The organism is Nocardiopsis sp. LOL_012, assembly GCF_048060475.1.
In the GTDB taxonomy this organism is placed as follows: domain Bacteria; phylum Actinomycetota; class Actinomycetes; order Streptosporangiales; family Streptosporangiaceae; genus Nocardiopsis.
Genome location: NZ_JBHMIV010000006.1, coordinates 57,074 through 112,057, shown reverse-complemented (window position 1 = coordinate 112,057; position 54,984 = coordinate 57,074). Strand labels below are relative to the sequence as shown.

At 70.4% G+C, this 54,984-nt stretch carries 57 protein-coding genes, 1 pseudogene and 1 riboswitch (2 of these 59 only partly in view); of the genes and pseudogenes, 25 read left to right on the top strand and 33 right to left on the bottom strand.

The window, feature by feature from the left end; translation table 11 throughout:
* Positions 1-761, top strand: partial view of an AfsR/SARP family transcriptional regulator gene (locus ACFHWE_RS05860; protein WP_416599570.1) — the 3' portion only. It extends 34 nt beyond the left edge of the window; 761 of the gene's 795 nt are visible here — the last part of the coding sequence; the start codon falls outside the window, past its left edge; its stop codon occupies positions 759-761.
* Here the strand turns inward: ACFHWE_RS05860 and ACFHWE_RS05855 are convergent.
* From ACFHWE_RS05855 to ACFHWE_RS05805, 11 genes and pseudogenes are all read right to left on the bottom strand, one after another.
* A complete protein-coding gene (locus ACFHWE_RS05855) occupies positions 709-1,254 on the bottom strand; it encodes a S26 family signal peptidase (protein WP_416599569.1) in 546 nt (181 codons plus the stop codon). The genes ACFHWE_RS05860 and ACFHWE_RS05855 overlap by 53 nt on opposite strands.
* Positions 1,251-3,152 carry an ABC transporter ATP-binding protein gene (locus tag ACFHWE_RS05850; RefSeq protein ID WP_416599568.1) on the bottom strand — a complete coding sequence of 634 codons (1,902 nt, stop codon included), beginning with the start codon at positions 3,150-3,152 and terminating at the stop codon, positions 1,251-1,253. Before ACFHWE_RS05850 ends, ACFHWE_RS05855 begins: the two co-directional genes overlap by 4 nt.
* Positions 3,145-3,699 (bottom strand): TlpA disulfide reductase family protein, encoded by a 555-nt coding sequence (locus tag ACFHWE_RS05845; protein ID WP_416599647.1) that lies wholly within the window; start codon positions 3,697-3,699, stop codon positions 3,145-3,147. The genes ACFHWE_RS05850 and ACFHWE_RS05845 overlap by 8 nt, the downstream gene beginning before the upstream one ends.
* A 205-nt stretch (positions 3,700-3,904) precedes the next feature.
* A pseudogene (locus tag ACFHWE_RS05840) lies at positions 3,905-4,252 on the bottom strand (MauE/DoxX family redox-associated membrane protein); the annotation flags it as partial.
* Positions 4,253-4,303: 51 nt separating this feature from the next.
* A complete protein-coding gene (locus tag ACFHWE_RS05835; RefSeq protein ID WP_416599567.1) occupies positions 4,304-4,468 on the bottom strand; it encodes a hypothetical protein in 165 nt (54 codons plus the stop codon).
* A gap of 260 nt (positions 4,469-4,728) precedes the next feature.
* Entirely contained in the window at positions 4,729-4,893 is a 165-nt protein-coding gene (locus ACFHWE_RS05830; protein WP_416599566.1) for a hypothetical protein, read from the bottom strand.
* A gap of 40 nt (positions 4,894-4,933) precedes the next feature.
* Positions 4,934-5,122, bottom strand: a complete 189-nt coding sequence (locus ACFHWE_RS05825; RefSeq protein ID WP_416599565.1) for a hypothetical protein — start codon at positions 5,120-5,122, stop codon at positions 4,934-4,936.
* 376 nt (positions 5,123-5,498) lie between these two features.
* Positions 5,499-5,669 carry a hypothetical protein gene (locus tag ACFHWE_RS05820; RefSeq protein ID WP_416599564.1) on the bottom strand — a complete coding sequence of 57 codons (171 nt, stop codon included), beginning with the start codon at positions 5,667-5,669 and terminating at the stop codon, positions 5,499-5,501.
* A 461-nt stretch (positions 5,670-6,130) separates the two neighbouring features.
* On the bottom strand, positions 6,131-6,331 hold the full coding sequence (locus ACFHWE_RS05815) for a hypothetical protein (RefSeq protein ID WP_416599563.1): 201 nt from the start codon (positions 6,329-6,331) through the stop codon (positions 6,131-6,133).
* A 164-nt stretch (positions 6,332-6,495) separates the two neighbouring features.
* Complete coding sequence (gene fusA, locus ACFHWE_RS05810; protein WP_416599562.1) at positions 6,496-8,601, bottom strand: elongation factor G; 2,106 nt, start codon at positions 8,599-8,601, stop codon at positions 6,496-6,498.
* A gap of 19 nt (positions 8,602-8,620) precedes the next feature.
* Positions 8,621-8,815, bottom strand: a complete 195-nt coding sequence (locus ACFHWE_RS05805) for a DUF1918 domain-containing protein (protein WP_028649981.1) — start codon at positions 8,813-8,815, stop codon at positions 8,621-8,623.
* A 342-nt stretch (positions 8,816-9,157) separates the two neighbouring features.
* On the opposite strand from ACFHWE_RS05805, the gene ACFHWE_RS05800 reads away from it, so the two are divergent.
* A complete protein-coding gene (locus tag ACFHWE_RS05800) occupies positions 9,158-10,450 on the top strand; it encodes a Fic family protein (protein WP_416599561.1) in 1,293 nt (430 codons plus the stop codon).
* Positions 10,451-10,476: 26 nt separating this feature from the next.
* On the opposite strand, the gene ACFHWE_RS05795 is transcribed toward ACFHWE_RS05800, so the two are convergent.
* Positions 10,477-11,061 carry a TetR/AcrR family transcriptional regulator gene (locus ACFHWE_RS05795; RefSeq protein WP_416599560.1) on the bottom strand — a complete coding sequence of 195 codons (585 nt, stop codon included), beginning with the start codon at positions 11,059-11,061 and terminating at the stop codon, positions 10,477-10,479.
* A gap of 90 nt (positions 11,062-11,151) precedes the next feature.
* Here ACFHWE_RS05795 and ACFHWE_RS05790 point away from each other — a divergent pair, with 90 nt between their 5' ends.
* Positions 11,152-12,042, top strand: coding sequence for an oxidoreductase (locus ACFHWE_RS05790; RefSeq protein WP_416599559.1), 891 nt, complete (start codon positions 11,152-11,154; stop codon positions 12,040-12,042).
* A gap of 76 nt (positions 12,043-12,118) precedes the next feature.
* On the opposite strand, the gene ACFHWE_RS05785 is transcribed toward ACFHWE_RS05790, so the two are convergent.
* From ACFHWE_RS05785 to ACFHWE_RS05770, 4 genes are all read right to left on the bottom strand, one after another.
* Positions 12,119-14,683, bottom strand: a complete 2,565-nt coding sequence (locus ACFHWE_RS05785; protein WP_416599558.1) for a penicillin acylase family protein — start codon at positions 14,681-14,683, stop codon at positions 12,119-12,121.
* Between the two features lie 107 nt (positions 14,684-14,790).
* Entirely contained in the window at positions 14,791-15,492 is a 702-nt protein-coding gene (locus ACFHWE_RS05780; protein ID WP_416599557.1) for a GNAT family N-acetyltransferase, read from the bottom strand.
* A gap of 283 nt (positions 15,493-15,775) precedes the next feature.
* A complete protein-coding gene (locus ACFHWE_RS05775) occupies positions 15,776-17,674 on the bottom strand; it encodes a sensor histidine kinase (RefSeq protein WP_416599556.1) in 1,899 nt (632 codons plus the stop codon).
* 16 nt (positions 17,675-17,690) lie between these two features.
* Positions 17,691-18,416, bottom strand: coding sequence for a response regulator transcription factor (locus tag ACFHWE_RS05770; RefSeq protein ID WP_416599555.1), 726 nt, complete (start codon positions 18,414-18,416; stop codon positions 17,691-17,693).
* Between the two features lie 249 nt (positions 18,417-18,665).
* Here ACFHWE_RS05770 and ACFHWE_RS05765 point away from each other — a divergent pair, with 249 nt between their 5' ends.
* Positions 18,666-19,442 carry a L,D-transpeptidase gene (locus ACFHWE_RS05765; RefSeq protein WP_416599554.1) on the top strand — a complete coding sequence of 259 codons (777 nt, stop codon included), beginning with the start codon at positions 18,666-18,668 and terminating at the stop codon, positions 19,440-19,442.
* Between the two features lie 107 nt (positions 19,443-19,549).
* A complete protein-coding gene (locus tag ACFHWE_RS05760) occupies positions 19,550-19,804 on the top strand; it encodes a hypothetical protein (protein ID WP_416599553.1) in 255 nt (84 codons plus the stop codon).
* A 78-nt stretch (positions 19,805-19,882) separates the two neighbouring features.
* Here ACFHWE_RS05760 and ACFHWE_RS05755 read toward each other — a convergent pair whose 3' ends face one another.
* Both ACFHWE_RS05755 and ACFHWE_RS05750 read right to left on the bottom strand, forming a co-directional pair.
* A complete protein-coding gene (locus ACFHWE_RS05755; RefSeq protein WP_416599552.1) occupies positions 19,883-20,047 on the bottom strand; it encodes a hypothetical protein in 165 nt (54 codons plus the stop codon).
* Between the two features lie 332 nt (positions 20,048-20,379).
* Positions 20,380-20,991: an ATP-binding protein gene (locus ACFHWE_RS05750; protein ID WP_416599551.1), complete on the bottom strand. Its 612-nt coding sequence runs from the start codon at positions 20,989-20,991 to the stop codon at positions 20,380-20,382.
* 208 nt (positions 20,992-21,199) lie between these two features.
* Here ACFHWE_RS05750 and ACFHWE_RS05745 point away from each other — a divergent pair, with 208 nt between their 5' ends.
* The 6 genes from ACFHWE_RS05745 to ACFHWE_RS05720 all read left to right on the top strand — a co-directional run bounded on the left by ACFHWE_RS05745 (position 21,200) and on the right by ACFHWE_RS05720 (position 25,556).
* A complete protein-coding gene (locus ACFHWE_RS05745; protein ID WP_416599550.1) occupies positions 21,200-22,042 on the top strand; it encodes a helix-turn-helix domain-containing protein in 843 nt (280 codons plus the stop codon).
* A 27-nt stretch (positions 22,043-22,069) separates the two neighbouring features.
* Positions 22,070-22,252, top strand: coding sequence for a DUF397 domain-containing protein (locus ACFHWE_RS05740; RefSeq protein ID WP_416599549.1), 183 nt, complete (start codon positions 22,070-22,072; stop codon positions 22,250-22,252).
* 202 nt (positions 22,253-22,454) lie between these two features.
* Positions 22,455-22,925: an NUDIX domain-containing protein gene (locus ACFHWE_RS05735; RefSeq protein ID WP_416599548.1), complete on the top strand. Its 471-nt coding sequence runs from the start codon at positions 22,455-22,457 to the stop codon at positions 22,923-22,925.
* 350 nt (positions 22,926-23,275) lie between these two features.
* Entirely contained in the window at positions 23,276-24,028 is a 753-nt protein-coding gene (locus ACFHWE_RS05730; RefSeq protein ID WP_416599547.1) for an NgoMIV family type II restriction endonuclease, read from the top strand.
* An 89-nt stretch (positions 24,029-24,117) separates the two neighbouring features.
* Positions 24,118-25,065: a NaeI family type II restriction endonuclease gene (locus ACFHWE_RS05725; RefSeq protein ID WP_416599546.1), complete on the top strand. Its 948-nt coding sequence runs from the start codon at positions 24,118-24,120 to the stop codon at positions 25,063-25,065.
* Positions 25,062-25,556, top strand: coding sequence for a very short patch repair endonuclease (locus ACFHWE_RS05720; RefSeq protein ID WP_416599545.1), 495 nt, complete (start codon positions 25,062-25,064; stop codon positions 25,554-25,556). The genes ACFHWE_RS05725 and ACFHWE_RS05720 overlap by 4 nt, the downstream gene beginning before the upstream one ends.
* On the opposite strand, the gene ACFHWE_RS05715 is transcribed toward ACFHWE_RS05720, so the two are convergent.
* The gene (locus ACFHWE_RS05715; RefSeq protein WP_416599544.1) at positions 25,512-26,597 is read right to left on the bottom strand and encodes a DNA cytosine methyltransferase; all 1,086 of its coding nucleotides are present in this window, start codon (positions 26,595-26,597) and stop codon (positions 25,512-25,514) included. The genes ACFHWE_RS05720 and ACFHWE_RS05715 overlap by 45 nt on opposite strands.
* A 456-nt stretch (positions 26,598-27,053) precedes the next feature.
* Here ACFHWE_RS05715 and ACFHWE_RS05710 point away from each other — a divergent pair, with 456 nt between their 5' ends.
* The gene (locus ACFHWE_RS05710) at positions 27,054-27,806 is read left to right on the top strand and encodes an SDR family NAD(P)-dependent oxidoreductase (RefSeq protein WP_416599543.1); all 753 of its coding nucleotides are present in this window, start codon (positions 27,054-27,056) and stop codon (positions 27,804-27,806) included.
* Between the two features lie 164 nt (positions 27,807-27,970).
* On the top strand, positions 27,971-28,912 hold the full coding sequence (locus tag ACFHWE_RS05705; RefSeq protein ID WP_416599542.1) for a hypothetical protein: 942 nt from the start codon (positions 27,971-27,973) through the stop codon (positions 28,910-28,912).
* Positions 28,913-29,011: 99 nt separating this feature from the next.
* Here ACFHWE_RS05705 and argJ read toward each other — a convergent pair whose 3' ends face one another.
* Entirely contained in the window at positions 29,012-30,169 is a 1,158-nt protein-coding gene (gene argJ / locus ACFHWE_RS05700) for a bifunctional glutamate N-acetyltransferase/amino-acid acetyltransferase ArgJ (protein ID WP_416599541.1), read from the bottom strand.
* 162 nt (positions 30,170-30,331) lie between these two features.
* Between argJ and ACFHWE_RS05695 the strand changes: the two genes are divergently transcribed.
* Positions 30,332-31,369, top strand: coding sequence for a serine hydrolase domain-containing protein (locus tag ACFHWE_RS05695; protein ID WP_416599540.1), 1,038 nt, complete (start codon positions 30,332-30,334; stop codon positions 31,367-31,369).
* Here ACFHWE_RS05695 and otsB read toward each other — a convergent pair.
* Positions 31,335-32,165, bottom strand: coding sequence for a trehalose-phosphatase (otsB, locus tag ACFHWE_RS05690; protein ID WP_416599539.1), 831 nt, complete (start codon positions 32,163-32,165; stop codon positions 31,335-31,337). The two genes, ACFHWE_RS05695 and otsB, sit on opposite strands and share 35 nt — an antisense overlap.
* Positions 32,166-32,311: 146 nt before the next feature.
* Complete coding sequence (locus ACFHWE_RS05685; RefSeq protein ID WP_028650009.1) at positions 32,312-32,596, bottom strand: DUF3263 domain-containing protein; 285 nt, start codon at positions 32,594-32,596, stop codon at positions 32,312-32,314.
* 227 nt (positions 32,597-32,823) lie between these two features.
* Here ACFHWE_RS05685 and ACFHWE_RS05680 point away from each other — a divergent pair, with 227 nt between their 5' ends.
* Together ACFHWE_RS05680 and ACFHWE_RS05675 are read left to right on the top strand one after the other, a co-directional pair.
* On the top strand, positions 32,824-33,990 hold the full coding sequence (locus ACFHWE_RS05680) for a S8 family serine peptidase (RefSeq protein WP_416599538.1): 1,167 nt from the start codon (positions 32,824-32,826) through the stop codon (positions 33,988-33,990).
* 150 nt (positions 33,991-34,140) lie between these two features.
* Positions 34,141-34,728, top strand: a complete 588-nt coding sequence (locus ACFHWE_RS05675) for a GrpB family protein (RefSeq protein ID WP_416599537.1) — start codon at positions 34,141-34,143, stop codon at positions 34,726-34,728.
* Positions 34,729-34,806: 78 nt separating this feature from the next.
* Here the strand turns inward: ACFHWE_RS05675 and ACFHWE_RS05670 are convergent, their stop codons facing one another.
* Positions 34,807-36,243 carry an alpha,alpha-trehalose-phosphate synthase (UDP-forming) gene (locus tag ACFHWE_RS05670; protein ID WP_416599643.1) on the bottom strand — a complete coding sequence of 479 codons (1,437 nt, stop codon included), beginning with the start codon at positions 36,241-36,243 and terminating at the stop codon, positions 34,807-34,809.
* Positions 36,244-36,595: 352 nt separating this feature from the next.
* A riboswitch (SAM riboswitch) is annotated at positions 36,596-36,737 on the top strand.
* 13 nt (positions 36,738-36,750) lie between these two features.
* On the opposite strand from ACFHWE_RS05670, the gene thrC reads away from it, so the two are divergent.
* The 5 genes from thrC (at position 36,751) to ACFHWE_RS05645 (ending at position 41,786) form a co-directional block, all read left to right on the top strand.
* A complete protein-coding gene (thrC, locus tag ACFHWE_RS05665; RefSeq protein ID WP_416599536.1) occupies positions 36,751-38,010 on the top strand; it encodes a threonine synthase in 1,260 nt (419 codons plus the stop codon).
* Between the two features lie 81 nt (positions 38,011-38,091).
* A complete protein-coding gene (locus ACFHWE_RS05660; protein WP_416599535.1) occupies positions 38,092-38,370 on the top strand; it encodes a ubiquitin-like small modifier protein 1 in 279 nt (92 codons plus the stop codon).
* Positions 38,371-38,536: 166 nt separating this feature from the next.
* Positions 38,537-39,019 (top strand): GNAT family N-acetyltransferase, encoded by a 483-nt coding sequence (locus tag ACFHWE_RS05655; protein ID WP_416599534.1) that lies wholly within the window; start codon positions 38,537-38,539, stop codon positions 39,017-39,019.
* A gap of 303 nt (positions 39,020-39,322) precedes the next feature.
* Positions 39,323-40,954, top strand: coding sequence for a chaperonin GroEL (gene groL, locus ACFHWE_RS05650; RefSeq protein WP_416599533.1), 1,632 nt, complete (start codon positions 39,323-39,325; stop codon positions 40,952-40,954).
* Between the two features lie 229 nt (positions 40,955-41,183).
* A complete protein-coding gene (locus ACFHWE_RS05645; RefSeq protein ID WP_416599532.1) occupies positions 41,184-41,786 on the top strand; it encodes a Uma2 family endonuclease in 603 nt (200 codons plus the stop codon).
* Positions 41,787-41,813: 27 nt separating this feature from the next.
* On the opposite strand, the gene ACFHWE_RS05640 is transcribed toward ACFHWE_RS05645, so the two are convergent.
* Positions 41,814-43,610 carry an ABC transporter ATP-binding protein gene (locus ACFHWE_RS05640; protein WP_416599531.1) on the bottom strand — a complete coding sequence of 599 codons (1,797 nt, stop codon included), beginning with the start codon at positions 43,608-43,610 and terminating at the stop codon, positions 41,814-41,816.
* The gene (locus tag ACFHWE_RS05635) at positions 43,607-45,340 is read right to left on the bottom strand and encodes an ABC transporter transmembrane domain-containing protein (protein ID WP_416599530.1); all 1,734 of its coding nucleotides are present in this window, start codon (positions 45,338-45,340) and stop codon (positions 43,607-43,609) included. The genes ACFHWE_RS05640 and ACFHWE_RS05635 overlap by 4 nt, the downstream gene beginning before the upstream one ends.
* A gap of 137 nt (positions 45,341-45,477) precedes the next feature.
* On the opposite strand from ACFHWE_RS05635, the gene ACFHWE_RS05630 reads away from it, so the two are divergent.
* Complete coding sequence (locus ACFHWE_RS05630) at positions 45,478-46,329, top strand: CPBP family intramembrane glutamic endopeptidase (protein WP_416599529.1); 852 nt, start codon at positions 45,478-45,480, stop codon at positions 46,327-46,329.
* Between the two features lie 4 nt (positions 46,330-46,333).
* Here ACFHWE_RS05630 and ACFHWE_RS05625 read toward each other — a convergent pair whose 3' ends face one another.
* Positions 46,334-46,750, bottom strand: coding sequence for an NUDIX hydrolase (locus ACFHWE_RS05625; protein WP_416599527.1), 417 nt, complete (start codon positions 46,748-46,750; stop codon positions 46,334-46,336).
* A gap of 269 nt (positions 46,751-47,019) precedes the next feature.
* On the opposite strand from ACFHWE_RS05625, the gene ACFHWE_RS05620 reads away from it, so the two are divergent.
* Both ACFHWE_RS05620 and ACFHWE_RS05615 read left to right on the top strand, forming a co-directional pair.
* Positions 47,020-48,084 carry a zeta toxin family protein gene (locus tag ACFHWE_RS05620; RefSeq protein ID WP_416599642.1) on the top strand — a complete coding sequence of 355 codons (1,065 nt, stop codon included), beginning with the start codon at positions 47,020-47,022 and terminating at the stop codon, positions 48,082-48,084.
* A 163-nt stretch (positions 48,085-48,247) separates the two neighbouring features.
* Positions 48,248-48,802, top strand: a complete 555-nt coding sequence (locus ACFHWE_RS05615; RefSeq protein ID WP_416599526.1) for a CAP family protein — start codon at positions 48,248-48,250, stop codon at positions 48,800-48,802.
* 68 nt (positions 48,803-48,870) lie between these two features.
* On the opposite strand, the gene ACFHWE_RS05610 is transcribed toward ACFHWE_RS05615, so the two are convergent.
* The 3 genes from ACFHWE_RS05610 to ACFHWE_RS05600 all read right to left on the bottom strand — a co-directional run bounded on the left by ACFHWE_RS05610 (position 48,871) and on the right by ACFHWE_RS05600 (position 51,663).
* Entirely contained in the window at positions 48,871-49,824 is a 954-nt protein-coding gene (locus tag ACFHWE_RS05610) for a mechanosensitive ion channel family protein (protein WP_416599525.1), read from the bottom strand.
* Positions 49,825-50,009: 185 nt separating this feature from the next.
* Positions 50,010-50,516, bottom strand: a complete 507-nt coding sequence (locus ACFHWE_RS05605) for a hypothetical protein (protein WP_416599524.1) — start codon at positions 50,514-50,516, stop codon at positions 50,010-50,012.
* A 157-nt stretch (positions 50,517-50,673) separates the two neighbouring features.
* Positions 50,674-51,663 carry a R2-like ligand-binding oxidase gene (locus ACFHWE_RS05600; protein WP_416599523.1) on the bottom strand — a complete coding sequence of 330 codons (990 nt, stop codon included), beginning with the start codon at positions 51,661-51,663 and terminating at the stop codon, positions 50,674-50,676.
* A 247-nt stretch (positions 51,664-51,910) separates the two neighbouring features.
* Between ACFHWE_RS05600 and ACFHWE_RS05595 the strand changes: the two genes are divergently transcribed.
* Positions 51,911-52,147, top strand: coding sequence for a hypothetical protein (locus ACFHWE_RS05595; protein WP_416599522.1), 237 nt, complete (start codon positions 51,911-51,913; stop codon positions 52,145-52,147).
* Here the strand turns inward: ACFHWE_RS05595 and ACFHWE_RS05590 are convergent.
* The 4 genes from ACFHWE_RS05590 to ACFHWE_RS05575 all read right to left on the bottom strand — a co-directional run.
* Positions 52,144-53,787: a DNA repair helicase XPB gene (locus ACFHWE_RS05590; RefSeq protein ID WP_416599521.1), complete on the bottom strand. Its 1,644-nt coding sequence runs from the start codon at positions 53,785-53,787 to the stop codon at positions 52,144-52,146. The genes ACFHWE_RS05595 and ACFHWE_RS05590 overlap by 4 nt on opposite strands.
* Before the next feature lie 90 nt (positions 53,788-53,877).
* The gene (locus tag ACFHWE_RS05585; RefSeq protein ID WP_416599520.1) at positions 53,878-54,210 is read right to left on the bottom strand and encodes a hypothetical protein; all 333 of its coding nucleotides are present in this window, start codon (positions 54,208-54,210) and stop codon (positions 53,878-53,880) included.
* 217 nt (positions 54,211-54,427) lie between these two features.
* Complete coding sequence (locus ACFHWE_RS05580; RefSeq protein ID WP_416599519.1) at positions 54,428-54,835, bottom strand: hypothetical protein; 408 nt, start codon at positions 54,833-54,835, stop codon at positions 54,428-54,430.
* Positions 54,836-54,905: 70 nt separating this feature from the next.
* A protein-coding gene (locus tag ACFHWE_RS05575) for a helicase-associated domain-containing protein (protein WP_416599518.1) crosses the window boundary here: on the bottom strand, positions 54,906-54,984 show its 3' end. It continues 2,372 nt past the right edge of the window; 79 of the gene's 2,451 nt are visible here — the last part of the coding sequence; its start codon lies beyond the right edge, outside the window — the gene reads right to left on this strand; it ends in the stop codon at positions 54,906-54,908.

Here is a 54,984-nt window from a genome sequence, read left to right as displayed (position 1 = left end):
GCCTCCTCGACGATCCCGTCGCCCCCTCGCCCGGCACCCCCAAACTCTGCGCCCTCCTGACGGCTCTCGCGCTCCAGCCCAACCAGGCGGTCCCCCTCGACCGCCTCACCGCCGCACTGTGGGAGAAGTCGCCGCCCGCGTCCGCGATCGCCAACCTGCGCACCTACGCCAACCAGCTCCGCAAGCGCCTGCCCCCCGCTCACTGCACCGTCGACCGGGCGCGGCTGGTGGCCAGCCCGCCCGGCTACATGCTGCGGGTGTGCCCCCGCGAACTCGACGTGCTCGCCTTCACCGACCTCCACCGCCGCGGTCGGCGCGCCCTGCACGAAGGCGACTCCGAGGAGGCCGTCTCCCTGCTGTCCGCCGGCCTGAACCTGTGGCGGGGGTCGGCGGCCGAGGACGTGCCGCGACTGCCCGTCCTCGCCCCGAGGCTGGACGCGCTCAACGAACAGCGGTGGAGCGCCGCCGAGGACCTCGCCCGTGCCCGGCTCGACCTGGGTTCGGACCCCGACCTCGTCAGCGACCTGCGCACCCTCGTGGCGGAGCATCCGCTCCGCGAGCGCCTGTGGCACGCCCTCATGCTCGCCCTCTACCGGTCCAACGAGGCCTCCGCCGCCCTGGACGCCTACCGCTCGGCCCGGCGGACCCTGATCCAGCAGCTCGGGGTGGAGCCCGGACCGGACCTGGCCCGCCTGCACGCCGCCATCCTCAACCGCGATCCCGGTCTTCGGGGGCCGCGGGAGAAGACCGGTCTGCTCTAGCGGCTACCGAGGGGGAGGGGCCCGGAACCGGTGCGGTGGGCCGGAGCGCCAGGCGTCTGCGGACGACCCCGAGCACCTGGTCGTCCGGGACCGGCCCCCACACACGCGAATCCGTGCTGCAGCCGGTGTTGTCGCCCAGTACGACCAGGTGCCCGGGGGGGACGGTTCCGTCGGGGCATCCGGGCACCCCGTCAGGGACGGGACCACCCGGTAGGGCCGCCACCCGCTTGACCACCCAGGGCGCCGCGGCGCCCAGGAGTTCGTCCAGGTGGGCCAGGACGCGGGGATCGGGCTGGCCGAGGACGGCGACGTCGCCCACCCGTAGCCGCCGCGCGGGAACCCGTCGTACGAGGACCCGCTCGCCGTGGTGGAAGGTGGGTTCCATGCTCTGGCCCACCACCTCCACGGCGACCAGGGTCCGGTTGAGCCACAGCAGCAGGGCGGCCGGGACCGCCACCGCGATCCCGGCCGCCACGAGTACCGACAGTGTCATCGCTGTTCTACCTCCTGCGCGGGTTCGGTCCCGGGTTGGTAGCCGCGGGCCTGGAGCCCGAACAGGTGGGCGTAGAGCCCGTCCGCGGCGATGAGCTCCTCGTGGGTGCCGGTCTCGGCCACGCCGCCCTCGTCCAGGACCGCGATCCGCTCGGCCTCGCGCACAGTACCGAGCCGGTGCGAGATGAGCAGGCTGGTGCGCCCCCGGCGGTGCTCGCGTAGTCCGGTGTGGATCTCGTGCTCGGCCTCGGCGTCCAGCCCGGAACTGGGCTCGTCCAGGATCAGCAGGTCGCGGCTCCCGCGCAGGTAGGCACGGGCCAGGGCCAGGCGCTGCCACTGCCCGCCCGAGAGCGGGACGCCGTTCTGTTTGCCGTCCTGCTCGTCGTCGGAGCCGGGCATGTCGAAGAACATGCGCGAGAGCAGGGTGTCGTAGCCGCGCGGCAGGTCGGCGACGATCGGGTGGGCCCCGGCGCGCTGGGCGGCGGCGCGGATCAGATCCCGGCGCTCCCCCGATCCGTTCTCGGTGAGGATGTCGACGTCGCCCAGGCCGATGTTCTCGGCGGCGGTCAGGTCGTATTCCATGTAGTCCTGGAAGACCGCGCCGATCCGGTGGCGCAGCAGGGCGGGGTCCATGTCCCGCAGGTCCACCCCGTCCCACAGGATCGCTCCGCGGTCGGGATCGTACATCCGGCACAGCAGTTTGACCAGGGTGCTCTTGCCCGCGCCGTTGCGGCCCACTAGTCCCAGCGACCCGCCGTGCGGGATGTGCAGGTTGACATCGCGCAGGGCCCAGGGGTGCTCGGGCGAGTAGCGGAACCACACCCCGCGCAGCTCGATGCCGCGGCGCAGTGCGGGGACCGGCACCGGGTCCGCGCGCACGGCGAGGTCGGGCTCGGCGCGGGTGACCTTGAGGTAGTGGTCGAACATCAGCAGTTGGTTGTGGGCCAGGCCCACCTCGCGTACCAGTTGGCCCAGGGCGTTCTGCACACCGGCCACGGCTGAGATGAACAGGCTGAGGTCGCCGACCGTCAGTCGGCCGTCGACCGCCGCGAGGACCGCCCACACCAGGCCGCCGCCGGCGATGAGGGCCGAGAGCAGGCCCAGCAGGCCTTGGGCGGACAGCTCGCGCTGGTCCATGCGGCGCCGCTGGGTGTTGGCCTCCACGCGTTCGCGGCCCATCCGCTCGCGCAGGTAGGGGCCGACCCCGAACAGGCGCAGCTCCTTGGCGGACTGGACGCTGGAGAGCAGTTCGCGGAAGAAGAACTCGCGCCGCTCCACCGGTCCGATCCGCCACATCATCGCGGCGCGCGCCTTGGACAGCCGCAACTCCACGAAGAGGGTGGGGATGCCGGCGGCCAGGACGACCAGTGCCATGAGCGGACTGATCACCAGCAGCGATCCCAGGAAGCCGCCGATGGTCACGATGCCGCTGATCAGGGAGAAGACGGCCGATACCACCTGGCTCGGGGTCTCGCCGCCCGACTGCTGGGCCAGGCGCAGACGGTCCAGGAACGCCGGGTTCTCGAAGCGGGCCAGTCCGGTGAAGCGTTCGGCGGCCCGGAACAGACGGTCCTGGGAGTGCAGCCCGACCCGGCGGGTGATCTCGCTCTGGATGTACTGGGAGGCGAACGGTGCCAGCGCGGTGACCAGGCCGGCGGCTGCAAGCCCCAGCCCCAGGACGAGGACCCGTCCGGGGTCGATGTCGGCGGTGATGAGGTCGAGGATCAGTTTGGTGAGCCAGGCCACGACCACCGGCGCGGTGCCCTGGAGCAGGGTGAGCAGGCCCAGGGTGATCAGCAGGTGCGGACCGGTGTGCCAGGTCAGGGCCAGGGCGGCGCCCGCGCCACGCAGGGAGGCACGGACACCGCCGGAGAACCGCTCTTCGGTGGAGTCAGACACCGGTCAGGGCCTCCAGGGCCTCGACGCTGTAGCCGCTGGCCAGGACCCGCCCGGTCGCGTCGATACGGGCCATGGCGGGGAAGCCGTTCACGCCGAACGCCGGTGCCGTGGTGCCGCCGTGCTCCTCCTGGACCACCCGGGCCACGGGGGTGAGCCTGGCGATCTCGTCGGCGGCCTCCTCCGCTCCGCCCACGACGACGGCCAGGACGCGGTCGCGGCCGCCGGGGTAGGAACCGGCCAGGTCGGTGAACAGGGGAAGCTGTTCGGCGCAGGCGGAGCAGCCGGGGGAGAAGACGCCGACGAGGGTCTCCCCCTCCAGGGCATCACGGCTCACCGTCGTTCCGTCCGTCGTCTCGGCGGAGAAGTCCGCGACCTCCTCACCGGCCGGGAGCATGATCTGGCCGGGAAGGACCGGGACGGCGGAGCGCAGTTGCTCGATGGTCTCGGTGTGCTCCTTCAGGCGCCGGATCACGCCGACGGTGAGCAGGATGTTGAGTAGGCACAGGGCGCCGACCAGGGCGCACAGAACGGTGAGGAACACGGTCATGTGGGATGGCACTCCTCGGTGAGAGAGGGGAGAATAGGGCCGCGATGTCGTCGAGCAGGACGATGACCAGCCCTCCGAAGGCACCGGCGGCGGCGCAGGCCGCGGCGGCCCCGGGTTCGGGGAGGGGGAGGGAGGCGAGGGCGGACGCGAGCCCGGCCACGGCGGCGGTGAGCAGGGTGAGGTTGCGGACCAGGTGCAGGGGGCGCAGTGGTGTGTCCGAGGCTCCGAAACAGCGGCAGGCGACGTGCTGGCCGCCGCGTAGGACCCTGGCCACGGCGACGGTGAACGCCGTGAGCAGGACCGCGGCGGCGGCCAGGCCCGCCCAGGCCAGGGCGGGGACGAGGAGGAGAAGCGCCGTCCCCGCCTCGGCCGCCACGAGAAGGGCCGCCAGGCGGCGGGTGGCGGGCGGGTTGCGGACCGCCCACCGGGGGGCCAGCCGACGCACGGCGGACACGAAGCCGTCGAACGCCGCGCGGCCGCGCATCTTGCTGACGGCGGACACGCAGAACACGAGGGCCAGGAGGACCTGGCACGCGACCTGGACGTGGGACATCGGCGGGCACCCCCGGTGGACGGGCCCCGAGCAGGGCTGCTCAGGGACGGATCAGCAGAGCCTCCAGTTGCCGCACGTGATCGGGGTGCTGCCAGGCGGGTCGCAGCAGTACTGGCAGGCGGGGCCGGAGTACCTGTACCAGCAGTAGGGGTTGGCGCGGGCCTGGGTCTCGGGGACGATGAGGCTGAGGAGCCTGTCGCTCAAAGAGCCGAACATGGGATTCCTTTCCTGACCACGTGTCCGTGGTCGTGGCTGAACCGCCGGTTGGTGTGGCGGCCATCACTGAAGCTAGTGACCGCTGCTACATGTGGGATACATGTGCGATACAAGCGCTGGCTGTGGCGGGTGTTTCCCAGGAGCAGGATGGGAAGCATGACCGTTTTTCAGACGCGCACCGGCCCTCGTCGGGCCGGTGCGGTCGGCTGGTCGCGACCAGCCGGTTCAAGGCCCCGGGGCCACGACCGCACGAAGGGGGCTCAGCAGGCCGACCAGTTGCCGCACGAGAAGGTGGAGCTGATGCAGCAGGTCCGGCGGACGACGCGCCCGTCGTGGCTGGTGCGCTCCGTGTAGCAGAATCCGGCTGTGGCCTGGGCCTTGGGGACGACGCGGGCGAGCAGGCGGTCGCTCAGGGATGCGAGCATGGGATGCTTCCTTCTTCTCTTCGGCCGCGCTGGTGGAGTGTCAGCAGGGCTTGTAGGTCCCGCAGGAGACGCCGTAGGTGGATCCGGGCGGGTCGCAGCAGTAGCGGCGGTAGCAGGGGGAGCTGATGGGCAGGTACTCGTACCAGCAGTAGGGGCTGGCCGAGGCCCTGGCCCCGGGTACGACACGGCTGAGGAGCCGGTCGCCCAGAGAACCGATGCGCTCGAACACGGTGTTCCCTTCCGGGCCGCGGGATCGGGGGACCGCGACCGTTACCGAAACTAGGCAGGATGCCTACAGACCGCATACAAATGCGATACAACGGCTGGTCACCGCGTGATTACGGGCCCCGGTCCATTCGAACCGGGCCAGCGGGCCCACACGTCGGCCGTCAGGCGGCGCCGGCGTGCGCCGTGGGAGCGGTACACGAGCAGGCGATCGGCCCGGTGCTCCCGAACATGGCGGCCCTTGCGGCCCCACACCCCGGAGCGCGCGGAAGGCGCCCCGGCCTTCGGTTCCGGATGGGGGTCCGATCCCCGTGTCCGTGAATTCCGGAGCGCCTTCCCGGCCTTGCCGAGCGGGTTCGGCTCACCCGGCGGGCGCGGGCCTACCTCCCGCAGGCACTGCACTGCATGGTGGCGCCGTATCCGGGGACGCGGGTGATGCAGCACCACTTGTACGTGGTGCGGCTGCAGTCGACGATCCAGCAGTTGGCGGCGCTGGCCTGGGCCTTGGGAACGATGCGGGCGAGCAGACGGTCACTCAGGGAGGTGATCATGGGCGGACTCCTCATTCTCTGTGTTCGTAGCGGGTGCCAGTAGGGCTTCAAGCTCGAACACCGGCCCCCGACGTACCCGCCGATGTCACAACGGGGCCGGTCGGGCCAGCGGTGGTGTCCCGAAACCATCGCCTGCCATGGCGGACACCACCGACGCTAGGGAGCGCGCCTACATGCGCGATACATTTGAGATACAAGTGCTGTTCGTGGTTGGTGTTACCGGTGTCGCTAAATGTCTGTTTCTGAAGCCGGGTCGCTTCGCGCCGCACCACCGGGGCCGGTCGAGTGCGGAGGGTACGAAACCGTCGGGAACCTGCCGGGACGAAGTGGGCCTATTCTCCGAAACGCGCGGAAGGCGCCCCGGCCTTCGGTTCCGGATGGGGGTCCGATCCCCGCATCCCTGAATTTCAGAGCGCCTTCCCAGGCTTGCCGAGCAGCCTCAGATCATCCGGTGGACGGAGTCACCTGCTCCTGCAGGGCATGCAGTACATGAAGCTGTAGGGAATTCTGCTGCCGGGCAGGATGGTGGTGGTGTAGCAGCACCGCTGGATGTGGGTGCGGCTGCAGTCTGTGTACCAGCAATTGGTGGTGGTGCCGACGGCGCCGGCCCGGGCCTTGGGGACGATGCGGGCGAGCAGGCGGTCGCTCAGGGATGCGAGCATGGATGTTTCCCTTTCCGGCCGCGGGATCGGGGGGACCGCGACCGTTACCGAAACTAGGCAGGATGCCTACAGGCCGCATACGAATGAGATACAACGGCTGGTCACCGCGCGAACACGGTCCCGGACCACCGCCCGAACCGCCCCACAGGGTCACGCGCCAGCCGTCAGGCGGCGCCGACCATCCCCGTGGTGACGGACCGCGGCGCCTGGGCGTAGGAGTCGAACTCCATCGTGAACGCCGCCCGCCCGGACGTGTGCCCGCGCAGGTCGACGACGTATCCGAACATCTCCGCCAGCGGCACCAGCGCCGACACGGTCTTCGCGCCGTAGCGCTCCCCGATCGACCGCACCCGCCCGCGCCGGGCGTTGAGGTCGCCGATCACCTCGCCCATGTACTCCTCGGGCACGGTGACCTCCACGGCCATCACCGGTTCGAGCAGGACGGGCCGGGCCCGGGCCACCGCCTCCCTGAACGCGGCGCGCCCCGCGATACGGAACGCCGCCTCCGAGGAGTCCTCCGCGTGGAAGGCACCGTCCAACAGCGTCACCCGTACACCCGTTAGCCCGTACCCGGCGAGCGTGCCCTCCAGCATCGCCTGGCGGCAGCCCGCGTCCACCGACGGCACGAACTCCCTCGGCACGCGCCCGCCCGTCACCGCGTCCACGAACTCGTAGCCCTCCCCGATCGGCTCCACCGCGATCCGCACTCGCGCGTACTGCCCCCTGCCCCCGTGCTGCTTGCGGTGCGTGTGCTCCATCCGCGGAACGGCCTCGCGGATCGTCTCGCGGTAGGAGACCCGCGGCCTGCCGACCCTGGCGGCCACCCGGAACTCGCGGAGCATCCGGTGGACCAGGATCTCCAGGTGCAGCTCGCCCATGCCGCCGATGACGGTCTGGCCGGTCTGGGGATCGGTCCGCACCCGGAAGGTCGGATCCTCGTCGGTGAGGCGGGCGATCGCCGTGGCGAGGCGGTCCCGGTCGGTCCGCGAGGCGGGTTCGACCGCGACCTCGATGACCGGGTCGGGGAAGTCCATGGACTCCAGCACGACCGGGTCGCCGGGGTCGCACAGCGTCTCACCGGTGCCGGTCCGCTTCAGCCCCATCACCGCGACGATGTCGCCGGCGCCCGCCGACGCGATCTCCTCCCGCTTGTCGGCGTGCACGCGGTAGATCTTGCCGACGCGCTCCCGCTCCCCCTTCACGGAGTTGTGCACATGGGAGCCCGACTCCAGCCGCCCCGAGTACACGCGGAGAAACGTCAGCGCGCCCAGGTGCGGGTCGCTACTGACCTTGAAGGCCAGCGCGGCCAGCGGCTCCTCCTCCGACGGACGCCGGGTGAGGACCGTCCCGGGGTCCCCGGGCGGACGGCCCTCCACCGCGCCCGCCTCCCCGGGGGAGGGCAGGTAGCGGACCACCGCGTCCAGCAGCGGCTGCACACCCTTGTTCCTGAACGCCGCGCCACACAGCACCGGCGTGTACACGGCCCCGTCGCCGATCCGGCCGAGCGCGGCACGGCGGATCGCCGCGTGCATCCGCGCCTCGGAGGGCTCGGTGCCCTCCACGTAGGCCGCCATCACGGTGTCGTCGAACTCGGCGAGCGCCTCCACCAGGCGCGTCCGCCACTCACGTGCCCGGTCGGCCAGGTCCTCGGGGACGCCGGTGACGTCGTAGGCCTCGCCGGGTTGGGTCTCGGCCGGCCACACGAGCGCGCGCATTCGGACGAGGTCGACCACGCCTCGGAAACCGGCCTCCGCGCCGACCGGCAGTTGCAGGACCAGCGGCACCGCGTCCAGGCGCTCGGCGATCGTGTCGACGCAGTACTCCAGGTCGGCGCCCACGCGGTCCATCTTGTTGACGAAGCACACGCGCGGCACCCCGTAGCGGTCGGCCTGGCGCCACACCGTCTCGGACTGCGGCTCCACGCCGGCCACCCCGTCGAACACCGCGACCGCCCCGTCCAGGACGCGCAGGCACCGCTCCACCTCGGCGGTGAAGTCGATGTGGCCGGGGGTGTCGATGATGTTCACGGTGTGGTCGGCCCCGTCCACCGGCCAGTGGCACGTGGTGGCGGCGGAGGTGATGGTGATGCCGTGCTCGCGCTCCTCCGGCATGAAGTCCATGGCGGTGTCGCCGTCGCGGACCTCGCCGATCCGGTGCGAGACACCGGTGTAGTACAGGACGCGCTCGGTGGTGGTCGTCTTGCCCGCGTCGATGTGCGCCATGATCCCGATGTTGCGGACGGTGTCCGGGTTCCAGTCGCGGACGGCCATGGCCCTGCGCCCCTCCCGGTCAGTCCCGCGGGAACCGGGGCTCCACCACCGTCTCCGGGCCCGGGTAGATCAGGCGTTCCTCGCCGTCGGGGAAACGGACCACGTAGGGCGGCCGCTCCCCGGCGCCGCGCACCTCCACGATCCTGCCGCTGTGCTGACCGTCCGTGCTGGCCACCCCGTGGGTGTGCACGTAGTCGCCGACCTTCGCCCTCATCGCCTGCCCCGATCGTGTCCGACCGCCGCCTCTACCCGAGGTCTACCCGCCGCTGTGACCTGCTGAAACAGGGCACCTGGTGGTCGTCGTCCAGGGTGTCGGTGCTGGGCCCGCACGTGAAATGGGGTTCGGACCGTGGCATCGGCTGTACTCGGCGGAGGAGACCGGGTTGATGTCCACGCCCGGTGACGTCCCCCGACCACCAGGGGCCCTACGGGGAAGGAGGGCCGCCCGGGGCGTCTGAGGCTGGAGTAACGCGAGAACCTTGAACGGAACGCCCGTCTATTAAACTTTATTGCTCTATCCTTTGATGGACTGCGAGTCCATGAAAGGAAACCGCGAATGGCCGCATGGGAGAGGGCGCACTGGGAATCCGGCACGGGCTTCGGCCTGCCACGCTCCGCCCAGCGCTCCGGCCCCTACCAGTGCTATGTTCCCGACCTTGTCGACGGTCTTGCCCTGGCTGTCGACGGTCGACTCTCGCGCCGGGTCGGCGCCGTCGAGCGAAGCATCCGTGCTCTCAACGGCCCGAACGCGGAGAACCTGGCCGGTGTTGCACGGTTCCTGCTGCGCTCCGAAGCCATCGCCAGTTCGCGGATCGAAGGTATCGCACCATCGGCACAGCAGGTCGCGCTCGCTGAGCTGAGTCAGTCCGAGGCAGTCCGGGGACTGAGCGAGCAGGCACGGCTCGTGGCCAACAACATGACGATCGTCCGCAGGTCGACGACCGACCTCGTCGACGCTGAACTCCTCACGGTCGACCACATCGTCGAACTCCACCGGGCGCTGCTTCCCGAACAGCCGGACCACCATGGACTGCGTCAGGTCCAGAACTGGATCGGCGGCTCGGACTGGAGCCCGATCGGGGCGGACTTCGTCCCGCCGAACCCCGACCGGGTCCCCGGCCTGATCGCCGACCTCGTGGATTACATGAATGGCGCGGCCCACGCCTCCCTGATCCAGGCAGCGCTCGTCCACGCGCAGTTCGAGACGATCCACCCGTTCACCGACGGCAACGGACGTGTGGGCCGTGCCCTCATCCACACGGTTCTGGCACGTCGGGGTCTGACTGAAGCGGCGGTCCTGCCGATCAGTCTCGTTCTCGCTACCTTGCGGGACCGGTATGTCGAGGGACTCAACGCCTACCGGCACGACGCCCCGCCCACGTCCCCGGACGCGAGCGCGTCGGTCAACGCGTGGGTGGACACCTTCGTCGAGGCTTCCGCCATCGCCGTCGAACAGTCACAGACGCTCATGGAGCGTATCGAGGAACTTCGCTCCGCATGGGGCCACCGGCTGTCGGCCCACCGGGCGTCCGTCGGCCTGCGACCGGCCCCGCGGGCGGACTCGGCCGTCGCACGTCTTCTGGGGTGTCTCCCCGAAGCACCAGTGCTCACCGCGACGACCCTGTCGAGGATCCTCAAGGTCTCGTTCCCCGCGGCGAGCACCGCCCTGGACGAACTCTGCCAGGCGGGGATCGTGCAGACCAGGTCCATCGAACGCGGTACGACCGCCTACCTCGTCCGTGAGGTGCTCGATCTCATCACGTTGGCGGAGCGGGCCCTGGCGAGCACGAAGTTCGATACCCGGGCCTCCGCGCCCAACCGCCCGGCTCCGGCCCGCCCACAGGGCTGACCGGGCCCCGTGCGTGGGAGGGCGCCTCAGCGCGGGCGCAGGCCGTTGTACAGGACGCCGAGGACGTCCCGGAGTTGTGCTTCGGGGTCGGCGGGGGAGGAGTCGGCCGTGAACATCGCGAACCCGTGCACGGTGGCCGACACCGCCGTCGCGATGGTGTCCGGGTCCCCGTCGACGACCTCCCCTGCGGCCTGGCCCTCCGCGATGGGGCGCATCACCGTCGCCAGTATGCGCTCGACGGCCTCGGTGAGCTCCTCGGGGGCGTTCGGGCCGTGCTTGCGCGCGTACATGAGGTCGAGCAGCGCCGCGTGCTCGGCCGCGAAGCCCACGTAGGCGCGGGCCAGGAGGAAGAGGCGTTCACGCGCGGTCTCCGCGCTGGAGACGGCGGGCTCCAGGTACCCGTTGAGCCGCTCGAACCCGGTGAGCGCCAGCGCGTCCAGCAGCGCCTGCTTGTCCTTGAAGTGGCGGCCCGGGGCGGCGTGGCTCACCCCAGCCTCGCGCGCGAGTTCGCGCAGGGACAGCGCCTCCGGTCCCCGCTTCTCCAGCGCGCGTTCGGCGCCCGCGAGGAGAGCGGCGCGCAGGTCACCGTGGTGGTAGGGGCGGTCGGCCATGGCCCCAGCATAGAACGGCCCTCCGGCGGGCCTCCAACGCGACCGTGGCCGCCGTGGACAAGGTGCGCCGCCTTCCCCTACTTTGGCGCGATGGAGACGCAAGCGGTCATCATCCCCGACCTCAGCGGCCGCACGGCGGTCGTCACCGGAGCCAACAGCGGACTCGGCCTGGAGACCGCGCGCATCCTCGCCCGCAAGGGCATGCGCGTGGTCCTGGCGGTCCGCAGCGAAGACAAGGGCCGAGAGGCCGCCGCCACCATCGAAGGGAACACCGAGGTCCGCCCGCTCGACCTCGCCGACCTCGCCTCGGTGCGCGCGTTCGCCGAGGGGTGGGAGGGCGGCATCCACCTGCTGATCAACAACGCGGGAGTGATGGCGCTCCCCGAGTCGCGCACCGAGGACGGGTTCGAGACCCAGTTCGGTGTGAACCACCTGGGCCACTTCGCCCTCACCAACCTGCTCCTGCCGCACGTCGCGGGCAGGGTCGTCACCGTCACCTCCGGCATGCACCAGATGGCCCAGGGCATCGACTTCGACGACCTCCACATGGAGAAGGGCTACCACCCGGCCAAGGCCTACGCCCAGTCCAAACTGGCCAACCTGCTGTTCACCCTGGAGCTGCAGCGCCGCCTGGAGGAGGCGGGGTCGACGGTGCTCTCGGTCGCCGCCCACCCCGGCTACGCCGCCACCAACCTCCAGGGCCACACCGGCAACCCCGTCCTGCACCGACTGCTCGCCGTGGCCAACACGGTCATCGCCCAGAAGGCCGCCGTGGGCGCGCTGCCCACGATCTACGCCGCCACCCAGGACGTCCCCGGGGCCGCCCTCGCCGGCCCCAAGGGCATGGGCGGCATGCGGGGCGCCCCTGCCCTGGCGAGCCGCAGCGAGGCCGCCTGGGACTCGATCGCGGCCCGGCGCCTGTGGACGGTCTCCGAGGAGCTCACCGGGGTCCGGTTCCCGGAGAAGGACCTGCGCGGCTGAGAGCGCTCCGCGAGGCGCATGGGAACGGCCCGCCACCGCCCGGGGCAGGGGGCGGCGGCGGGCCGGGTCTTGCGCGCTACGGCACGAGCACCAGCTCGTCCACGGCGGCCGCCTCGACCGCCTCACGCGTCACCGCGAACGGCAGGGTCTCGCCCCGCGCCCACAGCTCCAGTTGGTTGTCGTAGTCCTCGTGGAAGGCGTGCCCGGAGTTGCCGGTCAGGTGGATCCAGGTGGAGGCGTCCCGGTCGGCCAGGTCCACGACCATGCGCATCGACGGCACCGCCGTGATCTCGTAGCCGTGCTCCGAGCGCCAGCCGGTGGCGTTGACGATGCTGGAACCGCCCGCGCTCTCCACCGGACCCCGGTTGACCAGCCACTCCACCGGACCGATCCCGGAGGTGCCGAAGGACTCGTTGGTGGCCGTCAGGGTGTGCAGGTCGCCCCAGCGCCACGCGGAGGGGTCGTCGCCGAGCCGCTCGGTGAGCTCCTCGGTCGCGGCGTCCATCGCGGCGGCGAGCACCGCGTCGTAGCCGTCGGCCTCCTCGCCCTCCCACCACGGCGAGTCGGGGTCGTCCAGCAGCCCGTCGACCACGTACAGGCCGCGCGCGCTGTCGTTCATGTAGTTCTCGCCCAGCTCGTCGAAGAGCAGCGGGAGCAGGTGGCGCCAGGTGGCCATGGAGAACGCGGCGCCCGCGGAGTCGGGTTCGGCGTACCCGTCCCAGTCGCGCAGCAGCTCCCGCGCCTCGGCCGTGGCGCCGTCCACCTCCACCTCCAGCAGGTGGGGCACGGCGGCGAGCGCGGGCGCGTGGTAGGAGTCCAGGTGGATCTCGGACATGTCCTCCGACGTCACCGGCCCCTCGGCGATCGCCTCGTCCAGCAGGTCGTTGATCCGCTGGCTCCGGTAGCCGTAGTCCCAGTCGTCGGTGAGGAAGTGCTCGTAGTCCTCGTCCACGACCGACTGGTTGGCGGTGACGATGACGCCCGACGGCGGGTTGTACGCGCTCGGCAGCTCGTCGAAGGGGATGAACCCCTCCCAGTCGTAGGAGGTGTCCCAGCCGGGCGCGGGCCAGCGGCCGTCGCCCTCGCCGCGCACGGGCACCCGTCCGGGGGCCTGGTAGCCGATGTTGCCCTCATTGTCGGCGTAGACGAGGTTCTGCGCGGGCACCTCGAAGAGGGACGCGGCGCCGCGGAAGTCGTCCCAGTCGCGGGCGCGGTTCAGCGCGAAGATCGAGTCGGCGGTCCGCCCCGGGGTGAGCGCGGTCCACTGGAGCGCCACGCCGTAACCGGTTCCGGCCTCCTCGGCCTCGCCCACGACCCGGTCGGTGCTCTCCGCGACGGTGGCCAGGTCCTCCCCGACGGCGGTGTCCGAGAGCAGCGGGCCGTGCCCGGTCATGCGGATCGTGAGGTCCACGTCCTCGCCGCCGGCCACGGAGATCGTCTCCTCGACGGTCTCCAGCGGGACGCGCTCGCCGTCCACGATGTAGTGGTCGCCGTCGATGCGCTCCACGTACAGGTCCATGACGTCGGGGTTGATGTTGGTGAAGCCCCAGGCGATGGACTCGTTCTGGCCGATGATGACGCCGGGCAGGCCGGAGAAGCTGAAGCCGCTGACGTCGAAGGGGCACTCCTCGCTCAGTTCGGTGCAGTGCAGGCCCACCTGGTACCAGGTGGAGGGCATGGCCGCGCCCAGGTGGGGGTCGTTGGCCAGCAGCGGCAGACCGGACTCGGTGTGCTCGCCCGAGACCACCCAGGAGTTGGAGCCGATGTCGGGGCTGTCGGAGGGGCCGAGCAGTTCGGGGACGGCGTCGGCGAGCCCGTCGAGTCCGTCCATGGCGGCGAGCGCCTCCTCGGGCAGTGCGCTGTCGGCGGCGGGGGCACGCGCGGCGTCGGCGGGGGCCGGGTCCGTCTCCACGTCGGCGCCGTTGTGGTCGGCGGTGGCGGTGATGGGCTCGTGTTCGTCGAAGGGGTAGGCGGGGTAGAGCTCCTCGACCTGCTCACGGGAGAGCCCGCCCGCCAGCAGGACGGCCCGCTCGGTCTCCTGGTGCATGTTGCCGCCCAGGTCCCAGGCCATGGCCTTGAGCCAGGCGAGGCTGTCGGCGGGGGTCCACGGTTCGATCCCGGTGTCGGCCCCGGTCACGGCGAGCAGGCCGTACTCCACGCTGGCGGCCAGGCCGTCGTTGTCGTCGAGCCAGGCGTTGACGCCCTCGGCGTAGGCGTCGAGGTAGCCGCGGGTGGACGCGTCGAGGAGTTCGTACTCCTGCTCGGCGACGCGGCGCCAGCCCATGGTCCGCAGGTAGGCGTCGGTCTTCACCTGGTCGGGGCCGAAGAGCTCGGCGGTCCGGCCTGCCGTGACGTGGCGGCGGAAGTCCATCTCCCAGAAGCGGTCCTGGGCGTGGGTGAACCCCTGTGCCATGAAGAGGTCGTGGGCGGTGTCGGCGTAGACGTGCGGGACGCCGTAGTCGTCGCGCAGGACGGTGACCTCGGAGTCCAGCCCGGGGAGGGTGAGCTTCCCGGCGTGTTCGGGGAAGGACCGGCGGACGGCCCACACTCCGAGGAGGGAGGCGACCAGCGCCAGCGCCGCCAGGACGGCGAGGACCCATATCAACGTGCGAACGACGGCACGGCTACGCAAGACACTCATGCGGGGAACAATAGGGTGTCCCAGCTCACGTCAGGCACGAGTCATGGGATGACCGACCCAATTGTTACCTGTCGGTAGCGCGATGGCGATGTGGCCGTCCCGGCAGGTCAGTCGGACCGCTGGTGCAGCGAGCAGGCCCCTTCCGACACGAACCCCAGCGACTCGTACAGCGGCTGCCCGTCCTCCGTCGCCACCAGCACGATGTCTCGCCCCTCGTGGCCGCGGACCAGCGCCGACAGGATCTGGCGGGCCAGGCCCAGGGAACGGTGTTCGGGCAGGGTGGCCATCCAGTAGACGCACACGGTGTTGTCGTCGTCGAAGGTCAGGGCCGTGGACACGCAGGCGCCCAGGCGCCGGATCGCCCACGCGCGCCAGCCCCGCCGGTCGAGCAGGTCCGTCGGCAGCAGCCGAGAGGGGGAGTAGGGCTGGAGCGCGGGCATGGGAAAACCGTCCACGATGACCCGCTCGGCCAGGGGGAGCTCGGCGGCGGCGAGTTCGCGCACCTTCCGCGACGCCTCCGCCTCCGGCAGCGGGATCGCCGCCGGTCTGCGCATGATCGGCCGGGTGGTGCGCCGGGTGCCCGACAGCTCCAGCAGACCGAAGGGGTCCTCGACGGTGAGGCTCCCGGGATCGGACAGGGCCTCGCGCGCCTTCCCCGTGAGTTCGCGGGTCGGTTCCCACACACTGATCCAGGTGAGCGGCGGCGTGCCGCCCTGGAGGAGGTCGATGCCGGGGGCGACCGTCCGTCCGGGCAGGAGGTGGCGGCGCATCTCCGCCATGTTCCACGCGTAGGCGCGCACGGTGTCCATGGGGCTCCTTCCAAGGGAGGGCGGGGGCTCTCGGTGGGGCCTCAAAGCGGCTGGGGGCGGGGGAATTCGGACGATTGTGTCAGGTTCGGGTCGCCGTGAGTAGGGAGGATGGGGGGTGCGATCAGGTGAACTCTTGGAACGTGCCCCGGGGTGTGTGATCGAGGTTCGTTCTGCGGCGAAGCTCGGCGTCGGTCTTCGCCGAACGCCGCGCCGTGCACGAAGTCGGCCGCCATGGGCCCGGGGACAAGAGCGCGAAACGGTTGTGGAGCGGGACTCCGGACGGTCAGACGTTCGGGGCCGGTCGGAAGGATCCCGTGAACGTGGGGCCGGACAACGGGAGACGCAGCGTGAACACGGAGCCCACCCCGAGGGTGCTCCTCACCGCCACTGAACCGCCGTGCAGTTCGACGAGGCCGCGTACGATGGCCAGCCCCAAGCCGCTTCCACCGGTCTGCCTGCTGCGGGACTTCTCCGCCCGCCAGAACCGGTCGAACACCTGCGGCAGGTCCTCGGGGGCGATCCCGGTCCCCGTGTCGGCGACCTGGAATATCGCCTCCCCTTCCTCACCCCATGCCCGGACGGTGACCGTTCCGGTTTTCGGAGTGTGCCGCAGAGCGTTCCCCACCAGATTGCCGAGAGCCTGGGTCAGCCGTGTCGGGTCGGCGCTGAGAACGGTCCCGTCCGCCTCGGCGACCAGTCGCAGCCCCGCTTCGTCCGAGCGAAGCTGGTAGCTCGCCACGACCTGCTCGACCAGGACACGGGCCTCCACACGCTCCGGTGACAGCCTTAGCCTGCCCGCGTCAGCCAGCGCCAGGTCTTGGAGGTCGTCGATGATCGCCTGGAGCAGCAGGGTTTCGCCCACCAACATCCTCATGCGTTCCGGTTGCAGGTCTGCCACACCGTCCTGGGCCGCCTCCAGCCAGCCCCTGAGATTGCTCAGCGGTGTCCGCAGTTCGTGTGAGACGTCGCTGACCATGGCCTTGCGCTGCTCCTCCAACCGTTCCAGGTGTTCGGACATCTCATTGAACGCCGTGGCCAGTTGGCCGAGTTCACCGGGATCACGTACCTCGACCCGCCCAGCGCCCTGACCAGCGCGCATACGCAGTACCGCGTCCGTGAGAGCGCGGACCGGGCGCACCAGCTGTGTCGAGACGGTCACACTCACCACGAGGGTCAGCACCAGAACCAGCAGCACTACACCGGAAACCCGCAGTACACCCTCGCGCGACAGGGACAGGCTGGCGGCCGGATTCTCGGCCGGGTCGTCGATGAAGAGGAGAGCGGCTGGCGCGACGTAAGGGGCGAGCAGGTCGCGCCGGGCGGAGTCGACACAGTCGGCGGTGTGCCGGTCCAGTTCCGGGGACAGCGGCTCCATCCACCGGATCTCTGCCGACGACAGCGCCCTCTCGGCCCACAACGCCTCCTCTTCCTCTTGCGTGAGACCCGAGGTATTCCTTGGCACGGCTATCGGCGTGCCGGTGGTGCTGTCCATGCGGAACACCACCTCAGGCCCGGCTGGGTCCAGACACGAGGCGGTGAGCTCGGCCAAGTCCTCAAGGGCCGCACGCTCGCTGGTGACGGGCTCTTCCAGTGCGGTGAGCCCACAGAACAACCGCAGTGACCCGGTCTCCTCGCCCCCTGACACGTTCACGTAGGGGCGGCCGCTCGGCGCGGTTTCCACCGTCGCTGATATTCCGAACTCCTCATTGAGGCACGCGGCGCTCTCCTCGGCGGCACTGGTGAGCCGCCCCAGGTCGGATCCGGAGACAGTGAACGGGCCGACCGCGCGCGGGTCGATGCGGCCCGCACGCTCGGAGACCAGGGTCACGTCCATGGCGAGCGGGTCCACGACTGAGGACGCCCGGGGTGGAAGCGGTGACCCGTCCCGGGAGTCAGCGATAGGTCGAAGGTTCTCCGTGACCAGTGCGATCCGCCGTCCGGTCTCCTCGGCGAGAACCCGGACCGTGCCATCGACGCTGTCCCAATCAGGGTGGGTCGCAGCGTAGCCGATGAGCGTGTCGTGGATCCGGGTGTCGACGGCCAGCGTCTCCCCCTGCTCGACGCGGAGCGACTCCGAGGTCCCTTGCACGGACAGCCACGCGGTCGCCGTGATAGAGCACGCCGCGATGAGCACCGAGCTCGCCAGCAGCCGGGTGCGCAGGCTCTGCCAGAGCGCCGTCATAGTCCGCGGTTCCGCCTTACCCAAAGGACGCAGTATCGGTGGTCTCGTTCAGCTTGTATCCGACCCCGTAGACAGTGACCAGCAGGGTGGGCTTGCGCGGAACCCGTTCGAGTTTGCGGCGCAGATTTTTGACGTGCACGTCGATAGTGCGCTCGGTGATGAACCGGCTGATTCCATGGATGTGTTCGAGGAGCTGTGCCCGGGTGAACACCTGTCCCGGTCGGGCCGCGAGCGCAGCGAGCAACTGGAACTCGGCCCGGGTACAGGACACCGGTCTTTCGTCGCGGTGAACGGTATGACGACCCGGGTCGAGCGTGATCGGGCCCACCCTCAGGACAGGGTCGGTGGTCCGGCCGAGACCGTCCCCGTTCTCTGTCCACCTCGCTCGGCGCAGCAGGGTGCGCACCCGCGCCATCAGCTCGCGCGGGCTGTAGGGCTTGGTGACATAGTCGTCCGCCCCGAGATCGAGCCCGGTCAACAGGTCTTCCTCAGTGGAACGGGCGGTGAGCATCAGTATCGCGACGTCGGATTCGGCGCGCAGTGCCCGGCACGCCTCCATGCCGTTCATGGTCGGCATCATCACGTCCAGAATCACCAGGTCGTGACGGTCGCGGTGGTAAGCGGCGACAGCCGTGCGACCGTCATGGACCACACGTACGGTGTGTCCCTCGTATTCCAGATACCGCCGGATCAGATCCGCCTGGTTCACGTCGTCCTCGGCGACGAGCACATGGGCGCACACGTGGATACCTCCGCTGCCGTGGAACGCCTGACACGGAAAAGATGGTAGAGGCCCTTCGCGGCGACGAAACGTGGTGCGGAAACCGCCTCCCAGGTCAGAACACAACGGGCACATAGCGGACTCACGACTTCTTCACATCCGTGCGTCAGTGTTTGGGTCGTCCGGAGCCGCTCGCTCCGGACGACCCAAACGCGGCCCGGCCCGTACCCGGACGGCCGCACCCCGTGAGAAGAATCCGGACGGCTGCTCATGCTTCGATCCTCGCTTCCCCCGAACCCGGCACGGACCAGGCCGCGCACGGCTCCGCCGCCACTGGCGGCGATCCTGCTCCTGGCCGCGCTCACGGCCTGTTCGTCCGGAACCCCGGACGGATCCGGGGCGGAACCGTCCTCCGCCGACTCGGCGGGTTCGGAAGGGGCCCCTCCGCCTGGTGCGGTGATCGCCACGGTTCTCGGAGACGAGATCGGGGTGATGACCGAGAAGGGCGGTGAGGAGGTGCTGGACACGCTCGTGAACCCCAACGGGTTCGGGGTGGACCGTGCGTTCCTCGTGGAGAGTGAAGAGGACGCGTGGCTGGAGGTACTCCTGCCGGTCCGCCCGAACGGCACCACCGGGTGGGTGCGCAGGGACGAGGTATCACTGACCAGCACCGACTTCCGGGTGGAGATCCACATGGCGGAGTTCGAGTTCTCCGTCTACGAAAGGGACGAAGAGGTGCGCGGCGGAGTGATCGGCACGGGAAAGAGCGATACACCCACCCCACCGGGCCGGTACTACTTCACCGAGCTGCTCCAGCCCTCGGACCCCGACGGGCCCTACGGCGTTTACGCGTTCGGGCTGAGCGGGTTCTCCGAGTCATTGGAGACCTTCGCGGGAGGCCCTGGCCAACTGGCTGTCCACGGCACCAACGACGAGGGTGCGCTGGGCCGCCAGGTGAGCCACGGGTGTGTCCGAGTCTCCAACGAGGACATCACCTGGATGGCCGAGAACCTGCCCGTCGGTACCCCGGTGGAGATCTCCGAGTGACCGGTGCTCCCGCCCGTATGCGGGGGGCGGAACCACGGGTCGGCGGTATGCCGGGCCGCCTTATCGCACGAACAACAATCACGTGAAGAACCAACGAAAGGTCGATCATGAAATTGAAGCCCTTCCTCCTCACCGTTGGAGCCGCGGCCACGATCATCTTCGGTGCCTCACCCGCCTTGGCGGACAGCACCGAGGCTCTGGAGATGGAGCACTCGGGCTCTGAGGCTCCGCGCAATGACGAGGCTCTGGAGGCGGAGTACTCGGGCTCTGAGGCTCCGCGCAATGACGAGGCTCTGGAGATGGAGTACTCGGACTCGTTCCCGGCACAGCCCGTGCCCGCGGACCCGAACTACACCGGCTGATCCCAGTTCTCCCCCTTGCCTTGGCCGTGGACCGATCGGTGAGTCGGGTCCACGGCCTTTCGTTGGGATCCCAAAGTCTCAGATCGCCGCGCTTGGAGGCTGGGTCCTCCGCCCACGGCGTTCTGGCCAGCAGGCCGAGGCCCGGCCGGTGACGTGGAGGTAGGTGCGGATGGCCGTGGTGAGGTCGGCCAGGTCGTCGGGCGGAGGGGACGGCGGTGCGGCCAGGAGGTCGCCCTCGGGCATCCGGGGGCGGGGGACGGGCGAGCGAAGTGGGGGAGGCGGCGGCATGTAGGGGCGGACGAGCGCGCCCCCCGGTCTCGTCGGGTTCGGGCCGCCACCGGGCTGGGTTCCGGTGTGGTGCGGGCGGTGGGTCTGTCGGCCCGGGCCGCTCGGGCGGGGGCAGGGGCGTCCTGGGCGCGCGGCGGGGTGTGCCCGGGATAAGGACGAGGGTGAGGGTCGAGGCGAGGAGCGCGGCGGCCAGGGCCCAGAGCTGCCCGGCGAGAGTGCGGTGTGGCCTGCGGTGCCGGCCGCTAGGGTGGTGCACGGTCGATCTCCTGGTGGTTTCAGGTGGTCGGTCACGCCCCGGATCGGTGGTCGCTCACCGGACGGGGCATCTTCGTGTGCGGGGGGCGAGCGCGGGACGGGGCGCGGGGTTGGGCGCTCAGGCGTCGAGGGCGCGGTGGGGGGTCGACGCAGGCCCACACGGTCACCGGGCCGTCGCGGTGGCTGCGGGTCCACCACCACTTCCGGGAGAGTTCGGCCACCAGGTGCAGGCCGCGCCCGCCGGGGCGCAGGTCGGCGAGGCGGTTCAGCACCCGGGGGCCGGTGACCGGGCGGCCCGGGCGCGGGCCGTCGTCGGTGACCCGGATGAGGACGAGGTCGCGGGGGAGGACCTCGACGATCACCCGCACCCGGCCGCAGGGGTCGCCGGAGGCGCTGTAGCGGATGGCGTTGGTGACGAGTTCGGTCACCACGAGGAGCACGGGCGCGGCGCGGTCGTCGTCCAGGCCGGTGGCCGCGCGGCACCAGTCGCGGATGCGGGCCACCTGGTCGGGGCGGCCGTCGAAGAGGCCGGTGTGCTCGCCGAGGCGGCGGTGGTGCCGGGTACGGGGCCGGGGGACCCGGGGCGGGGACTGGTGGGGTTCGGGGGTGGTGGCCCTCTGCCGTGGAATCTCGTATCCGGTCATCGCGCGCCTCCCAGCGTCAGCCGTGAACGTCATGAGGGCAACCGACGTGGTGTACGCCAGAGGCTCCCTCATAGATGACTCACAACTTAAATGAGGCGGCCTCATTTAATAAGATCAGTGTCTTTGATGTGCAGCAAAGTCATGTTTGTTCGTTTCGAGTCTGGAACACTGTGAGGAAGCAGTGGCGGTCTCAGACAAGGAGGACGGCATGGCGACAGGTATGCCGGTGCGTCGGCGCTATCTGGTCATCCAGCTCAGGCGGTTGCGCAGCGCCGCGAACCTGACCCAGGACGAGGTCTGGAAGGACCTCGGCTGGAGCCGGGCCAAGCTCCAAAGGCTCGAAGCGGGGGAGTTCCAGCGCGTCAAGGCGGGCGACATCATGGCGCTGTGCCAGCTCTACGAGGCTCCGGAGGACGTCGCGCGGGAGCTCATCCAGATCGCGCGCGACTCACGAACCCACAAACCGTGGTGGTTGCAGTACCAGGACGTCCTTCCAGGGGCCTTCGTCGGTCTGGAAGCCGAGGCCACGATGATCCAGGAGTTCAACATCGGCTTGGTCCCCGGCCTGTTGCAGACCCCGGACTACATCGCCGCGCTTTTGGAGTCCGCCGTCGGCAGCACCAAGGACCAGGCAGAACAACGGCTGAAGATCAGGCTCGAACGCCAGAGGAACGTACTGGATCGCCCGGAGCCGCCGTTGCTCTTCGCCGTCGTCGATGAGGCGGCGGTGCGCCGCCAGATCGGAGGAGCGGACGTGATGCGGGAACAAGTCCGCCACCTTCTCCATGTCGGACAGCGGCCCAACATCGAGATCCAGGTGCTTCCGTTCGCTTCCGGCGCCCACGCGGCGGCCGGTCTCCCCTTCACCATCCTCAGTTTCGGTGACGGCCACAGTGCTGACAGCGTCGTCTTCCTCGAATCCCGCAGTGACGGGTTCTACCTGGAGTCCAAGGACGAGATCGACCGTCATAGGCTGGTGTTCAGCCGTACTCAGGGAAGCGCGTTGTCCGTGCAGGAGTCCGCCGACTTCCTGGAGGGCTTGATCTCATGATGCACTGATCCGAAACGAGGCTCCCCCTTGGACACCAACGCCGCGCGGTGGCGCAAGTCCAGCTACAGCAACCCCGACGGTCCCCAGTGCGTCGAGGTCGCCGACCTTCCCGGAGAGACGGCTGTGCGCGACACCCGGAACCGGGACCTCGGGCACCTCTCGTTCGAGAGTGGGGAGTGGGCGGGACTCGTCGCCCTCCTCAAGGGGTAGGCGGCAACCCTGCTCCATACGGAAATCGAGGGGCACCGGGGGAACTTTCCTCGACACGGGGCAGCATTCCTCTTTGTTCGGAAACCTCGGGGAACTTCAGGAGCGCGTGCTGAGGTCCAAACATGGAAAAAGAAATCATAGGCCCGAGAAGCTCGCCCATCGGATGGGGATGCTGTGATTTTCGGCCCGCTAGGGTCGGAGTATGGCCATTGATCCCGCAGAGTCCTTCGCTCGCCCCCGGGTCGCCGCCGGCGCCCTGTTCTTCGACGACCTCAGACGGGTGATGATGGTGGTCCCCTCCTACAAGGACTACCTCGACATCCCCGGCGGCTACATCGAGCACGGGGAGACCCCGAGCCAGGCCGTGGCTCGGGAGGTCGAGGAGGAGTTGGGGATCACCCCATCGATCGGCCGCCTGCTGGTCGTCGACTGGGCACCCAATCCCTCCGAGGGCGACAAGCAACTGTTCGTTTTCGACGGCGGTGTCCTCGCCAGGGAATGGCTGGACAAGATCGTTTTGGGCCCCTCCGAACTGACCGGGTACGACTTCTACGCTGTGGACACCGTCGAGTCGATCACCATCCCCCGCCTCGCCCGCCGCATCACTCACGGTGCGTACGCACGCGAGCAGGGCACGACCGCGTATCTGGAGAACGGCCGCCCCATCCCGTAGAGGGCACATGGCTGTTGAGCGATCGTCTGGGGGCCGGGTTCGTCTTCTTGCTCATACGGGTGGTTCTCCTATTGGTCTCTTCCTGCCTAACCAGACACAGAGGGATGTTTCAGTCCAATCTGGCAGAGGGGGCGGTTTCCCGTCAGCTGTGTGGTGGACAAGAAGTACACCCGGATAGTCATCACCTGGCCCTCCCGAGCGCCGAAGGAGTGACTGCTGTGCGCGTACCGGACCGGTTCGGTGTAGTGATTGCTCACATCTCCAGCGAACTCGGATCTGATCGTTTCTGCGAGGAGCTGTCATTAGATCAGTCCGAAGTGGTTGCTTGCTGAGTTCGATAGGGTTCTTCTATGACTTCTGTCTTTGCGAAGGATCTACTGGGTTGGCGCAAGCCAAGTGGTAAGGGTAAGTATGTTCCGAACTGTGCCGATTCTCATAGTGCCGAATCAATAAAAATTTCCGAGGGTATGCTTTTGTCTCTCGGGTTGGATCCGAGTCGGGGAAATGGCCCTCCATTGAATCCGGGGCCTGTTTTGGAATCTAGTGTTCGGGATGATATTGAAAAGTATTTGTTGCGGGAGGCGTCATGGAACAATTGGGAGGTGGCTTGCGGGGGATTGGTGACGGATTTTTCTCAGTACTCGCATCTGAAGCGGGTGGATGAACTTGTTCGAGATAGCCCTGAGCTCAGGATTGCGATCGGCCAGGACTACCTCATTAGGCCTGATGTCACTGTGGGGGTGGCTGGGTCTGATGGCAGCGACAAGAGTTACTTCTTGCATGCGGCCATCTCCTGCAAGTGGACTATTCGCTCTGATCGTGTGCAGAATATTCGCCATGAATTCAATCAGATGATCCGTCATTGCAGGGGGAGGCAGCCGCATCTGGTTTCCGTGACGGCTGAGCCCTTGTCAAGTCGGTTGGCTGCGATCGCCAGGGGTACTGGCGAAGTGGATGCCGTTTACCATGTTGCTTTTGATGCTTTGCGGGAGTCTGTTGATGGCTGTGCTAACCCTGCACAGAAAGAAGCCTGGCATGAGTGTGTTGAACAGGGGAGGTTGTTGAGTTATGTGGATCTCCCTGGGGCTCTGGCTCGCTGGTAAGTGAATTTTTCGATTTTGCAGGGGGTTTGTTTTTGCTTTGATTTTAATCAAATGTGAATGTGTTTTATTTTTACTGCTACTCTTTGAAGGTGCACCTCTTCGATCCCCCTCCTCCGGCTGCTGGTGGCAGCGGCTCAGACCCCGAGCTCGACAAGGTCGCCCAGCACCTGCTTGGACTCGATCCCGACGGCAGCCGCTTTGCGGCTGCCGTGCGCAGAACCTTCGACATGATCCTCGACGGGAAGAACACCGGGCGCTACCGGTGGGATCAGCTCTACAAGACCGAGAAGACCCACTTCGGCACGGTCGTCGAGATCAACCTCCAGCGGGAGTTCGACTTCGAGGGGGGTGAGGATCTCGACTACCGCATCTGCGGCATCGATGTGGACTGCAAGTATTCGCAGAAGCGCGGTTCCTGGATGATTCCGCCGGAGGCCGTCGGCAAGCTCTGCCTGGTCCTCTGGGCGAGCGATGCCGAGTCCCAGTGGTGGGCGGGCCTGATCCGTGCAGATGAAAAGGTTCTGAACGGCGGCAGCAACCGGGACGCCAAGCGGACCTTGAACAAGGAGGGGAGAGCTTCCGTGCGATGGCTCTTCTCGGAGGCTTCCCTTCCGGCGAACGCACTCCTGTACCTGGCTCCTGGCGATGTGGAAGCAATCTTTGCTCCCAAGCACGGGACGAAGCGGGTCGATGAGCTGTTCCGGCGTGCGCAGGGGACGATCATCCGGAGAGCGGTCGTGGCGACTGTCGCCAAGCAGGAGGACTACATGAAGCGGGTCCGGGGCAACGGCGGTTCCCGGTCGAGTCTGCGATCGGAAGGGATCATCATCCTCGGGCATTACACCGAGCACAGCGTCATTGCGCAAAAGCTCGGCCTTCCTGTGCCAGGTTCTGGTGAGTTCGTCTCTACCCGGGTCGTGTCCACGGATGAGAGGCAGGAAGGAAGTGCGCGGAAGGTCTCCATCGACGGTGGTTGGTGGAGAGTAGCCTCGGCCACAGATCCAGTCGAAACAGCTCCTCTACTGCCGAAGGTATGACTGAGCCAGAGAAGAAGCCGGACGGTACCGCTGCTTGGAAAGCGCCGGAGGGTTCGTGGGCGTCGTCGGCGGCGAACCGGCGCAGCATGCTGGGAAACCGCAGCCGGGACACGAAGCCCGAGGTTGCCCTGCGCCGTCTTGTCCATGCGGCCGGCCTGCGCTACAGAGTCTCGGCCAAGCCGCTGCCGAAGATGCGGCGCACCGCTGACCTGCTTTTCGGTCCCACACGGGTAGCGGTCTTCGTTGACGGTTGCTTCTGGCACGGCTGTCCTGACCACTTCGTGCCGCCGAAGACCAATCCCGACTACTGGCGGGAAAAGATCGGCGGGAACATGCAGCGGGACCGGGATACGGATGAGCGGCTGACGGAGGCCGGGTGGCTGGTACTGAGGTACTGGGAGCACCAGGACCCGGCCGAGTGCGCCGAACTCGTAGTGGAAACTGTCTCAGCCCGTAAGCGTGAGTTGGCGCGGGGCCACCGGTTCGAATAGTCCTTCGGGCTCTTCGGGCGGCTGGAGTCCGCTCTCTGCTGCCTTGAGCGCTCGGATGATGGACTCGCCGACGGCTTGGGCGACAGGTGGTGGGAAAGCGTTGCCGACCTGGCGGTAGGCGGCGGTCTTCCTGCCCTGGAACTCCCAGTCTGGGGGGAAGCCCTGGATGATCGCGGCCTGTTCGACGGTCAGCTTCGGTCCCCGGTCCCCGTACAGGTCCCGTTCGGGGTTCTTGGTGTGGCCGTGGGGGTCGGCGACCCCGTGGCCGTCCACTCCGAGTTCAGCCCACGCACGTTTGGCGCGGGTCGGCCCTAGGTCGGCGCCTCCGTGCTTCTTCGATCCCCCGACCAGGGTCGGTGCCACAGTGCCCTTCTCTTCCGCTGTGCGCCGCCACTTCTCGTAATGCTTGCGGCCCTTGGCGGAATTGCCGAACCGGATGCGCATGGTCTCGTCCAGGGCTTCGGCGACCGTAACGATCTTCTTGCTGGCTTGGGGCCGAAGGAAGTGGGATGCGGCCGGTTCGCGCATGGCAACCAAGATGGCCCTGGGGCGCAGTTGCGGAACACCGTAGTCGCGGGCCTCAAGCACTTCCCAACCGAGGATCCGGTAGCCCAGGCTCTCCAAATGGGCACGGATCCTGAGCCGGTAGTCCTGGAATTTGTGCTCGGGCTCCAGCAGGCCGCGCACGTTTTCGATCATGACTGCACGGGGCTGGAGCTCCTCGACCATGTCGAGCATGACAGGGAACAGGTCGCGCTCGTCGGCCTCACCGAGCTGTTTCCCGGCGAGGGAGAAAGGAGGGCAGGGAACACCGCCAGCCAGCAGGTCCAGGGTGCTGTCTCCCACGATTTCCTTGAGCTTGTCCATATCGAAGGAGGTCAGGTCCCACGGGAGGATCTCGCACCTCTCCCAGCCGGGGCCACGGGCATTGTGGCTCAGGGTCTGGACGGCGTGGGGGTCGATCTCGATCAGTGCCCGGTGCTCGAAGCCAGCGTTGTGCAGGCCGAGTGCCTGCCCGCCGGCGCCTGCACAGATCTCCACGGACGTGTATGCGCGACCCTTGCCCGGCATCCTGAACCCTTCTGCTGGTTGAGTCGTGACGGGGACCGCAGCACGACGCTCGTCGAACACCCGATCGAGAGGTGCAGCCAGCTCTGATGGTGGCATGGGAGCGCGTGTGTTTCCAGCTATTCAGGAAACCGACGCGTCGCAGGATCCGGGTTGTTTCTCAGGTGAGATCCTACGCGTTGGCAGGGACGGCCTGCTGCGCAGCCCGTCAACCTGTGGATAAGTCCTCACCCGCCCTCCACCGCCTTCGTCACCACGCCCCTCGACCCGTCCACCACAGCCACCCGGCGGACCGCTGTCGGCAACGGCGCGTTCCCTGGAAGTGGCCCCCGGCCCCGGGGAACACAACCCTCCCTCCCCGCGCCCGCCCGGGAGGACCGCCCCGGATACGCTCGGCGCGACAGCGCATCCGAGCGGGAGGAACCCACCATGACAGCGACTGCCGTCGTCACCGGAGCCAGCAGCGGGATCGGCGCGGCCACCGCTCGCGGGCTCGCGGCCGCGGGTTTCGACGTGGTGCTCGTGGCCCGCCGCGCCGACCGGATCGAGGCTCTCGCCGAGGAGCTGGCCGAGGAGGGCCACAGCGCCCGCGCCCACACCCTGGACGTCACCGACCGGCCCGCGGTCGACGCCTTCGCCGCATCCCTGGACTCCTGCGCGGTCCTGGTCAACAACGCGGGCGGCGCGATCGGCCGCGACACGGTCGCCACCGGGGACCCGGAGGAGTGGCGCGCCATGTACGAGGTGAACGTCCTGGGCGTGCTGCACATGACCCAGGCCCTGCTGCCCAAGCTGCGGGAGAGCGGCGACGGCACCGTGCTGATCCTGTCCTCCACCGCTGGCCTGGACGTCTACGAGGGCGGCGGCGGGTACGTGGCGGCCAAGCACGGCGCGCACACCACCGCCAAGACGCTGCGCCTGGAGCTGTGCGGCGAGCCGGTGCGGGTGGTGGAGATCGCCCCCGGCATGGTCAAGACCGAGGAGTTCTCCCTGAACCGCCTGCACGGCGACGCCGAGGCGGCCGAGGAGGTCTACGCCGGGGTGCCCGGCCCGCTGACCGCCGAGGACGTCGCCGACACCGTGGTGTGGGCGGTGACCCGTCCGGCGCACGTCAACATCGACCTTTTGGTGGTGCGCCCGCGCGCCCAGGCATCCAACACCAAGGTGCACCGGGTGCGGTGACCTTGCGGCGCGCCGCCGCCCGACTGCCGTGATCGTGCTACCAGTGCAGGAGACGGCCGGTTTCCGGGTGCTGGTAGCACGATCGCGGAGAGAGCCGGGTACCCGCTGTCCACAGGTCGGAGAACCCACTGCCATCCGCGGCCGTTCGGCCGCACGCTGGGGATATGGACCCGATCCTTCCTCCCCATGCCGTCGCGCTCGATACGGCCGCCCGCCAGTACGGTGTCCTCAGTTGGGACCAGGCCAAGCACATCGGACTCACCAAGAGCGACGTCCGCCGGTTCGTACGCAACGGGAACTGGCGACGCGTCTATCCACGCGTCTACGCCGTCCTCGCCCTCGTGGACGCCACTGATCCGGGCCTCCGCCTGCGCGCGAAGGCCATGGCCGCCCAACTGGCGCTCGGTGAGGCGTCGTTCGTGGGCGGTAGGACCGCCGTGAGGCTGTGGGGCATACAGGGCCTGCCCGAAGGGGACCTCAACGAGATGCACATGGTCATCCCCGCCCGCGGTACCCAGCGACACATCGCCGGGATCACGCTGCACACCTGGAAGACCCGCCCCGAACAGGTCACCACCATCGACGGTGTCCTCCGTTCGGCCACCCCCCAGCGGGCTCTGGCGGACACACTCCTGGACGTCGATCGGGAGACGGCCGTCTGCCTCATGGATTCGGCACTCAACAAGGGGCTCATCGGGGCTGAGGAGATCGAGGAGGTCGAGCGCGTCAACTGGAGGCGCAGGGGATCCGTTCGCCTGCGAGGCTGGTGGCGGTCGGCCGACGGACGCGCGGAGAGTCCGCTGGAGACCAGGGTGCGCCTGGTCTGTGTCGACGGCGGCCTGCCGCCCACCGACCTGCAGCACCGTTTCTTCGACGGCCGGGGTCGATGCATCGCGAGGGTCGACTTCTGGTGGGAGGACCTCGATCTCATCGGTGAGGCGGACGGGATCGGCCCGCACGGCTCCCCGCGGGTTCTGGCGAGGGACCGCACACGGCAGAACGCCCTCCAGCTCTGGCACCCGTCGACGCGCATCGTCCGGTTCACCTGGGGCGACCTCAACCGCCCCGAGTACATCCTGGCGACCGTCGCCCGACACCGGGCATGACCGCCCGGCCCTGTGATCGTGCTACCAGTGCACGGAATCGGCTGTTCCCCTGTGCTGGTAGCAAGAAGCGTCACGTCCGGGTTCGGGGGTATCCCACGCTCAGGTGGTGTAGTCGGCGTTGATGCGGATGTAGCCGTCGGTGAGGTCGCAGCCGTAGACGGTGAAGGCGCCGTCGGCGATGCCCAGGTCCACGCCGATCACCACCTCCTCGCCCTTCATGTGCTCGGCGGCGTGCGCCAGGACCTCGTCGGTGGCCTCCGTGGGGTAGGTCTCCACGTCGCCGAAGACGATCCGCACGTTCTCCGGCTCGACGTCGGTCTCCGCGTCGAGCTTGCCGACGGCCATCGCCACGCGACCCCAGTTGGGGTCGGAGCCGTGGACGGCGGTCTTGACCAGCGGCGAGTTCACGACCGCCTTGGCCACGCGCTTGGCTTGCGCGTCGTCGCGCGCGCCGCTCACCCGCACCTCGATGAGCTTGCCGGCGCCCTCGCCGTCGGAGGCGATCATCCGCACCAGCTCCAGGGCGACGCCGTGGAGGGCCTCCTCGAAGGCGGCGGTGTCCACGGGGCCGGCGACGCCGTTGGCGAAGATCGCGGCGGAGTCGCTGGTGGAGGTGTCGGTGTCGATGCTCAGGGCGTTGAACGTGCGGTCCACGACCCGGCGGAACACCGCGTCCAGGACCGGCTGCTCTAGGTCGGCGTCGGTGAAGAACCAGGCCAGCATGGTCGCCATGTTCGGTTCGATCATGCCGACGCCCTTGGCGATGCCCGTCACCGTCGCCTCCCCGACCGTGGCGGAGGCGGTCTTGGGGCGGGTGTCGGTGGTCATCTGCGCGGCGGCGGCGCGGTCGAGGTCGGCCGGGGGGAACTCGGCGGGCAGGGCGTCCAGGAAGGCGCGCACCTTGTCCATGGGGTAGGGGCGGCCGATGACTCCGGTGGAGGCGATGAGCAGTTCGCCGGGGTCGATCCCCGCCGCGCGGGCCACCCGCTCCTGGACCTCCAGGGCGTTGGCCTCGCCGGTCATGGTGGCCACGTTGGCGTTGCGGCTGATGACGGTGACGCCGCGGGCGCGGCCGTCGGCGGCGGCGCGGCGGCTGATCACCACGCTGGATCCGGCGAAGCGGGACTTGGTGAACACGGCGGACACGTGCGCGGGGACCTCGGAGACCACGGCGAAGAAGTCGTCGTGGGGGTCCTTGATCCCGATGTTGCCGGCGACACCGCGGAATCCGGCGGGCACGGGGGTCTGGCTGCTCAATGGTCCTCCTCGGGGTTCCTGGGCGTCAGCGTACTTCGGACACCGCGGCCGAGGGGGACGGCCTTCTCCACGTTATGGGAGTTTCGTAACACGCCTGGCGGACTCCGTGTGGCGACACTGGAAGAACGGGGTATCGGCTGAGGTGAGAGCGGGAGGCGTGTCGTGCACGACGGTGACTGGCTCACGGAGACGGGAGGGCGGATCCGCGGTGTCCTCAAGTCCATGGTCGACGCGGGGCGGCTGCCGGGCGGCACCGCCGTCGTCGGCACCGGGGGGATGTGGGAGTTCGTGGCCGTGGGAGGGGTGGACGGCGAGCACGGGACCGCGCCGGACGTCCTCTACGACGTGGCCAGCCTGACCAAGGTGATGGCGACCTGGCCGCTGGTCGGGCAAGCTGTCGCCGACGGGCTCGTGGACCTGGACGCGCCCGTGTCGGAGTACCTGCCCGCCGATGGGCTGCCGGGCGAGGCGGTGACCGTGCGCCGGATCCTCACCCACACGAGCGGGCTCAACCCGGTGACGTGGCTGGAGCGGTACGTGGGCACCGACCAGGACCTGGCGGAGGCGATCCTGGCCGACCCGCTGGAGGAGCCGGGGCGCCACCACTACATCGACCGCGGGTTCATCCTGCTGGGCTTGGTCCTGGAGCGCCTGTACGGCAGCGGGCTGGACGTCCTGGCGGCCGAGCTGTGGGACGAGTTCGGGATGCGCTCCACGGTCTTCGGGCCGCTGACGCGCTCCCTGGCGGTGGCGCCGACGGAGGTCCGGCTGCCCGGGACGGCGCCGACCTGGGGGGTGGTGCATGACGAGGCGGCCGCGCTCATGGGCGGGGTGGCGGGGCACGCCGGGGTGTTCACCACCGCGATCGATCTGGGCGCCTTCGCGCGGGAGGTGCTGCGGGAGGGCGAGTCGGGCGGCGGGGTGCTCCCGGCACCGTACGTGCGCGAGAGCTGGCGCCCGCACGCGGACGCGGGGGAGGGGCTCTGGCGGGGGCTGGGCTGGCTGGTCACCCCGGAGGGGGTCGTCCACCACAACGGGTTCACCGGGACCAGCCTGTTCCTGCACCCGGAGAGCGGCCGGTACGTGGGCGTACTCACCAACGCGGTGCACTACGGGCGGGAGCGGACGGGGCTGCGGGAGCTGCGGGCGCAGGTGCGCGCGGCGCTCACCCCGCAGCCGCACCACGGATCGCAGCCGTGAGGGCGGTGAGCAGGTCGGCCAGACCGGCGGGGCCGGGGACGACGAGGTCGGCGGCCTCGGCGACGGCGGTGACCTCGTCGGAGGTGGAGCACACCTTGAGCCCGCGGCGGCCCCGCTCGCGCAGGCCGTCCACGGTGTCGAAGGCGGGCAGGTCGCCCAGGTCGTCTCCGGCGTAGAGCACGGTGGCGGCCCCGGTCTCCTCGACGAGTCCGCGCAGCGCCGCGCCCTTGTCCACACCCTGTGGACGGAGTTCGATCACCATCCTTCCGGGTTCCACCCTCAGCCCGGTCCGCTCGGCCAGGCGGTCCAGGGCGGGGGCGAGCAGGGCGAGGGAGCCGTCGGGGTCGGCCGTGCGCCGGGTGTGGACGGCCAGGGACCGCCCCTTGTCCTCGGTCCACGTGCCCTCCGGAGCGCCCGCCTCGGCGAGCACGCCGGGCAGCTCGGCGCGGACCCGCGCCACGCCGGGCGGCGGGTCGGCGGCGGTGACGCGCCCGTCCGCCCAGCGCTCGGCCCCGTAGTGGCCCAGGACGGTGATGCCGGGCACCCGGTCCAGGCCGCCCAGTTCCACGGCGGTGGCGGCGGGTCGGCCGGTGACCACCGCGACCGAGCCGAGCGTGTCGGCCAGTCCGGCCAGGAGTTCCACGATCCCGGGCAGGGGTGCGGAGTCGCGCGGGTCGGCGACGATGGGGGCGAGGGTGCCGTCGAAGTCGAAGGCGGCCAGGGCCCGGGCGGGCTCGGCCAGGAGGGCGTCGAGGGCGGAGCGTCCGGCGGCCGTGCTCGGCCGGGGCAGGGACATGCGGGGCCTTTCCTGGGAGGCGGCGTGGGGCCGGTGGGTCCGGGCGCTCCCCCGTCACTGGGGGGTTCGGAGGGGCGCCCGGGAGAGTGCCGGTGGTGGAGGGCCGCCCGCGGGGTCCCTGAGCGGGCGTGTGGGGCGGCCCCGGGTCAGAGTCGGATACCGAGACGGCGTGCGTTGCGTTGGCGTCTGCGGTCGGCGCGCAGCCGACGCAGGCGTTTGACGGTCATGGGGTCGTGGGCGAGCGCCTCGGGACGCTCCACCAGTCCGTTCAGTAGTTGGTAGTAGCGGGTCGCGGAGAACCCGAACTCGTCGCGGATCGCCTGTTCCTTGGAGCCCTCGAACTTCCACCACTGGCGTTCGAAGGCGAGGATGCGCTGGTCGCGTTCGGCGAGGGCCGACTGGCCGTCCTCGGCTGGACCGATATTCGGCATAGGACACCCCCTGGACGGGAAATTGGATGGTCCGGATCGGCGCGACCATGCTAGCGACTCGACATGCCCAGTGAGGGCTTCGGCGGTCAGGACTGGCACGGGGGATACAGTTGCCTTTCCTAGCCCTCAAGGCACTTGTCCCTGCTGTGATCATGTGCTCATGGGAGAATCGCGGTGGTCCGGGGAGGGCCGTGGAACGCCGATCGCAATGTTCGAGGGAGTCTGACGTGCTCGGGGGCAACAGCCGTAACACGACTCGCAAGCGCCGCTTGGGAACCGTGGGGGCCGTCACGGCCACCGTCCTCCTCGGTACGGCGGCCGTTCCGTCCGTGGCCGCCGGCCAGCCGGACTTCCGGCCCGAGCAGTGGGGACTGCTCTCCATCGGGGTCGAGGAAGCGTGGGGGGAAACCTATGGCAGGGGCACCACCGTCGCCCTGCCCGGTGCCGCCGTCCCCGAGGACCACCCCGACCTGGTCGACAACGTGACGGTGGACACCGCCTACGGCCCCAACGAGGGCGACCTCGACCAGGGCACCGCCGTGGCCGCCCTGGTGGCCAGCCACGGCCACGGCATGGACGCCGACGGCGGCATGCTCGGGGTCGCGCCCAAGGCTGGTGTGCTGGCCCTGCCCACCGCGGACCTGCTGCCCGACGCCGTCCGCGGCGCCGCCGACGAGGGGGTCCAGGTCATCCTGCTGCCCGAGGCGGCGCAGGCCTCGGACGCGGACCTGTCCGCCGCCACCGAGGAGGCGGTGAGCGGCGGGTCCCTGGTCGTGGGGCCCGCCGGGGGAGACGACCCCAGCGTGCTCTCCGTCGCGGGGGCGGACGAGAACGGCGCCCTGATCCCCGGGTCCCCCGACACCGCCGACATCGAACTCACCGCGCCCGGCGCAGCCCTGGCAGCCACATCGCCCGACGGAAGCCCCGCGCAGGTCACCGGTGCACCCTACGCGGCCGCCATGGTCGCCGGGGCCGCCGCCCTGCTGCTCACGCAGTATCCGCAGCTCAGCCCGGACCAGGCCCGCCAGGCACTGGTCGAGGGCTCGCAGCCCGGGCCGGAGGGGACGCCCGCCCTCCACCTGCCCTCGGCTGCCGGTGCGGCGGCGGAGATCACCCAGGGCGCCCCGCTCATCGACGAGGAACTGCTCGAACGCTCCCAGGAGGGTCCGGGCGTCCCCTTGTGGGCCTGGTTCGCCGCGGTCGGGGCCGTCCTGCTCCTCGGGGTGCTGCTGGTCGCGGTGTGGGTACGCCGCTCCAGCGCCGATCCCTACGGGGTGCGCGAGGACCGCCGCCACGAGGACGAGGAGATCGCCGCCGAACGCGCCGCCGAGAAGGAGGCCGAGCGCCCCACCAAGGGCGGGCGCCGCCGCAAGCCGCGCAACGGCAAGGGCTGAGGTCCCGTTCCCTGCGGGCTTTTCGGGCCGGGCGCGAGACCCCGGCCCGGTCCGGACACCCGCAGTGCGCGAGGGTGACATCATGCGCGTGCATATGCAAACACGTATCGGTGTCTTGACTAGTGCGGGGTGACAGAGAAATCTTGTGACATGCCACCCCTGGAAACATCACCGCTACCCTTCAGAGGACGCGCGGAGGCCGCCCGACACCGCGACCTCCCGCCCGGACCTGTCCTGATCTCCCCCTACGACCCCAAATGGCCGCTGCTCTCCACCCGGCAGAAGGCGAAGGTGCGCGAGGCCCTGGGCGAGCGCGCCCTGCTCATCGAACACGTCGGGTCGACCGCGGTCCCCGGCCTGGCCGCCCGGCCCTGCGTCGACCTGCTGCTGGCCGTCGCCGACCCCGACGACGAACCCGCCTACCTGCCCGACCTGGAGCACGCCGGCTACCGCGTCGCCGCCGACCGGGACGGCCCGTTCGGCCACCGGGTGCTGGAGGGACTCGACGTCAACCTCAACCTGCACGTCCTGGGCGAGGGCGACCCGGAGATCGAGCGCATCCTCGCCTTCCGTGACCGCCTGGCCGCCGACGAGGACACCCGCGAGCGCTACCGCGCGCTCAAGGACGGCCTCGCCGAGCGCACGTGGGAGCGCGTCGACGACTACATCCGCGCCAAGTCCGCGTTCGTCGACGCCGTCCTCGCCGAGACCGGCGCGCCGCAACGGAGCCCGTCCTGAGGGCGAGGGTGGCGCGACCCGCCGGGCGCCCCAGGGGTGGTCCCTCGCCCCTGGGGCGCCCTTCGGCGCTCGGTCCGTTCAGTCCAGCGAGCGCAACTGCTCCTGGAACCAGCGCCGCGGCGGCAGCGCCACCGCCGCCTCCCGCAGGGCCTCGCGGCGCCGACGGCGCTCCCCCGCCTCCATCGACAGCGCCCGGTGTAGGGCCTCGGCCGTCTCCACGGTGTCGTAGGGGTTGACCATCAGGGCGTGCCCGCCCAGCTCGTCGGCGGCCCCGGCCTCGCGCGAGAGCACCAGCACCGAGTCGCGCTCCGACAGCACCGGCCCCTCCTTGGCTACCAGGTTCATGCCGTCACGGATGGGGTTGACCAGCAGGACGTCGGCCATCCGGAACGAGGCGAGCGAACGCGGGTAGTCGTCGTTGACCTCCAGCACCAGTGGCTGCCACTCGGGGGTGGCGAACTCCTCGTTGATCTCCTCGGCCACCCGCAGCACCGAGTCCGTGTACTCCCGGTACTCGGGCACGTCGCCCCGGCTGGGGTAGGCGAACGCCAGGTGCGTCACCCGCCCGATCCACTCCGGGCGCTCTCTGAGCAGTTCGCGGTAGGCCTCCAGGCCGCGGACGATGTTCTTGGACAGCTCCGTGCGGTCCACCCGCACGATCAGCGCGGTGTCGCCGACGACCTCCCGCAGGGTCTCCTCGCGCTCGGCCACGCGCGGGTCCCTGGCGCTCGCGCGCAGGTCCTCCTCGTCCGCCCCCAGGGCGTGCACGCCCACCCCGACCACTCGGCCGCCGTACTCGACGGTGCGCTTGTCGAGGTCGACGTCGGCGTTGAGCACCTCCGCGCAGCAGCGCAGGAAGGCGTCGGCCCAGCGCGGACTGTGGAAGCCCAGCTGGTCGGCACCGAGCATGCCCTCCAGCAGGTCGCGGGCGACGTGGTCCGGCAGCAGCCGGAAGTACTCAGGCGGGGCCCAGGGGGTGTGCGAGAAGTGCGCGATCCGCAGGTCGGGGCGGCGGGCGCGCAGGATGCGCGGTACCAGCGACAGGTGGTAGTCCTGCACGGCCACACGGGCGCCGTCGGCGGCCCCGGCCACCAGGGCCTCGGCGAAGGCGTTGTTGTAGGCCTCGTAGTCCTCCCAGCGTCCGCGGAAGTCCGACCCGAACGACGGCTTGTTCGGTGTGGCGTACAGCATGTGCTGCACGAACCACAGGGTCGAGTTGGCGATCTCCGTGTAGGCGCCCGTGAAGGTCTCCTCCGGGATGTCCAGCATGTGGACGCGCATGCCGTCGAGGTCGTGCGCCAGGTCCAGCCGCGCCTCGGGGGCCTCGGCGGCGGCGCGGCGGTCGGCCTCGGACAGGGCGGCGCACACCCAGATGCCGTCGACCTCGGTGGCCACCGAACTCATCCCCGAGACGAGTCCGCCCCCGCCCCGCCGGAACTCCAGGGAGCCGTCCTCGGCGGTCGAGAAGGACACCGGTCCCCGGTTGGAGGCTATGAGGATCTGTGCCTTGTCCACGTACTCGTCCTCTCGAAAAGCGTGCATGGGGGTCGTTCCGCGATGGCTGGGGGACGCACCGGTGCAGGGCGCACCATAGGTCTCGCCCCTCCGCCCGAAGCCCAAACGCACCAGGGGCCAACCCGTGGACGGGTCACACGGCCGCAACACGGGCGCACGCCCACGGGTCCGGGCCGCGCCGGGCGCGTCGGCCGAGGGCCGCGGGGGTTCCCGCGCGCCGTGGCCACGGGGGGCGTCCCACCATGTGGGCCGGTCCGTGTAATGCGGATCACCCGCTGTGGAAATCAGTCCGACACCTCCGTTACAGTTGCCGTGCGGGTCCGAACAGAGGATCGGCACCAGAACTTCATATTGCTCATCCAGAGGGGTGGAGGGACCGGCCCGGTGAAGCCCCGGCAACCATCCCGGTACGCGATCTCGTGTTCCTCGCGAGGCGTCCGGGACAGGTGCCAACTCCGGCCTGGGGTCAAGGTGGCCGCCAGGAAAGATGAGGGGAGACGCCTCGCCATGGCGATTGCCGCCACAGAACCCAGCACCGTCCGCGCCTTCGGCCCCGCCGTCGCCCTCTCCTGTCGCGAGTGCGGCGAGCGCTACGACCTCACCCCCAAGTTCGCCTGCGAGTTCTGTTTCGGCCCCCTTGAGGTGGCCTACGACTTCGGCGACGTCTCCCGCGCGGAGATCGAGAGCGGCCCCGCCAACATCTGGCGCTACCGTTCCCTCCTGCCGGTGCCGACCAACGTCGCCGAACTCCCCAACATGAACCCCGGCCTGACCCCCCTCGTCAAGGCCGACCGCCTCGCCGCCGAGCTGGGCCTGGACTCGCTGTACGTCAAGGACGACTCCGGCAACCCCACGCACTCCTTCAAGGACCGCGTCGTGGCGATGGCCGTCGAGGCCGCCCGCACCTTCGGTTTCACCACCTTGTCCTGCTCCTCCACCGGGAACCTGGCCGGAGCCGTCGGCGCCGCCGCCGCGCGCGCCGGGTTCGAGTCCTGTGTGTTCATCCCCGCCGGGCTGGAGGAGGCCAAGGTGGTCATGGCAGCCGTCTACGGCGGCAAGGTCGTGGCCATCGAGGGCAACTACGACGACGTGAACCGGTTCTGCTCCGAGCTCATCGGCGACCCGGCCGGCGAGGGCTGGGGATTCGTCAACGTCAACCTGCGCCCCTACTACGGCGAGGGATCCAAGACGCTGGCCTACGAGATCGCCGAGCAGCTCGGCTGGCGCCTGCCCGAGCAGATCGTCATCCCGATCGCCTCCGGCTCCCAGCTCACCAAGATCGACAAGGGCTTCCAGGAGCTCATCAAGATCGGCCTGGTCGAGGACCGCCCGTACCGGATCTTCGGCGCCCAGGCCACCGGCTGCTCACCGGTCGCCCGGGCGTGGGAGGCCGGCCACGACGTCATCCAGCCGGTCAAGCCCGACACCATCGCCAAGTCGCTGGCCATCGGCAACCCGGCGGACGGCCCCTACGTGCTCGACATCGCCCAGCGCACCGGCGGTTCGGTGGAGCACGTCAGCGACGCCGAGGTCGTCGACTCCATCAACCTCCTGGCCCGCACCGAGGGGGTCTTCGCCGAGACCGCCGGCGGTGTCACCACCGGCGTGCTCCGCAAGCTCGTGCGCGAGGGCAGGCTCGACCCCAGGGCCGAGACGGTCGTCCTCAACACCGGCGACGGGCTCAAGACCCTCAACGCCGTGGAGGCGGGCGTGACCGCGACGATCAAGCCGTCCCTGGCCGCGTTCGCCGACGCCGGCCTGCTCTGAGCGGCGGCCCGCACCGACGACTCCGCGGTGCCCGGGGCGCCCCGGGCACCGCACACCACCCGACGAAGGAAGAACACCCGTATGAGCGCCAGCGTCCGCGTCCCCACGATCCTGCGCACCTACACAGGCGACGCCGCCGAGGTGTCCGCCGAGGGCACCACCCTCGCCGAGGTCCTCGACGACCTGGAGGCCAACTACCCGGGCATCCGGGCGCGGATCCTCGACGACTCCGGCAAGGTGCGCCGGTTCGTCAACGTCTACGTGGGGGACGAGGACGTGCGCTTCGAACAGGGCCTGCAGACCGCGGTCGCCGACGGCGCCCAGGTCTCGATCATCCCGGCCGTGGCCGGGGGCTGCTGACCGCTCCGACCGCCCTGACCGCTCCGCCGGGCTTCCGGCGCGGGCGGGGAGACGGTGCACAATGGCACGGCTCCGCTTCTTCCCCGACCGGGAGGGGCGGAGCCGTTCGCCGTGTCGGCCGGGAAACCCGGTTTCCTCTGGCCGCGCCGCTGGCTAGCCTGCCTGAATGAGCGTGGAGATCCGTGGATACGAAGAGCGGGACCGGGACGCCGTCGTCGACCTGTCCCTGCGGGCGTGGGAGCCGGTGCACGCCTCCCTGCGGCGGGTGCTGGGGGCGGGTCTCTACGACCGGATGACGCCGGACTGGCGCGCCGCCCAGCGCGAGGCGGTCACCGCCGACCTGGACGCGGAGGAGGCCCGCGTCTGGGTCGCGCTCGCCGACGGCGCCGTGGCCGGGTTCGTGTCGGTGCGCCTGCGGCCCGGCGACGACATGGGCGAGATCACCCTGGCCGCCGTCGACCCCGCCCACCAGGGGCGGGGGATCGGTACGGAGCTGACCGTGTTCGCGGTTGAGCGGATCCGGGATCTGGGTATGGGGACCGCGATGGTGGAGACCGGCGGTGACGAGGGCCACGCCCCCGCCCGCCGGGCCTACGAGAAGGCCGGGCTGGTCCCGCTGCCGATCACCCGGTACTTCACGGAGCTGTGACGGGCGGTGGGACGCGTCCCACCGAATCCGCTGACCGGGCGAGCGTCCGTGCCTCCTTTCGTACACGCAGGTGAAAGGCGGTGTGACGGCTGTGGAAATCGTGACCACATCGTTTGCACTCTCCCGGGGAGAGTGCTAAAAATAGACCTGGTTAGCACTCGCTGAGCCTGAGTGCTAACCGGAGCGAGGCTGCGAGGCCGTGCGCGTCCGACAGCAGGGGTGTCGGTACGTCGCGGCCGTCCGTCGCGGGCGCACGCCTCGTCCCATCGCGTATCAGCCCGGTCACGGGAGGACAAGAACTCAATGGCAGCCAAACTGATCGCGTTCGACGAGGAGGCCCGTCGCGGCCTTGAGCGCGGCATGAACCAGCTCGCTGACGCCGTCAAGGTCACGCTGGGCCCCAAGGGCCGCAACGTCGTCCTGGAGAAGAAGTGGGGCGCCCCCACGATCACCAACGACGGTGTCTCCATCGCCAAGGAGATCGAGCTCGAAGACCCCTGGGAGAAGATCGGGGCGGAGCTCGTCAAGGAGGTCGCCAAGAAGACCGACGACGTCGCCGGTGACGGCACCACCACCGCCACCGTGCTCGCCCAGGCGCTCGTCCGCGAGGGCCTGCGCAACGTCGCCGCCGGCGCCAACCCGGTCGGCCTCAAGCGCGGCATCGAGGCCGCCGTCACCCGGATCAACGAGGAGCTCGGCAAGATCTCCAAGGAGGTCGAGACCAAGGAGCAGATCGCCTCCACGGCCTCCATCTCCGCCGGTGACGCCCAGATCGGCGCGACCATCGCCGAGGCGATGGACAAGGTCGGCAAGGAAGGCGTCATCACCGTCGAGGAGGGCCAGACCTTCGGGCTGGAGCTCGAACTCGCCGAGGGCATGCGCTTCGACAAGGGCTACATCTCGCCCTACTTCGCCACCGACCTGGAGCGGATGGAGACGGTCCTGGAGGACCCCTACATCCTCATCGTCAACTCCAAGATCTCCAACAACAACGAGTTCCTGCCCGTCGTGGAGAAGGTCCTCCAGGCCGGCCGTCCGCTGATGGTCATCGCCGAGGACGTCGAGCAGGGCGCGCTCCAGACCCTGGTCGTCAACAAGATCCGCGGCACCTTCAAGTCCGTCGCCGTCAAGGCCCCGGGCTTCGGTGACCGCCGCAAGGCCCAGCTCGGCGACATCGCCGTGCTGACCGGTGGCCAGGTCATCACCGAGGAGGTCGGCCTCAAGCTGGAGAACACCGAGCTCGACATGCTCGGCCGCGCCCGCAAGGTCGTCGTGACCAAGGACGAGACCACCATCGTGGACGGTGCCGGTGACGCCACCACGATCGCCGGTCGCGTCAACGAGATCCGCAACGAGATCGAGCGCACCGACTCCGACTACGACCGCGAGAAGCTCCAGGAGCGTCTCGCCCGCCTGGCCGGCGGCGTGGCCGTCATCAAGGCCGGTGCCGCCACCGAGGTGGAGCTCAAGGAGCGCAAGCACCGCATCGAGGACGCCGTCCGCAACGCCAAGGCCGCGGTCGAGGAGGGTATCCTGCCCGGCGGTGGCGTCGCGCTGCTGCAGGCCAGCGTCCCCGCGTTCGAGAAGCTCGACCTGGACGGCGACGAGTCCATCGGCGCCGACATCGTGCGCCGCGCCATCGCCGAGCCGCTCAAGCAGATCGCGGTCAACGCCGGCCTTGAGGGCGGCGTCGTTGCGGACAAGGTCAAGAACCTGGAGCCCGGGTTCGGCCTCAACGCCGCCACCGGCGAGTACACCGACCTGTTCAAGGACGGCGTCATCGACCCGACCAAGGTCACCCGTTCCGCTCTGCAGAACGCGGCCTCCATCGCCGGTCTGTTCCTGACCACCGAGGCCGTCATCGCCGAGAAGCCGGAGAAGGCCGGGGCTCCCGCCGCCGACCCGACCGGTGGCATGGGCGGCATGGACTTCTAGGCTTCGCCTGGAGTCCGGGGTCCGGATACGCGACCTCGCCCGCGACGACCGGGCGGCCCTGCGGGGCCGCCCGGTTTCGCCGTTTCAAGGGGGTTTGCGGCGGGCGGCCGCGCCGTGCGGTGCGCTGGCCCGGGGAAAACCGGGGGGTTATTCTGCGAAGTGTCGGGCGGATGCGGGCACGGAGCGTTAGTGTTCGTTTCCGGAGGTGCAACGCGAAATGAGTCTTGCCGTGGCCCAAGCCCCTGTGCAGGCGGATTCGTCGAGATGGGACTACCTGCTGCGCACCTGGCAGGAGTTGGACGTGCCCGACGGCTGGCGGGCCGAGATCGTCGATGACAACGGAGTCGTGCTGGTGGCCCCCCCGTCTGATCCTCACAACATCATCGCGTCCCTGGTGCACCGGGCGCTGAATCGTGTGATCCCAGACGACTGGCACGTCTTGCAGACACTGGGTGTGCAGGTCTCGGCCATCGAACGCCTGTACATGCCGGATCTCGTCGTCATGCCCGAGGACATCGTCCTCGATCCCTCGCGCTCCCCCTGCCCGGCGGAGGAGGCGTCGCTCGTCGTGGAAATCGTGTCCAGGAGCAGTCGGGACATCGACCGCAGGAAGAAGTTGGCGGGCTACGCCTACGCGGCGATCCCGCTCTACCTGCTCATCGACGCCTGGGACGAGCACGGGCCGTCGGTGACCCTCTACGAGCAGCCCGACAGCGGCCGGTACAACCACGCCGCCACGGTGAACTTCGGCGGGAAGGTCCGCCTGCCCGAGCCCTTCGGCCTGGAACTGGACACCTCCAGGTTCCCCGGACCCGAGCAGTGGAAGCCCTGACCCGGCGGAACGGCTCCCCGGCACGGCTCAGCCGCCGTGCCAGGCGTGCCACAGCCGCGCGTAGGACCCGCCCCGGGCGAGCAGGTCGTCGTGGGTGCCCAGCTCGCTGACCGACCCGTCCTCCACCACCGCGACCCGGTCGGCGTCGCGGGCGGTGTGCAGCCGGTGCGCGATCGCCACCACCGTGCGCCCCTCCAGCGCACCCGCCAGGGAGCGCTCCAGGTCCCGGGCCGAGCGCGGGTCGATCGAGGACGTCGCCTCGTCCAGCACCAGCACCCGCGGGTCGGCCAGCACCACCCGGGCCAGCGCCAACTGCTGCACGCGGTCCGGCTCCAGCGCGTCCCGTCCCGAACCCACCGGGGTGTCCAGCCCGTCCGGGAGCGCGCGGACCCAGGTGCGGGCACCCACCGCCGCCAGCGCCTTCCACAGCAGGTCCTCGTCGGTTTCGCCGTCCCCCAGCACGAGCGACAGGTTCTCCGCGATCGTCCCCCGGAACACGTGGCTCTCCTGGCTCAGCAGGATCACCTGTTTCCGTTCCTCGCCCGGGGTCTGCGTATCGCCCCCGACCAGGACCTCGCCCGAGGTCGGCCGGTGGATACCGGCGATGAGCTTGCCGAGCGTGGACTTGCCCGCGCCGCTGGGGCCGACCACGGCCAGCCGCTCGCCCGGCCGCACGAGGAGGTCGACCCCGTGCAGGACCTCGGCTCCGGTGTAGCCGAACCGCACCCCGCGCAGTTCCACCGTTCCGGGCTCGGAGCCCTCCGTCGGTGGCACCGCCGCACCGCCGTTAGCGGCCGACTCCGCCCCGAGTAGCCGCCGCAGGCACGTGAAGCCCATCATGAGGCTGTCCACCTCGTCGATCAGCTCCTCCAGCGGCCGGGCCATCTGCGTGGCGAGGAACACCGCCGTGGCGATCTGCCCCACGGTGATCTGGCCGTCCATCCGCAGCAGCCCCGCGACCAGCAGTGTCGCCACGAGGGGGAAGGCGTAGGCGAAGTCCAGCTGGGGGAACCACACCGAGCGCAGCCACAGCGTGTACCGCTCGGCCAGGTAGGACCGGCGGACCCGCTCCTCGGTCCGCTCCCGCTGGCGGGCCTGCCGCCCGAGGGCCTCCACGGTGTGCGCGCCCTCCACGGTCTCGGCCACGCCCTGGGTCAGGTCGGAGTAGGCGGCCAGCTCGCGCACGTACCCCTCGGGTGCCCGGCGGGTGTACCAGCGGGTGGACAGCCACACCACGAGGGCCGAGGGCAGCCAGGCCAGGAGCAGGGCCGGGTGGAGGAACGCCATCGCGGCGGTGATGACCACCAGGGTCACCGAGCTCACCAGGACGACGGGCACCGACTGGCGGGCCGCGTAGCTCAGGTGGTCGGTGTCGCGGCCGGTACGGGCCAGCAGGTCGCCGCTCCCGGCGCGCTCCACCGTGCCCAGGGGCAGGCGCAGCACGCCGTCGACGAACTCCTCGCGCACCTGCGCGAGCAGGTTCTCCCCGAACCGGATGGCCGTGGCCACCGACACCAGGAGGAGGGCCGCGTGGACGCACAGGGCGGCGACGATCGCCGCAGCCATCAGGTCCACGCGCCCCCCGCCGCCGTCTGTGCGCACGGTGTCGATCATGGCGCCGAGCATCCACGGCGCGACGAGCGCGCTCAGCGACGCGGCCCCGTACAGCACGACGACGCGGGCGAGGGTCCACCCGTGTTCGGCGCAGGCGCGGCGCAGCCGCCGCCACACCACGGAGGAGGGGGCGATCGGGAGCCCGTCCGGGGTCCGCGTCCGGGTGGCCTTCGGCAGGTCGGGGGAGGGTCGTGCGGTGGTCTGGGTCATCGGCCTTCCTCCACTGCGGCGGAGCGTAGGACGGTGGCGGCGTAGTCCGGGTTCGAGGCCAGGAGCGCGTGGTGGGTGCCCTCGGCCACGACACGGCCGCCTCGGACGAGACACACGCGGTCGGTGCGGGCGAGCAGTAGGGGGCTGGTGGTGACCAGGGCGGTGGTGCGGCCGCGACGCTGCTCGGCGAGACGCTGGGCGACGACCCCCTCGGTGTGCACGTCCACCGCCGAGGCCGGTTCGACCAGGACGAGGACCTCCGGGGCCGCCGCCAGGGCCCGGGCGAGCCGCAGGCGCTGCTGCTCGCCGCCGGAGTGCTCGCGTCCGCGTTCGGCGAGCACGGTGTCCCACCCCAGCGGTGACCGTTCCACCACGTCGTCGGCGTGCGCGGCACGCACGATCCGGGCCAGGTGCGCGTCGGACAGGTCCCCGCCGGGGTCCAACTCGCCCCGGAGCCTGCCGGAGAACAGGTGGGCGTCGTTGGCGGCGACCAGCACCCGCTCGCGCACCCGGTTCAGCGGCAGGTCGCGCAGGGACACCGTGCGGCCGGTGGAGCGCTCGACCAGTTCCGCGCAGTCCTCGCGGTAGCGACCCAGCCGCGCGGCCACCGCGGTCGCGTCGGAGGGGTCGGCGCACACCACGCCGGTCGACTCCCCGGCGGTGACCGTCACCCCGCTCACCGGGTCGCGGAGGTCGCACGGTCCCTCCGGCTCCAGCCGGGGGAGCGCGGGGTCGGGGTGGTCGTGGGCCAGGCCCAGCACACCGGTGATCCGACCCGCCGCCACGCGGGCCGACACGTACAGGGAGGAGACGAGCATCAGGTGGCGCACGTCCTCGCCCAGGGCGCGCGTGTAGCCGTAGAAGGCGACCAGCAGGCCGATGGTGAGTGCGCCCTCCAGCGCGAGCCGCGCCCCGTACCAGACCACCCCCACCAGGAGCAGGCCCGGCAGGAGGGTCCGCGCGGCCTGGAGGCAGGCCTCCGTCCAGCCGACCCGGACACCGGCGTCGCGGACCCGGCGCGACTCGTCCCGGTAGCGCCGCCCGAAGACCCGCTCGCCGCCCACGCCGCGCAGGACGCGCAGCCCCGCCACGAGGTCTCCGGCGATCGTGGTGAGTTCGGCCTGGTGGTCGCGCTGGTGCGTCTGGCGGCGCGAGAGCGCTCGCAGCAGCGGCACCATGCCCACGGTGATCAGGGGGACCGCGACCAGGACCGCCAGACCGAACACGGCGTGCGCGGCCAGCATGAGCGCGGCGGCCACGGCGATGGAGACGACCGCGCCCGGGCCGCGGACGGCGTCCTCGAAGAACTCGCCGATCTGGTCGATGTCGTCGGTGCCCACCGCCACCACCTCCCCGGAGGGGAGCCTGCGGGTGAGGGTGGGGCCCAGGGCGACGGCCCGTTCGGTGACCGCCTGCACGGTGCGGTAGGCCGAGGCGTACCAGTTGAAGGACGTGGCGCGCTCGTGGAAGGGGACGAGCGCCACCCGGACCAGGGTCAGCGCGGCGAGGACACCGCACCACAGCAGCAGGTCGCCGGTATCGCCGCCGGTGAGACCGGAGTCGATCGCGGCGCCCAGCGCGGCGGCGCTGAGCACACCGCAGGACGTGTACGCGCCGCTGATGAGCGATCCCCAGGTGAGGGAGCCCCACTGCCGACGCGCGAGCCAGAGCAGGTAGCGGTCGGCCGACCGGTGGTCGGGGACGCCCGGAGGTTCGGGAAGATCGCGCACGGTTACCGGACTCTAATCGGTGGAGGCGGGCGAGGCCACTGGTTTTTTCTGCGTGAGGCATCACACGGGGTGCCTCGGGGTGTTCTCAGGGGGATGCCGGATGCGCCGTGCTTTCGCTGTGCGGAAGAGTGGTGTCCATGGATGGCACCCCCGTGTCCGGGCCGTCGTCACCCGTCTCCCGGAGGCCGCCCCTGCCCGTGCGGATCACCGTGGTGACGGCGGCGGCCCTTCTTCTCTGGTGGCTCATGCTCCGGGTGAGCGGCATGCTCCCGGGACCGCTCGGCCGCGCGGTCACCGCGGCGGCCCTGTGCGTGCTGGCCGTGGCGCTGGTGTGGGCGGCGCGCCGCTTCCTCGACCGGCGGCCGTGGCACGGGCCGGTGCTGACCGGCCCCCGCGCGGGGTGGCGGCCCTTCCTCGTCGGCGCGGCGTCGTGGGCGCTGCCCGGCTGTGCGGGGATGGCGCTGTGCGTGGTCCTGGGGTGGTCGTTCGTCGTGCGGACGGCCTCGTGGGACGAACTGGTGCCGGGGCTGGTGTTCCTGGCGCTGGTGGTGCTGCTGGCCGAGGCGCTGCCCGAGGAGCTGATCTTCCGCGGCTACCTGTTCCGGAACCTGAACGCCGCCCTGCCCGCCTGGGCCGCCGTCGCGGCGCAGGCGGCCCTGTTCGTCCTGTTCGGCACGGCACTGTGGGTGTCCACCGAGGGGTGGGGCGTGCTCGCCGAGCGGCTGCCGCTGTTCCTGGGCCTTGGGGTGGTGCTCGGGTGTATCCGGGTGGTCACCGGGAACGTGTGGGCGTGCGTGGGCTTCCACCTGGCCTTCCAGACGGTGGCCCAGGGGGTGCTCGGCGGCGACTACGTCCAGGTCCGTGGCGTCGGCACCCTGACGTCGGTGGGGCTGGCCGCCCCGTTCCTCCTCGGGGTGTCGACCGCGATGCTGCTGGCGGGGAACCCGGGCCGGTGGAGGGCGCGCGTTCCCGACGGCCCCCGGGCCTGAGCCGTCAGCGGAGGGAACCCCGTGCGTGCAGCAGTTCCACGAGTCTGCGCACGGCGGGGGCGCAGCGATCGCGGTCGGCGAAGGCGATCCACTCCAGGCCGGTGATCTCGTGGTCCGCGGCGATCTCCCCGTCGTGCTCGGCGGTGTAGCAGGTCATCCGCACACGGGTGCCCGGCGCCTGGGCGTGGGCGTCCTCGTCGATCACCGCCACGAGGTGGAAGGTTCCCGGACGCAGGCGGACGCTGACCTCCTCCAGTGCCTCCCTGGTCACAGCGGTCTCGTCGCTCTCGCCGGGCTCGCGTTTCCCGCCGGGCACGTAGAGAAGGTCCTTGCCCCGGGAACGCACGCAGAGCAGGCGGCCGTCGCGGACGTGTACCCAGGCCAGGACGTCGATGACCGGGGGAGCGGGGGTCGGTTCCAACGGGGTCCTTCCGGGGGAGAGAAGCGGTGGTTGAGCGGGACGGCGGCGATGCGACCCGTGGTGGCGGCGGGGCCTGAACTACCTTTGGATGATCGCCGTAACACGGCCCTTTCCCGCTGGGAGGGGGCGCCGGGTGACCACTGTAGGCCGTTCCCGTCACGGCTTCACCGAACGTTCCCCCGAAAGCGGGATCACGCATTACCATCCGGGTGCCGACGCCGTTGACCGACCGGCTCCGCCCCCAGGAGCCGAGGGAAGGCACACCTGTGATGACCATCCGCGACGACGTGACCGAGGAGACGGGCACGGTCCGCCCGCTCCTGCTGGAGAGCTCCAGCGGCGGGGTGCCGCCGCAGACCGAGGCCCAGCGCCTGGCTCGGGAGCGGACCTACAACCTCTACAGCGCGGCCATCGGTGCCTGCCTGGCACGCGGCGACACGGCGCGTGCCAGGGCGCTGTCGGACGAGGAGGCCCGGCTCCCCTTCCTGGAGCCCGAGGAGATCGACCGGCTCAACCGGGAACTGCCCGAGACCGTCGCCGTGCTCAGGCGGGTCCCCCTGCGTACCCCTTCCGGGGCCGTACCCGGCGACCCCTCCCGCGACCCGGACCGGGCCGGGCGGGACGACCTCTTCGACCTGCTCCTGCGCCCCCGCCTCAGCGGCCCGGCCCGGGAGCGGCCACGGGTGCTGCTCCTGGGCGGCCAGCCGGGGGCGGGCAAGACCACGTTGCAGCGCCTGCTCCTGCCGGTCCTGCCCGAGGGCACCGTCGGCTACGACGGGGACGACCTGCTGCGCCTGGCACCCGACTACGAGTGGGTGATGAGCTCCGACGACCGCACGGCGTCGCTCTTCCTGGGGCGGCAGGTGGCCTGGATGCACCACAGGGCCCTGGAGCACGTGCGCCGGGAACGGGTCGACGTGGTGTGCAGCCATCGGCTGGGCCGCTCGGACTGGGCGACGGCGTGGACGGAGGGGTTCCGCGAGGCCGGGTACCGGGTGGAGGTGGCCTTCGTGGCCACACACAGCACCAACAGCGTGTTCTCGCTGGAGGAGCGCTACGAGCGGGCGCGGCGCGACCAGGGTTTCGGGCGGTGGGTCCCGCCGGTGGACCACGACCGCGCCTATCTCGGGGTGCCCAACACCCTGGAGTTCCTGGAGACGCACCGGCTCGTGGACACGGTGTACGTGCTCTCGCGCCTGGGCGAGGTGCTCTACGCCAACCACCTCACCGGGACCGGTGACTGGCGGACCGAGCCCTTCGGGCGGATCGCCCTGGAGGCCGAGCGCGGCCGCCGCGACCTGTGGCACCGGCCCGAGGACGAGGGCCGGGTCTGAGGCCCGTGTGCTCCGCTGGAGCGGAACCCCGTCCCGAACATGCCCGGGGCGGGGTGTCCGGAGGGTGCGATCGCCCCTGAGACAGATCAAAGCGGCGAAAAGGGAATCCTTCTCGAATCATCTCTTTGGTGATTGGGGTATTACCCTGGGTTACTATCTCACCGTGAAGATCTCTCGCTTGAGTTTCGCCGCCCTCGCCTTCTGTGCCCTGCTGGCGGCCACCGCCCAACCCGCACATGCGGAACCCGCCGTACCCGATGCCACGGCAGCGGTCCTCGACCACATCAACGACTATCGTGCCCGCCACTCCGCGCCCCCGCTCGCGGCGGACGCCGGACTCGCCCAAGGTGCTCAGGAATGGGCGGAGAGGGGAGTACTCCAGCACAGCCCCCGCGAAGTGAACGGCGGAGTGGGGGAGAACCTGTACATAGCCCTGTCCTCCGATCCCGGCCGCTGCGATGAGCGCAGGCTTCGCAGCGCGGTGGACATGTGGTATCACGAGATGCTTGACTACGATTTCCGTACACCCTCCCCCCAGCACACCACGCACAATTTCACGCAGCTCGTCTGGAAGTCCAGTGAGCGCATCGGCATCGGTATCGCGCATGTGAGCCGGGAGGACAGCATGCAAGGGTGCATGGTGGTGGCCCGTTTCGACCCTCCGGGCAACTACGTCGGCCGGTACGAGGAGAACGTCCTGCCGCCTCAGCGGGGGTAGCCCCTGTCCCGACCGGGGCCGCGCACGGTGCGACCGTGCGCGGCCCCCGAACCGTTGGGGTAGGTGCGTCAGGAGGCGGCGGCGCCGTCCTCGCTGCGCATCCAGACGGTGCGCTGGGGGAAGGGGATCTCGATGCCGGCGGCGTCGAGGGCGTCCTTCACGCGGCGGCGCAGCTCACGGGTGACGGCCCACTGCTCCAGCGGGACGGTCTTGACGACGAAGCGCACCACGACGCCGTCCGCGTCCAGGGACTGCACACCCCAGATCGAGGGGTCCTCCAGGAGGAGGCCGCCGAACTCGTCGTCCTCGCGCATGGCCCGGCCGGTCTTCTCCAGGACGTCGTAGACGGTCTCCAGGTTGGCCTCGTAGGCCACGGAGACGTCCAGGACGGCGCGGGCCCAGTCCTGGCTGTCGTTGCGCACCCGCTGGATCTCGCCGTTGCGGATGTGCCACAGGCCGCCGTTGATGTCGCGGACCTGGGTGAGGCGCAGCCCGACGTTCTCCACCGTGCCGACCGCCTCACCGAGGTCGACGACGTCGCCGACACCGTACTGGTCCTCGACCATGATGAGCAGGCCGGACAGGTAGTCCGCGACGAGGCTCTGGGCGCCGAAGCCGATCGCCAGGCCGACCACACCCGCGCTGGCCAGCAGGGGGCCGAGGGCGATACCGATCTGGTCGAGCACCATGGCCAGGGCCGTCGCCGCGATGACGATGGTCGCGAAACTGCTGAGCACCGAGCCGATGGTGCGGGCGCGCTGCTCGCGCCGCTCGTCGGCCCGCGCCCCGTCCCGCTGGAGGAGGACCGGGCCCCGGGCGGAGCGGCTCTGCCCGTTCTCCCTCCCGTTGGACCTCAGGACGCGTTCCATGACGCGGGAGATCATGCGCTTGGCCAGTGCACGGACGATCAGCGCGCCGATGACGATCAGGATGATCCGCAGGGGGATGCCCACCAGGAGATCGAGGTTGTCCTGAATCCATCCGGGGATGGCGACCGCTTGCGCGACGGCTTGATCGCTCATCGTTTCGAGGCTGGAGGGTGGCATGGGAGATGCTCCGCTCTAGAGGGACATACAAGACGATCGTCGTCGAACGTAGCAGCTCAGAGCCGACACCGGATGAACCGTACCGAGGCACGCGGACCGTGCTCGCCGGCGCCGCTGGAGTGGGACCGGGGCGGATGGCGGCCTGGGCCGTGTGGCCCGGCTCACCTGGTGGCGATGGTCACGACGGCGTTGGAGCCCGCTCCCTTGAGCAGTTGGATCATCACCGTGCCGTGCGCCTGCTCGGGGAGCTGTTCGGCCCGTTCGCAGACGGTGCTGGCGGCCTCGGTGTCGAGGAAGGTGGAGCAGCCGTAACCCGCGCCGCTGGCACCGCCGCTGACCTCGCTGCCGCCGTCCCTGGTCACGGTGTACTCGAAGCTCTCGTCGTCCACACGGTTCACCGTCAGCCGCGCGGTGCCGTTCGGGGCCCGGAAGGGGAACGAGACCTGTTCGGTCACGGCGATCTGGCAGTCGCCGTCCGCGCAGGCGTCGGTGTCCGTGCCGTCCGAGGCCGACGCGGCGGGGGTGGGAAGCGGGTCCTTGGCGTTCTCGGTGGAGAGCCCCGCCCCCTGGCCCGTGTCGCCGCAGCCGACCGCGAGAACCGTCGTGAGGGCGAGGACCGCCGGCCAGCGTGCCATACGCGTGGTCGACTCCCATGCCTTTGCTGTCATGCGTCCCCTTCGGCGTCCGGTGTCCGGGCGGGGCGTGGCCGCCCCTCCTCAGTTCACACCACAAACCGTCACCTGGGGGTGATGCGCGGCGACGCGCCGTGTCCGGGAGTCGGAATCCAGGCGGGCCCCGGCCGGGGCCCGGCCGGGGCCGCACGGGTCAGGACGCGGTTTCGGCCGCCATGGCCTCGCGGTCCTCCCGGCCGAACCGCTCCTCCAGTTCCTCGGGCGCGGCGTCCACGTCGATCCGGTCCAGGGGCACCCCGCGCGCCGACTCGATCGCGCCCAGGCGGCGCAGCGCGCGGTCCCCGGCGTAGTCGACCATCTCCCCGGGCGGGAACTCGAAGTCGTGTTCCCCGGGCTCTCCGGAGAGGAACTCGCCCGCCCGTACCGTGTTCAGCGCGTGGGGCAGCAGTTCGTCCAGGCGCTCGCGGACCACCGCCCAGTTGGCGTCGTCGGCGGCGACGTGCCTGCGGCAGGTGAACGTGCCCCACGCCATGTGGCGGCGCTCGTCGTCGCCGATCCGCCGCACGATCTCGCGCATGCCGGGGAAGACGCCGAGCGCTGTGCAGATGCGGTTCCAGGCGTGGTAGCCGGTCAGGGCGAGTGAGCCCTCGACGATGTGGTTGTAGGTCACCGAGGCGCGGACCTGGTTGCGCGGGCCGGGGTCGTCGAGGAGCGCCTCCAGGGAGCGGGGCAGTTCGTCGTAGAACAGCGCGCGGTAGCCGGGGTTGGTGTCGACGTAGCGGTGCAGGTCCTCGTCGATGCCCAGGGCGTCCAGCCACATCCGGAACGCCTGGACGTGCTTGGCCTCCTCGAAGGCGAACTGGGTCAGGTACATCTCGTCGCCCAGGCGGCCCTCGGCGGCCATCGCGCGGATGAAGGGCTGGATGTCCTCGGTGACGGCCTCCTCGCCCGCCACGAAGAGCGCGCAGAGGCGGAGGATGCGGGTGCGCGCCCGGTCGGGCAGCCCCTTCCAGTCCTCCGCGTCCTGGGAGAGGTCGATGTCGTCGGGGTTCCAGAAGCGGGCGTTGCCCTTGGCGAACAGCCTGAGGGGGAGGGACTCCCAGTTCAGGCCGCCGCCGCGCAGGGAGTGGAATCCGGTGCGGTGCTCGTCGGTGGGGGCTGCCGGGGCCGGGCTGTCGGGCATGGCGAAGACCTCCGTCGGGGTGGGGCCGCATCATCGGACACGGGCGTCTGCGAAGAGAGCGTAGGAGGCCTGCCGACAAAAACCGAATGCGGTTCTGTTCTCCTGGTCGGAACCGGCCCCGAAAGGGGACATACGCCTACGGGCACCTCTCGCGCACCGGGATACGGACGCCCACGGCGGTGATCACTTCCCCGCCGAAACGGTACGGTCGGGGAGTACCGCCTACTTCGACCGCACCGGAGACGACGTGTTCTGTGGTGATCCCGGCAGCCCGGGCTATGCCGCCTGCGCGACCCAGACCCAGTTGTTCGCCCTGGCCTCCGCGGTCCCCGCCCTGCTCGGAGTGGCCCTCTTCGTCGCCGCCTTCGCCGCACCCTCCGTCAAGGACGACCGCCGCCTGCGCACCCGCACGCTCGTCTACTCGCTCATCGCGTGGGCGATCGCCCTGGCCGCCTACACGGTGGGCGGCCTCCCCTCCCTCTAGATCTCCCCCGCCAGCAGGTCGCCCGCGTCCGCGATCCGGTAGGCGTACCCCTGCTCGGCGAGGAAGCGCTGCCGGTGCGCCGCGTACTCCTGGTCCAGGGTGTCCCGTGCCACCACCGCGTAGAAGCGCGCCGCCCGGCCGTCGCCCTTGGGACGCAGGACCCGGCCGAGCCGCTGGGCCTCCTCCTGGCGGGAGCCGAACGACCCCGACACCTGGACCGCCACAGCCGCCTCCGGCAGGTCGATGGAGAAGTTGGCGACCTTGGACACCACCAGGGTCCGCAGCTCACCAGCCCGGAAGGCGTCGAACAGGCGCTCGCGCTCCTTGTTGCGCGTCTCGCCCTTGACCACGGGGGCGTCCAGTGAGGCGCCGAGCTCGTCCAACTGGTCGATGTAGGACCCGATCACCAGGGTCTGCTCACCCTCGTGCCGACGCACGATCTCCCGCACCACCGCGGTCTTGGAGTCGGAGGAGGCACAGAACCGGTAGCGGTCCTCAGGCTCGGCCGTCGCGTAGGCGAGGCGCTCGGACTCCGACAGGTCCACCCGCACCTCCACGCAGTCCGCGGGCGCGATCCACCCCTGGTTCTCCATGTCCTTCCACGGGGCGTCGTAGCGCTTGGGCCCGATCAGCGAGAACACGTCCCCCTCCCGCCCGTCCTCGCGGACCAGGGTCGCCGTCAGGCCAAGGCGGCGGCGCGCCTGGAGGCCAGCGGTCATCCGGAAGATCGGGGCGGGCAGCAGGTGCACCTCGTCGTAGACCACCAGCCCCCAGTCGCGGGCGTCGAAGAGCTCCAGGTGCGCGTACACGCCCTTGCGGCGCGCCGCCATCACCTGGTACGTCGCGATGGTGACGGGGCGGATCTCCTTGCGGGCGCCCGAGTACTCGCCGATCTCGTCCTCGGTCAGCGACGTGCGCCGCAGCAGTTCGGCCCGCCACTGGTGCACCGACACGGTGTTGGTCACCAGGATCAGGGTCGTCGCGCCGGTCAGCGCCATCGCCGCGGCGCCGACGACGGTCTTGCCCGCGCCGCAGGGCAGCACCACCACGCCCGACCCCCCGGCGTGGAAGCCCTCCGCCGCCTCCTTCTGGTAGCCGCGCAGCTCCCAGCCGTCCTGGTCCAGTTCGATCCGGTGCGCTTCGCCGTCGACGTACCCGGCCAGGTCCTCCGCGGGCCACCCGACCTTGAGCAGCGCCTGCTTGAGGTTGCCGCGCTCGCTCGGGTGCACCGCCACGGAGGACTCGTCCAGGCGCTCACCCAGCATGCCCTTGAGCTTGCGGGCGCGCACGACCTCCTCCAGCACCGCGCGGTCGGTGGACTCCAGCACCAGGCCGCGCACCGGGTCGCCCACGAGCCGCAGGCGGCCGTAGCGGTCCATCGTCTCGGCGATGTCCACCAGCAGCGCGTTGGGGACCGGGAACCGGGAGAAGCGGATCAGCGCGTCCACGACCTGCTCGGCGTCGTGCCCGGCCGCCCGCGCGTTCCACAGGGCCAGCGGCGTGACCCGGTAGGTGTGCACGTGTTCGGGGGCCCGCTCCAGTTCGGCGAACGGGGCGATGGCGCGGCGGCACTCCTCGGCGGACGCGTGGTCCACTTCGAGCAGGAGCGTCTTGTCGGACTGGACGATTAGGCAGGACACACGGACCTTCCCTCGGTGGTCGCTGGGTCAGGGGGCGTCGCTCGGGGCGCGGTGGGTGTAACGCGTCCGGGTCCTTCGATCATGCCCGGGTCACGGCGATTCGAGGGCGGCCAGCACGATCGCCACGGCCATGATCGGCACGAGCAGCAGGACGTACAGCACGAGATAGGCGAACGTACACGCCCACGTGTACCTGAGGTAGCGCTCTACCTCGCCGGTGTCGGGGACCTTCGTCAGGGCGACCACACCCAGGACGATGCCCGGGATGTTGGCCGCCAGCGCGGCGAACCACAGGCCCAGGCTCACGGCCGCGGCCGGGACCGCCAGGGTCGCCGCGGCGGTGACCAGGGCCGCGGCGGCACCGCCGACCCGCGGGGGCGGGCCGCTCGGCCCGGGGGCGGCTGGAGGGGGCGCGGCCGGCACCGGTGGCGGGGCGCCCGGCGGGTGCGGCGAGGGCAGGGCCGGACCGCCCCGCGGTCTGTGCCGGGGCGTTCGGGGAACCGTGCCGGAACCCCTTTCCCAGAAGGTCCTGGGACTGTACCGTCCGCCGTCCACCCCTCGTCCGAGCCCCCTCCGGTCGCCGTCCTCGGACCCCCATCGTCTCATCCGGCCCGGTCGGACCGCCCGCCTCCGGGCCGTGTCAGTAGTTCGTGACGGGGACGATGCCCTCGACCCACGAACCGGCCTGGGTGAACACCACGAACGTCAGCACCAGCATCACGAAGAACATCACGCCCGCCGCACCCAGGCAGTACCAGGAGTAGCGCGTCAGCGTCTCCGCCTGCACCGGGCGGCCCCGGTCGCGCGCGTGCGCGGCACGGACCGCGAACACGATCCCGGCGACCCCGAACAGCCAGTTGGCGCAGCACAGGAACGTGAGCGCGTGCAGGATCAGGGCCATCGTGGAGCTGCTCGCCCCACCGGAGACCGGCCCCGCCTCCCCGCGCTCCTCCTCGCGCTCCGGATCCCGGGTCCTGCCGCCCGCGGGCGCGCCGTGCCCGTGGTCGCGGGGGGACGATGCCCCGGGGGGCAGCGATGCGTCGCTCATGGGGTGTCTCTCTTCCACAGTCGGAAGGACCGGCCGACCGGCACCACCCTATGCCGTGGCGCCCCCGCGGTCAGTCCGCGGTGGGCTCCAGTTCGGCGACGGCGGTGACGCGGTGCACGGCGAACCGGTGCACGGCGCCGCGGGTCGTG

Coding starts and splice junctions, on each gene's coding strand:
- ACFHWE_RS05795 (WP_416599560.1), bottom strand. CDS start 11,061: ATGGCCGACCGCCCCTACCACCACGGTGACCTGCGCGCCGCTCTCCTC.
- ACFHWE_RS05630 (WP_416599529.1), top strand. CDS start 45,478: ATGGATGGCACCCCCGTGTCCGGGCCGTCGTCACCCGTCTCCCGGAGG.
- fusA (WP_416599562.1), bottom strand. CDS start 8,601: ATGGCCGTCCGCGACTGGAACCCGGACACCGTCCGCAACATCGGGATC.
- ACFHWE_RS05675 (WP_416599537.1), top strand. CDS start 34,141: ATGCCACCCCTGGAAACATCACCGCTACCCTTCAGAGGACGCGCGGAG.
- ACFHWE_RS05600 (WP_416599523.1), bottom strand. CDS start 51,663: ATGCCCGACAGCCCGGCCCCGGCAGCCCCCACCGACGAGCACCGCACC.
- ACFHWE_RS05685 (WP_028650009.1), bottom strand. CDS start 32,596: ATGCCGAATATCGGTCCAGCCGAGGACGGCCAGTCGGCCCTCGCCGAA.
- ACFHWE_RS05660 (WP_416599535.1), top strand. CDS start 38,092: ATGAGCGCCAGCGTCCGCGTCCCCACGATCCTGCGCACCTACACAGGC.
- ACFHWE_RS05820 (WP_416599564.1), bottom strand. CDS start 5,669: ATGATCACCTCCCTGAGTGACCGTCTGCTCGCCCGCATCGTTCCCAAG.
- ACFHWE_RS05710 (WP_416599543.1), top strand. CDS start 27,054: ATGACAGCGACTGCCGTCGTCACCGGAGCCAGCAGCGGGATCGGCGCG.
- ACFHWE_RS05705 (WP_416599542.1), top strand. CDS start 27,971: ATGGACCCGATCCTTCCTCCCCATGCCGTCGCGCTCGATACGGCCGCC.
- ACFHWE_RS05745 (WP_416599550.1), top strand. CDS start 21,200: ATGGCGACAGGTATGCCGGTGCGTCGGCGCTATCTGGTCATCCAGCTC.
- otsB (WP_416599539.1), bottom strand. CDS start 32,165: ATGTCCCTGCCCCGGCCGAGCACGGCCGCCGGACGCTCCGCCCTCGAC.
- ACFHWE_RS05805 (WP_028649981.1), bottom strand. CDS start 8,815: ATGAGGGCGAAGGTCGGCGACTACGTGCACACCCACGGGGTGGCCAGC.
- ACFHWE_RS05815 (WP_416599563.1), bottom strand. CDS start 6,331: ATGCTCGCATCCCTGAGCGACCGCCTGCTCGCCCGCATCGTCCCCAAG.
- ACFHWE_RS05610 (WP_416599525.1), bottom strand. CDS start 49,824: ATGAGCGATCAAGCCGTCGCGCAAGCGGTCGCCATCCCCGGATGGATT.
- groL (WP_416599533.1), top strand. CDS start 39,323: ATGGCAGCCAAACTGATCGCGTTCGACGAGGAGGCCCGTCGCGGCCTT.
- ACFHWE_RS05605 (WP_416599524.1), bottom strand. CDS start 50,516: ATGACAGCAAAGGCATGGGAGTCGACCACGCGTATGGCACGCTGGCCG.
- ACFHWE_RS05755 (WP_416599552.1), bottom strand. CDS start 20,047: ATGCCCGAGGGCGACCTCCTGGCCGCACCGCCGTCCCCTCCGCCCGAC.
- ACFHWE_RS05845 (WP_416599647.1), bottom strand. CDS start 3,699: ATGACCGTGTTCCTCACCGTTCTGTGCGCCCTGGTCGGCGCCCTGTGC.
- ACFHWE_RS05730 (WP_416599547.1), top strand. CDS start 23,276: ATGACTTCTGTCTTTGCGAAGGATCTACTGGGTTGGCGCAAGCCAAGT.
- ACFHWE_RS05640 (WP_416599531.1), bottom strand. CDS start 43,610: ATGACCCAGACCACCGCACGACCCTCCCCCGACCTGCCGAAGGCCACC.
- ACFHWE_RS05790 (WP_416599559.1), top strand. CDS start 11,152: ATGGAGACGCAAGCGGTCATCATCCCCGACCTCAGCGGCCGCACGGCG.
- ACFHWE_RS05720 (WP_416599545.1), top strand. CDS start 25,062: ATGACTGAGCCAGAGAAGAAGCCGGACGGTACCGCTGCTTGGAAAGCG.
- ACFHWE_RS05760 (WP_416599553.1), top strand. CDS start 19,550: ATGAAATTGAAGCCCTTCCTCCTCACCGTTGGAGCCGCGGCCACGATC.
- ACFHWE_RS05735 (WP_416599548.1), top strand. CDS start 22,455: ATGGCCATTGATCCCGCAGAGTCCTTCGCTCGCCCCCGGGTCGCCGCC.
- ACFHWE_RS05780 (WP_416599557.1), bottom strand. CDS start 15,492: ATGGACACCGTGCGCGCCTACGCGTGGAACATGGCGGAGATGCGCCGC.
- ACFHWE_RS05830 (WP_416599566.1), bottom strand. CDS start 4,893: ATGCTCGCATCCCTGAGCGACCGCCTGCTCGCCCGCGTCGTCCCCAAG.
- ACFHWE_RS05765 (WP_416599554.1), top strand. CDS start 18,666: ATGCTTCGATCCTCGCTTCCCCCGAACCCGGCACGGACCAGGCCGCGC.
- ACFHWE_RS05855 (WP_416599569.1), bottom strand. CDS start 1,254: ATGACACTGTCGGTACTCGTGGCGGCCGGGATCGCGGTGGCGGTCCCG.
- ACFHWE_RS05800 (WP_416599561.1), top strand. CDS start 9,158: ATGGCCGCATGGGAGAGGGCGCACTGGGAATCCGGCACGGGCTTCGGC.
- ACFHWE_RS05775 (WP_416599556.1), bottom strand. CDS start 17,674: ATGACGGCGCTCTGGCAGAGCCTGCGCACCCGGCTGCTGGCGAGCTCG.
- ACFHWE_RS05835 (WP_416599567.1), bottom strand. CDS start 4,468: ATGTTCGGCTCTTTGAGCGACAGGCTCCTCAGCCTCATCGTCCCCGAG.
- thrC (WP_416599536.1), top strand. CDS start 36,751: ATGGCGATTGCCGCCACAGAACCCAGCACCGTCCGCGCCTTCGGCCCC.
- ACFHWE_RS05580 (WP_416599519.1), bottom strand. CDS start 54,835: ATGAGCGACGCATCGCTGCCCCCCGGGGCATCGTCCCCCCGCGACCAC.
- ACFHWE_RS05750 (WP_416599551.1), bottom strand. CDS start 20,991: ATGACCGGATACGAGATTCCACGGCAGAGGGCCACCACCCCCGAACCC.
- ACFHWE_RS05785 (WP_416599558.1), bottom strand. CDS start 14,683: ATGAGTGTCTTGCGTAGCCGTGCCGTCGTTCGCACGTTGATATGGGTC.
- ACFHWE_RS05620 (WP_416599642.1), top strand. CDS start 47,020: ATGACCATCCGCGACGACGTGACCGAGGAGACGGGCACGGTCCGCCCG.
- ACFHWE_RS05655 (WP_416599534.1), top strand. CDS start 38,537: ATGAGCGTGGAGATCCGTGGATACGAAGAGCGGGACCGGGACGCCGTC.